A 53729-nucleotide genomic window follows, 5' to 3' on the forward strand; every position below is an offset into this window, starting at 1 on the left:
TCTACTCTTCGGTGCGTCTGGATGTGCGTCGCATTGAGACCCTTAAGGACGGCACCGATGCGGTGGGTAACCGCACGCGCGTCAAGGTCGTGAAGAACAAGGTGTCGCCGCCGTTCAAGCAGGCCGAGTTCGACATCCTCTACGGCAAGGGCATCTCCAAAGAGGGCTCGCTCATCGATATGGGTGTGGAGCAGGGCTTCATCCGTAAGTCCGGTTCCTGGTTCACCTATGAGGGGGAGCAGTTGGGTCAGGGCAAGGAGAACGCCCGCAACTTCCTGTTGGAGAACGTCGATGTCGCCAACGAGATCGAGAAGAAGATCAAGGAAAAGCTGGGTATCGGAGCGGTGCTGACCGATGACGAAGTCGTCCCGGCCCCAGTCGATTTCTGATTCCCCAGCTGGGCAATCCCTAGACGAACTGCGAGCCCGGGTCGCGTCGGTCCCCGAAGCCCCGACGCGTGAACCGGTTGACTCGCGGGACGAGCAGGCGTGGTCATATTGCCTTCGCCTGTTGACAAGTCGCGCGCGTACCCGCGCCGAGCTGACCGAAAGGCTCACTCGGCGCGGGTACCCCGATGACGTATCCGATCGAATCATGGATCGACTGGCCACCGCTGGGCTGATCAACGACGCCGACTTCGCGAACCAATGGGTGCAATCCCGGCATACCTATTCCGGAAAAGGCAAGCGGGCCTTGGCTGCTGAGCTGCGTACCAAGGGAGTGTCGGCAGAGAACGCGGCTGCGGCGCTGGCGCAGATCGACGGAGATGCCGAGCGATCGCGTGCGGCACAGCTTGTCGCCAAAAAACTCCGGTCAGAAAATCTCGACGACGGGGGTATCAAAGCCGCGCGGCGATTGGTCGCCATGTTGGCGCGGCGTGGATACGGCCAATCCATGGCCTATGACGTGGTGAAGAACGCCCTTGCCTCGGAAATGGAGCGTCGTAACGTCGGGTGATGCGCGGCCTTACAGCCCGAACGGGCGTGCGGGAGCCTCGGGCGGTGGAGCGCCCTCGTCAGTGGCGTTGGACCGCATGCTCATCGACGCTTCGGCCGACGGAGACTGCACGCCCGGCAGGCACGGGACCTGGCGGGAGATCGTCTTGAATGGCCCGATCTCGGTGTCTTCATTGAGCATGGGGAGCGGACCACAGTTCCCCTTGAAGTGCGCGTCCATGGTGAACGGAGTCGGGTTCACGCAGGTGAGATTCATTCCAACCGGTGTCGCGACCTGCAGGCAATCGAAGTTCAACGGAGCTCCGTAGGCCACCGGCGCACCCGTGAGTGCAGCCCCTGCGCACGCCGCTCCGAAAACGGCGGACACGCCAACGGCCAATACGATGTTTCGCATGGGATTTATGGTAACGGAGTGATACCTGTTACGTAATACTTCGATTGTGATAGTTGAGTAAGAATCTAACCTGTGGTGCAGCTGTGAAGCATCAGGCGTTTTTGGCATAGTGCCGGGCGGCTTTTGCCCTGTTGCCGCAGGTTGCCATGGAATGCCAACGCCGCGCCCCGTTCTTGGATGTGTCGTAGAAGAACAACACGCACTGCGGGTGGGCGCACTGTTTGATCCGATCGGGCGACTCGGCGAGCAGTGTCAGGAGATCATCGGCGGCGAGCCATCCGGGCAGCCATTGCGGTTCGGCCACTTCGGCCGTGTCGACCGGTCCGCCGGCAAGTAGAGAGCGTCGGATCGCCCCTCGGCGCAGCACGGCGTTGATGTCCTCGATCTGGGAATCCTTGACCGCGCGGTGGATGGCGTCACGCGCGGCGACTAGGGCTTCCCGCGTCTTCTCGTCGGCTGCGCAGCGGTCATCGAGACTGTTGGTGCGCAACCAGATTCGCAGACCGTCGAGATCGACGAGTAGATCTTGCGGTCCATCGCCGCTCATCCACCGGGTGTTCAACAGGTCCAGTGCGAGCGGTTCACCGAGATGGGGACGTGGATCGGACATGGCCTGAGGCTAGCCGCCTCCTCTCTGGGGGAGCGTGTTGCATGAATTCTAACCTATGAAACCCGATAGATGGTTGACACTGGAGCTCTTCGCGCTTAGGGTCTAACTGGTAACACCATTTTATTGGTTAGAGAGGATCTCTAATGAGCACTGTCATCGCGCCTCGTGTGGCCACCGGTCATATCGGATTGAACGTCAGTGATCTGGAGCGGTCGGTCGCGTTCTATCGGCAGGCGTTCGGATTCGAGCAACTTGCGGCCAACGAGGACGGCGCACAGCGGTTCGCCTTCCTCGGATTTGATGACGGACCCGTGCTCACCCTCTGGGAGCAAAGCGACGGGGAATTCTCGGCGGCCACACCGGGCTTGCACCATTTGTCGTTCCAAGTGGATTCGGTGCAGCAGGTGCGTGAGGTGGAGGCGGTCTTGAAGGAACTGTCGACGATTTTCGTGCATGAGGGCGTGGTGGCGCACCAGGAGGGCGCATCCTCGGGTGGAATCTTCTTCACCGACCCCGATGGGATTCGTCTCGAGGTATTCGCGTCGGCGGGCGTCGAGCAGCATGGGGCGCCAGCCGGCGACGCGCCGACATGCGGATTCTTCTGAGATGACGTACCACTTCGGCGAGCTTGCCGTACAGCGCCGAATGGGGCAGTCCGACAGCGCTATTCGAGTCGGGCGGATCATTTCGGCGCAGATACCGGAGGTTGCGGCGGCCTTTCTGGCCGCTCAGCCCCTGGTCTTCGTGTCGGCACGCGATGACGCTGGCCGGATGTGGGCGAGCCAGATCGTCGGGCCACCGGGTTTCGCGCATGCCACCGATGCCCAGACCATCGCGATTGACGGTGTGCCGGACCCCGGCGACCCGCTGGCCGAGCCACTGCAATCGGAGCGCAAGATCGGCATGATCGCGTTGCAGCCGCAGCGCCGACGCCGGATGCGTGTGAACGGCACCGCCGTGCCGTCGGGGCGGGGTCTCATCGTCACCACTGATCAGGTGTATTCGAACTGCCCCAAGTACATCGCGCGACGCGATGTACTTGGGATCGGCTCGGCACTGCCCGGAGAGCCGCGCCACGCGACTGCCCTGAACGACGAACAGCAGCAACTGATCTCTGCAACGGATACCTTCATCATCGGCACCGCCGATAAGGAAGGCAATGCCGACGCATCACACCGTGGGGGCCATTCAGGGTTCCTGCGGGTGCTCTCACCACAGGAGCTGCGGTGGCCCGATTACCTCGGCAACTCCATGTTCATGACGCTGGGGAACCTGCACGTCGATCCCCGGTGCGGTCTGCTGATACCGAACTGGCGCAACGGATCAACCCTGCAGCTCACGGGAACCGCACGCCTCAACTGGGATGAGGGCACCTTCGCCCCCGGTGCGCAGTGCTCCGTCGACTTCACCATCGACGAGGTCATCGAGACCGTCAACGCCAGCCCCTTACGGTGGGGTGAAGCCGATCCCTCGCCCGCCAACCCACCTCTCTGACAAAGAAAGACACATCATGCGTCCACCGCTGCCGCCGTTCGACATCGAATCTGCCCACCAGAAAGTCAGGGCCGCCGAGAATGCCTGGAACACACGTGATCCCGAGATCGTCGCCACCGCCTACACCGAAGATTCGGTATGGCGAAACCGCGACGAGTTCATTACCGGACACGCTGAAATCGTCGCCTTCCTGACCCGCAAATGGGCCAGGGAGAACGGGTACGCGCTGCGCAAGGAGCTGTGGGGATTCCGGGAGAACCGGATGGCGGTGCGCTTTCAATACGAATGGCACGACGAGGCCGGGCAGTGGTGGCGCAGCTACGGCAACGAGTTATGGGAGTTCACCGCCGAAGGGCTGATGTCACGGCGAGAGGCCAGCATCAACGACACCCCGATCGCCGAGACGGAACGCCGCATCTTCGGTCCGCGCCCGGCCGGTGACGAGTCGCCACTGCCGATCCGGTAGTTACTCCCCGTAATCCCGGCGTAGATCCTGATGAGCGGGATCCACGCCGCGGGTCTCCAACAGGTCCTTGGTGACCAATCCCGGCTCGGGCTGTGCGTGCGGAACCTCTAAGAGACTCTTCTTCTTTCGGCCTTCACGCAGCTGCCGCTCGATGTTGGTGGCCAGCGACGAGAGTGCGAAGTTGATGATGATCATGATGATCGCCACCACGACGAGCGCCGGCAGATAGTTTCCGTAGTACGACGCCGACCGGATGCCCGACCGCACCACCTCGATGTAACCGAAGGCATAGCCCAGCGCGGAGTCTTTCAGCGCGATGACCATCTGAGAGATCAATGCGGGCAGCATTGCCGCGATCGATTGGGGGAGCAGGATCAGTCGCATCATCTGCGACTTGCGCATGCCCAGCGCCACCGCGGCCTCGGACTGCCCCTTGGGAAGCGATTGAATGCCCGAGCGCAGGATCTCGGCGATGACCGAGCCGTTGTAGAGGGACAGTCCCGTCACCACGGCAGCGAACGCCAGGTATTCGGACGGGAACACTGCCTGCTGCCCGTACAGGTAGTACGAGAACACCATCAGAATGAGCACGGGGATCGCCCGGAAGAACTCGACGAGGGCGCTGGAAATCCAGCGCACCGTCCGGTGCTCGGAGAGTCGGCCGATGCCGAGCACCGCGCCGAGGACCAGCGCGAAGATGATCGACAGCGCCGCCGCGCTGATGGTGCCCACCAGGCCGGGCAGGATGTAGGTCGTCCACGTGTCGGGCTGCAGGAAGGGCGACCACTTTTCGGCGGTCAGCTGCTCATTGGCGATAAGTGTCCAGATCACCCACGCGCCGACGGCGACCACCAGCGCGGTGAACACGACGGCGATGATCCGATTGACCGCCCTGGCCTTTGGGCCGGGCGCGTCGTACATGACGGTGGCGCTGCCGGTCATCGCTTCACCGCCAATCGCTTCGCGAAGTATCCGAAGGTCAGTCCGATCGTCAACGTGATCACCATGTATCCCGCCGCGATGATGAGGAAGATCCAGACGATCTGATCGGCGAACAGCTCGATCTCCGACCGCATCAGCAGGGCCGCCTCGGCCACCCCGATCGCCGAGGCGATCGAGGTGTTCTTCACCAGCGCGATCAGCACGCTGCCCATGGGGGCCAGGACCGACCGCATGGCCTGCGGTAACACGATGAGCGTCAAGACCTTCCAGAACGGCAATCCGAGGGACCGGGCTGCCTCGGCCTGGCCCAACGGAACGGTGTTGAAGCCGGAGCGCAGCGTCTCGCATACGAAAGTTGCCGTGTACAAAGAGAAGCCGAGAACAGACAGCCAGAAGTTGTTGTTCTTGATGAAGTTGGAGTTCTCGGGCGCCAGCGCGATGCCGAGGTTCTGGTATAGCCCCACCGAACAGAACAAGATGATCAGGGTCAGCGGGGTATTGCGGACCAGGTTGACGTACCAGGTGCCGAAGATTCGCATGATCGGTACCGGTGAGACCCGGCATTCGGCCAGCAGTGTGCCCCACACCAGGGCGCCTATCGCAGAAAAGAATGTCAGCTTGAGCGTCGTCCAGAACGCCGGCCATAGCTGCGGCCCCATGTTCGCCCACAGTGCGTTCATGCGGCCTCACACGCCTTGTCGGCGACGGGCTTCACACCGGTGATCTTCTCGACCGCGGCCGGTGAGGGATCGGGCCGCAGCGCGTAGGTGCCGCCGGTGGCGCGCTTCTCCCAATCATCGATAGTGCTGTCGCCGAGAGCTTCCCGCAGATCGGCATCCCAGGTTCCGCTGGCGATCATCTTGTCGAGTGCGCGGTCGATGGCCTCGATGGCTGCGGTATCGCCCTTGGCCAGACCGATCCCGTACACCTCCCTGGAGAACGGGTCACCGTTTTTCTTCTGTTTCTTGGGTTTCCCGATGCACAACGGCTTGCTCAGCTCGTAGTTCATCTGAATCAGCTTGAATTCACCCTCGTACCGCTTGGCGTACCCGGCCAGGATGGTCTCGTCGGTGGTGAGTGCATCGACCTTGCCCCGCCGCAGTGCTTCTACGCACGAGGAGTACGAATCGAACTCCTGCAGCTGTGTGCCGGTCAGCAGATTCTTGACGTTCTGTGCGGGCGTCGATCCGGACACCGAACACAGCTTCTTGCCCCGGTTGAGGTCATCCAATGTGGTCAGCGAGTCATCGGCCTTGCGTACCAGGAGCCCTTGGTAGGTAATGAGATAGGGGCCTGCGAACGACACCTTCTGCGCGCGGCTGTAGTTGATCGAGTAACTCCCCGCGATCATGTCCACCGTGCCGTTGTCGATGAGCTGCTCGCGCTGCGCCGACGGCGTCTCATACCAGCGGATGGCCGGGTGCTTGACACCAAGTTCGTCGGCGATGGCGTTGACGACGTACTCGGAGATCTTGACGTCGAATCCGCTCATCTTTTTGTCGGGGTGCTGCAAGCCCACCCCGGGCTGATCGAATTTCGTACCGAGGATGACGGTCCCGCCCCGGATCGATCCAAGCAGCTGACGTGGCTCGGTACTGCCGCAGGAACTGACGAGGGTGGTCACCAAGGCAACTGCCGCCACCAGTGCGGTGTGCCGTCGCATCAGTGCTTGAGCTTCTTCGCGTAAGCGGCCGATCAATGGCCGAGGATCTTTCCGAGGAAGTCCTTGGCGCGTTCGGACTTGGGATTGGTGAAGAAGCTTTCCGGGTCCGTGTCTTCGACGATGGCACCGTCGGCCATGAAGATGATGCGGTCTGCGGCCTTGCGGGCGAATCCCATTTCATGGGTCACCACCAGCATGGTCATGCCCTCTTTGGCCAGCGACACCATGACATCGAGAACCTCGTTGACCATCTCGGGGTCCAGTGCGGAGGTGGGCTCATCGAACAGCATGACCTTGGGGCCCATGGCCAGCGATCTGGCGATCGCGACGCGTTGCTGCTGCCCGCCGGACAGCTGTGCGGGGTACTTGTCCTTCTGACTGGCGATGCCCACGCGTTCCAGCAGCTCGATGGCGTGCTTGCGTGCGGATTCCTTGTCCTTCTTGCGCACCTTCATGGGCGCGAGCGTCACGTTGTCGAGAATTGTCTTGTGTGAGAAGAGGTTGAAGGACTGGAAGACCATCCCTACCTCCGCGCGCAGGTTGGCCAGCGCGCGTCCCTCTTCGGGAAGGGCCTTGCCGTCGATTCGGATGGTGCCGGTGTCGATGGGTTCGAGACGATTGATGGTGCGACATAAGGTCGACTTGCCCGAGCCGGAAGGCCCGAGGATGACAACGACCTGACCGCGTGGGATTTCCAGGGTGATGTCCTTGAGGACGTGCAAGTCGCCGAAGTGCTTGTCGACATGCTCAAGGGAGATCATCGGGATGCTTGTTGCGGGGGCGTTTTCCCCGCTCGTTGAGGTGTCGGTGCTCACCGGCATGGTCAGACAATACGGGTTCCCCACACTTTTGCAGCGTGGAACGCAGGGGTCCGCGAATCGGACGGTCCGCGATCCGGCACCTCGCCTGACCGATGTCAGCAAACATCTGCAATACTGGGGACATGCGGACGCGACGGCGGTCTTCCGTCGAAGGCCCGCGAATCAAGGCGTTCGCAAGAGTCCTCGCATCTGTTCTGTTCATAGGGTCTTTTCCGGTCGCGGTGATCAACGGGGCAACAACCTGGGGCTGGATCGCGGCGAGTTTCGGGCTGGTCTGCGGATTGTTTCTGCTGCCCAGCTCGCTAATGCGTTTGGTCACGCCATCGAGGCAGGTGACCGTCGATGCGGGGAGGCATCTGCGCGACAGCGAGATTCTCGAGCGGCCCCGGCCGCGGCGAGATATCTCCTTCGCGGTCGTCGCCGCGCTGATCGTGATGGTCGTCGTGCTCGGTGTTCTCGAAGCATTCGCCGCGCCCGGGCACCCGGAGTCGTGGATATGGGCCGGCTGGTGGATGTGGATAGGTGTGAACGCCGTCTGCAGCATCGACGATTGGTGGCAGGGCTGGCATGTTCCGGAGCGCGGGGTGCGATGACGCCGCGGTGGCGGAACCGCCGCTCATCGGCGCGAGAAACGGCCTGAATGCGGGCACGTACCATAAGTCCGTGACCAGTACCGTGACTTCCGATCAATCGGCGGTCCGGACGTACCAGGTCCGCACCTACGGCTGCCAGATGAATGTGCACGACTCCGAGCGGGTGTCGGGCCTCCTGGATGCGGCCGGATACGTCAAGGCCCCCGACGGCACCGACGCCGACATCGTCATCTTCAACACCTGCGCGGTACGCGAGAACGCCGACAACAAGCTGTACGGAAACATCAGCCACCTGGCGCCCCGTAAGGCCGCCAACCCGAACATGCAGATCGCTGTCGGCGGCTGCCTCGCGCAGAAGGATCGCGAGGGCATGCTCAAGAAGGCGCCGTGGGTCGACGTCGTCTTCGGCACCCACAACATCGGTTCGTTGCCCACGCTGCTGGAACGCGCGCGCCACAACAACGAGGCCCAGGTTGAGATCGTCGAGGCCCTTGAGCACTTTCCGTCCGCGCTGCCCGCGACACGCGAATCGGCCTATGCGGCCTGGGTGTCGATCTCGGTGGGCTGCAACAACACCTGCACCTTCTGCATCGTGCCCTCGTTGCGCGGCAAGGAGATCGATCGTCGTCCCGGTGACATCCTCGCCGAGGTGCAGGCTCTGGTGGACCAGGGTGTGCTGGAAGTGACGCTGCTCGGGCAGAACGTCAACGCCTACGGCATCAACTTCGCCGATCCCGACATCGCCCGTGATCGTGGCGCTTTCGCCGACCTGCTGCGTGCCTGTGGCCGCATCGAGGGGCTGGAACGGGTGCGTTTCACCTCACCACATCCGGCTGAATTCACCGACGATGTCATCGAAGCCATGTCGCAGACACCCAATGTGTGTCCGCAGCTGCATATGCCGCTGCAGTCCGGTTCAGACCGCGTCCTGAAGGCCATGCGCCGTTCATACCGATCCGAGCGCTTCCTGTCGATCATCGACAAGGTGCGTGCGGTCATGCCGGACGCCGCGATCACCACCGACATCATCGTCGGCTTCCCCGGGGAGACCGAAGAAGACTTCGAGCAGACACTTGAGGTCGTGCGGCGGGCACGTTTTTCTAGCGCGTTCACGTTCCAGTACTCGATCAGGCCCGGCACCCCTGCTGCAGATCTTCCCGACCAGCTCCCGAAAGCCGTTGTGCAGGAACGCTATGACCGGCTCATCCTGTTGCAGGAGTCCATCACGCTGGAAGAGAATCAAAAGCAGATCGGTCGACAGATCGAGGTGCTGATCGCCACCGGGGAAGGGCGCAAGGACGGTGAGACCGCGCGGATGAGCGGGCGCGCCCGCGACGGCCGGCTGGTGCACTTCCGGCCGCAGGGGCACATCGATGGGGAGCTGCGTCCCGGAGACGTCATCACCGTCGACGTGACCGGCGCGGCACCGCATCACCTGATCGCCGACGGGGGAGTGCTCAGTCATCGGCGCACCCAGGCGGGTAATGCACACGAAACCGGCAAGAAGCCGTCCACATCGGGAATTGGCTTGGGCATGCCGGCCATCGGAGTCCCGAAGGCGGCAGAGCAGATTGAGGTTGCAGGGTGCGGGCTATGAGTGACGCGGAATCCGGAAAAGACGACGCCGAATTCGAGGAGTTCCGCAGGGACATCGATGCGGCCGAGAAGAAGGTCGCCGGTGAGATTGATCCGGGCGCCCGCGCCATGGTGGTGGCCGTCCTGGTCTTTGCCTTGCTGCTGACCTTCGTACTCCCGCATACCGGACACGCCAGAGGGTTCGACGTCCTGGTCAACGGCGCGATCGCCGACCAGGAATCGGTGCGGGTGCCGTCCAGGATCTTCGTCTGGCTTGCCATGGTCTTCGGTGTCGGGTTTTCCATGCTGGCACTACTGACACGCCGCTGGGTGCTGTCCTGGATCGCACTGGCAGGCTCGTTTGTCGCCAGTGTGATTGGCATGCTTGCGATTTGGACCCGTCAGACCGCCGGAGCCGGACATCCTGGGCCGGGCATCGGTTTGGTGGTCGCCTGGATCGCCGTCATCCTGTTGACCTTCCACTGGGCGCGTGTGGTGTGGTCGCGTACCGCCGTGCAGCTGGCGGCCGAGCAGCAGCGCCGCGAGGCCGCTAAACGCGATCAGCGCACGTTCCTCGATGACGCTTTCGAGGACGGCGAGGGCGCGCAGTAACTAGCGCGAGCGGCTCTTGACCGCGGCCACCGCCGCATCGGCCCATTCCTGCCACTGTTTGGCGCTGGCACGGGCCTTCTCGGCATCCTTGGCTTTGCCCGCAGCCTCCGCCTTGGCGGCCTGCTCCTCGAACTGGCGTGCGCGATCACGGAACTGCTCGGCACGGGCTTCTGCCTCCGGGTCGCCCCAGCCGGACTCGCCGGCTTCGCGCACCTTCTTCTCCACCGCGCGCAGCCGCCGTTCCAGATCGGTCTGCTGCTCGCGCGGCACCTTTCCGATGGCATCCCATTTGTCACCGATGGCCCGCAGCGCCGCCCGAGCAGCATCCACATCGGTCTCCGGATCGATCTTCTCGGCCTCGACCAGCAACGCGCGCTTGGCGTCGGCATTGGCCACGAATTCGGCATCGCGGGAGGCGGACTCGGCATTGCGTGCCGAGAAGAACTTGTCCTGAGCAGCCTTGAAACGGTGCCACAGGTTGTCGTCGGTCTCCCGGGGAGCCCGCCCGGCGGCCTTCCAGTCATTCAGCAGGTTCCGGAACGCGGCCGCGGTGGCACCCCAGTCGGTGGAATCCGAGAGTGCCTCGGCCTGCTTGCACAGGTCTTCCTTCTTCTCCCGTGCCCCGGCGCGTTCGCGATCGAGCTCGGCGAAGTGTGCGCCGCGCCTTCGGTTGAACGTCTCGCGTGCCGTCGAGTACCGCTTCCACAGGGCGTCGTCGGTCTTGCGGTCGACGCCGTGGATGGATTTCCACTCGTCGAGAATGGCGCGGATCCGGTCGCCGGCAGCCTTCCACTGGGTGGAGTTGGTCGCCAGTTCCTCGGCTTCGGCGGCAAGCTCCTCCTTGCGGGAGATGCTCGCTGAACGCGCCTCATCGCGCTGTGCGCGTGCTGCTGCCGCTTGGGTATCTGCGGACTCCACGAGCGCCGACAGCCGTGCCGAGAGCGAGTCCACATCGCCGAGGACAGCGGCGGTGGGCAGGGTCTGCGCCAAGTGCTCGGCAGCGGTCTTGATCTTGCGTGCATCGCCGGAACCTGAGCCGAGCCGCAGTTCCAGCAGCTGGATCTCCGTCTCCAGGTCTTCGAATCGCCGGCCGAAATGCGAGTACGCCGCGTCGGCATCCCCGGCCTGCCACGACCCGATCTGACGCTCGCCGGTGGAGGTGATCAGCCAGACGGTGCCGTCGTCATCTACGCGGCCGAACTTGTGCGGGTCACCGTGGTGGGCGGCAGGGGCGGGCGCCGATGCCGCGGGACGCCGCGGCATCGGATGAGGTTTCGGCCCCGGCCGGGGGACGGGGGCAACGCTCTCTTGCTGTGTTGAGAGTTCCGGCTGGGTCTGATCGGACATGAAACCTCTTCCTACAATTGTTGCCGCGCAACACGGCGCCCTAAGCTCACTACACCGTTCATTCAAACAGGTGTCATCGCCGCACGGGCGAACATATGCCAGATGATTCCGCAAGGAGGCCGCGATGTCCCAGGCGGATATCGCGTCGGCACTCGCCGTCGGAGCCGCCGCGGCTGTCGCGTTCGGCGATGTCATCCACCAGCGCACTGCCCACGCCGTGCCCGCCGATGATATCGGCGCATTGGGTCCCATCACCACGTTATTGCGGCATTGGCCCTGGTGGCTGGGCACGCTGATCAGCCTGGTGGGCTTCGGGCTGCAGGCTGCCGCGCTCGGTGTGGGCTCGGTTGTGCTGGTGCAGACGATCATGGTTTCCTCGTTGCTGTTCGCGCTGGTCATCGAGTCGCGGTGGGCCAAACGCAGGGTCACCGGATACCAGTGGGGAGCCGCGATTCTGCTTGCCGGCGCCATCTCCGTGGTGGTGTCGGTGGGCAACCCGGTGGCCGGCATGCCACATGCCACACCGCAGTTGTGGATGCAGGTTGCCGCCGTCATCGGACCCGTCACACTGCTGTGTCTGGAGGGCGCCCGGCGGTGGCCTGGGCCGCGCCGGGCGGTGCTGCTGGCGGTGGCGTCGGGGATCATGTGGGGGCTGATGGCCGTTCTCACCAAAGGTGTTGTCGATTCGCTTGGCCACGGCATCGTCAGCCTGTTGATCAACCCGGAAAGCTACGCGCTGGCGGCGGTCGGTATTACCGGGGTGGCGCTCCAGCAGTCCGCCTTCCACGCCGGGACCTTGGTGGCCTCGCTACCCACGATGACGGTGACCGAGCCCGTGGTCGCTTCGTTGCTGGGCATCTTGGTACTAGGTGAATCGTTTCGCACCAATACCTTTGGCGCCATGATGCTCGTGTTCGCAGTGGTGATCATGGTTGCTGCGACGGCGGCACTGGCGCGCACCGAGGCGGTCCTGCAGGCGCGGGTCAGTGAAACGACCGGAAATACGCCACCGACGACCCCGAAGGTTTCCTAACGCCGTGGCTCTTTCGATAGCGATCTGCCCGTCGACCCCGCTGCTGGTGCCCGAGCTGGGCGGAGAGGCTGCCCAGGAAACCGCCGAGCTGCGCGAGGCCGCCATCATCGCGGTGCGAAGTCTGCCCACACAGTGGATAGCCATTGGGGCAGGGGACGGACGGTATGGCAGCGAAGTATCGGGCACATTCGCCGGATACGGGGTTGACGTGCGTGTTTCGCTGTCTTCGACGCTCTCCGGACCCACCCAACTCCCACTGCCGGTGCTCATCGCCGGATGGCTGCGGGCGCAGGTGCCAGCCGCCGCGGTGGAGGCGCGGCTGGTCTCGGGCACGGATGGCGCCGCCATCGGGCGGGCATTGCGCGACGAGATCCACGCGATGCCGACGCCTCCGGGTGTGCTCGTCATCGCCGACGGCGCCAACACCCTCACCGACAAGGCGCCCGGGGGATACCGGCCCGAGTCCGGCGCCGCGCAGCAGGACCTTGTCGATGCGCTCACCCAGGGGGACGCGGCCGCGTTGCAGCGCGTATCGGATGTCATCACCGGGGGCTCCGTCTACCAGGTGCTTGGCGGATTGGCGGGGTCCGATCGGGTCCAAGCTCAGTGTCTCTACCAGGGCTCCCCGTACGGGGTCGGGTACTTCGCGGGCACCTGGCAGGTGTCGTGATGCGGCCCATCGCGGTCATCGGCCCCACGGCTACAGGCAAGTCGGCACTCGCATTGGATATCGCCGAGCGACTGGGTGGCGAGATCGTCAACGCCGACGCGATGCAGCTGTACCGCGGCATGGACATCGGTACGGCCAAGGTGCCTACGGCCGACCGCCGGGGCATTCCCCATCACATGCTCGATGTGCTCGAGGTGACCGAGACCGCCACCGTCGCGACCTATCAGCAGCAGGCCGTCGCGGCCATCGACACTTTGTTGGCGAGCGGGCAGGTGCCCGTGATCGTCGGCGGGTCGATGATGTACATCCAAGCGTTGCTTGATGATTGGGCGTTTCCGGCCACCGATGCTCAGGTGCGGGCCCGCTGGGAGCAGCGGCTGGCGGAGATCGGAGTCGCCGCGTTGCACGCCGAACTCGCCGTGCGCGACCCGGCGGCGGCAGCCATCATCTTGCCCACCGACGGGCGCCGCACGGTGCGGGCACTGGAGGTGATCGAGCTCACCGGGCGGCCGTTCGCGGCGTCGGCACCCACCATCGGGGCCCCGCGCTGGGACACCCTGATCGTCGGATTGGACTGGGAGACCTCGAAACTCGATGAGCGGATCGCGCGGCGCACCGACCTGATGTTCGAGCAGGGGTTTGTCGCGGAGGTCGAGCAGCTGCTGGACGCCGGATTGCGCGAGGGCGTGACCGCGTCACGGGCCATCGGATATGCCCAGGTGATCGCGGCTTTGGACGCCGGGGGAGGCTCCGATGATCTGTCGCAGGCGCGGGAACTGACATTCATCGGTACCCGGCGTTATGTGCGCCGTCAGCGATCGTGGTTCGGTCGCGATCACCGCATCACGTGGCTCGCGGGCGACGGCGACGATGCAGGAGCACTCTGCGGCGAAATTGAGTCGCGGTGGCGCCTATCCTCGAATACGTGAAGTTCACCAAGGGCCACGGTACCCAGAACGACTTCGTGGTGTTGCCCGACATCCACACCAAGCGGGATCTGACGGTGCCCGCCGTTCAGGCGTTATGCGATCGGCAACGCGGCCTTGGGGCTGATGGCGTGCTGCGCGTGACCACCGTGGGCGCTGCCCTCGAGGGTGGGGTGCTGGAGGAGAAGCCTGCCGGAGTGAGCAGCGAAGACTGGTTCATGGACTACCGCAATGCGGACGGTTCCATCGCGGAGATGTGCGGTAACGGTGTGCGGGTGTTCGCGCACTACCTGCGTTCGGTGGGGCTGGAACACCGGGACGAGTTCGTGGTCGCATCCCTGGCCGGGCCCCGGCCGGTGCGTATCAACTCGTGGAGCCAGCTCACGGCCGATGTGACCGTCGATATGGGGCCGGTGAAGGAATTCGGCGCCGGCGAGGCAAGTGTTGGCGGTCGGCGGTTCTCCGGCCTCGCCATCGACGTGGGCAATCCGCATCTGGCGTGTGTGGACCCGGATCTGACCGTTGAGGATCTCCGCATACTCGACGTGGGTGCCCAGGTCAGCTTTGATGAGGTCCTGTTTCCCGACGGTGTGAACATCGAGGTGCTCACCGCCCCCGTGAACGGCACGGACGCTGCCGTCGGTGCGGTGCACATGCGGGTCCACGAGCGCGGGGTCGGTGAGACACGTTCCTGCGGAACGGGAACCGTGGCGGCCGCCTACGCGGCGCTGCGCCACCTCGGGCAGTCGACCGGCGAGATCGTCGTCAACATCCCGGGCGGACAGGTCCGGGTGACAGTCACCGCCGAGTCCAGTTTTCTGCGTGGGCCTTCGATGCTGTTGGCCGACGGTGAGATTTCCGACGAATGGTGGGGCGGCATTGGCTCCTGCGGATAATTCGGATGCGATCGATGAGCCACCGGTGGGAGCATCGGTGCGCGACGAGCGACTCGCGCGAAGAGCAGACAGCAGAGACATGAATTCGACGACCTATCAGACACCCACCGATGGCGAACTCGCCCTCGAAGACCGCGCGGCACTCAAACGTGTGGCGGGGCTCTCCACCGAACTTGCCGACGTCACCGAGGTCGAGTACCGGCAGCTGCGCCTGGAACGGGTTGTGCTGGTGGGTGTCTGGACCGACGGGACCTCGCAGGAGGCCGACGCCAGCATGGCCGAACTCGCCGCGCTGGCCGAAACTGCAGGATCCGAGGTACTCGAAGGTCTGATTCAACGTCGCCAAAAGCCTGATCCGGCAACGTATATCGGCTCTGGCAAGGCGATAGAGCTGCGGGAGATCGTACTGGCCACCGGTGCCGACACCGTGATCTGCGACGGCGAGCTCAGCCCGGCGCAGCTGGTGGCCCTGGAGAAAGCGGTGAAGGTCAAGGTCATCGATCGCACCGCGCTGATTCTGGATATCTTCGCCCAACACGCCACCAGCCGCGAAGGCAAGGCCCAGGTGTCTTTGGCACAGATGGAATACATGCTGCCGCGACTGCGCGGCTGGGGTGAATCCATGTCTCGTCAGGCCGGTGGTCGCGCCGGAGGCGCCGGTGGCGGCGTGGGTACCCGCGGCCCCGGTGAGACGAAGATCGAGACCGATCGGCGCCGAATCCGCGAACGCATGTCCAAGCTGCGTCGCGAGATCCGCGACATGAAGAAGGTGCGTGACACCAAGCGCAGCCGTCGGCTCGAAAGCGATGTGCCCTCGATCGCCATCGTCGGTTACACCAATGCCGGTAAGTCGAGCCTGCTGAATGCGATCACGGGGGCCGGGGTGCTGGTCCAGGACGCACTGTTCGCAACACTCGAACCGACAACCCGCCGCGGAACGTTCGATGACGGACGCGAATTCGTCATCACGGACACCGTCGGTTTCGTACGGCACCTGCCCACCCAGTTGGTCGAGGCCTTCCGGTCCACTCTGGAGGAGGTGGCCGACGCCGACCTGCTGGTCCATGTGGTGGACGGCTCGGACGTGGCGCCGCTGGCCCAGATCGAAGCGGTGCGTGCGGTCATCAGCGACGTCGTCGCGGATCACGATTCGTCGGCGGCACCGGAGCTGTTGGTGATCAACAAGATCGACGCGGCCAGTGATCTTGCCCTGGCGCAGTTGCGTCGTGCGCTGCCCAAAGCGCTGTTCGTGTCGGCGCACACCGGCGACGGCATTGCCAAGCTGCGCGAGGCGCTCGCCGAGACGGTGCCCCGTGGCGATGTGCCTGTCGACGTGGTGGTCCCTTATGAGCGTGGTGATCTGGTGGCCCGGATCCATACCGACGGGCATGTGCAATCCACCGAGCACCTCGCGGCCGGCACACGGGTGATCGCCAGAGTGCCGCAGGCGCTGGCCGCCAGCCTGCTGGAACTGAAGTAGCGGCTCTAGTCGCGCTCGACAAGACGTGGCGGGATGTACGCGCGCACGGGCGGCGGTGTGCCCTCGAACCGTTCGATCTGCACGAGCACGTGCTGACCGGTGCAGCCCTGAGCCAGCGACGAGGTGCCTGCGTCGTCGGTGAGTACGTTCGGGTTCCCGTGTGCGCAGGGCGAATCGGTGTCGGCCGGATCGATCGGATCGAACCATGCCCCGGTGGACAGCTGCACCACGTGGCGCCGCAGGCCCTCGTCGAGAACAGCGCCCGCCAGGCAGGTGCCCCGGTCGTTGAACACCCGCACCACGTCACCATCGGCGATACCGCGTTCGGTGGCGTCGGCCGGATGCATGCGGATGGGTTCGCGTCCCCGAACCTTCGAGCGTTGGCTGGTGCCACCGAAATCGAGCTGGCTGTGCAGCCGCGTGCGGGGCTGGTTGGCGATGAGGTGTAGCGGGAAGCTTTGGGCGCGTTCTCCGTTCAGCCATTCGGTGGGCTCATACCACTGTGGGTGGCCGCCGCAGTCGGCGTATCCGAATCCGTCGATGGTTTCCGAGAAGATCTCTATGCGCCCGCTCGGGGTGTGCAGCGGGTGCGTATCGGGGTTCTCCCGGAAATCCGACAGCAGAGTCAGGCCCGGATCGGTGGGCAGCTGCAGGTAGCCCCGCTCCCAGAACTCGTCGAAGGACGGCACCGGGAAGTCCCGGGCCCCGGCCCATTCGGTGTACAGGTGGCGAAGCCACTGTGCGGCGGTGCGTCCCTCGGTGAATTGTCCGCCGAATCCGAGCCTGTCGGCCAGAGCCGAGAACGTCGTGTAGTCGTCGCGAGAATTGGCGTACGGCGGCGCTGCGGCTTTCATGGCCACCAGCAGTGGGTCATTGCGGCTCCCGGAGAAGTCGTCGCGTTCCAGGCTGGTGGTGGACGGCACCACGATATCGGCGTGCTTGGCCATTGCCGTCCACACCGGATCGTGCACCACGACGGTGTCGACGCGCGCCAGGCCGCGGCGCAGACGCGGCAGGTTCTGATGGTGGTGGAACGGGTTGCCGCCTGCCCAGTAGACGCATTTGATGTCTGGCAGCGTGAGTGTTTGACCGTTGTAGGCCAGCGTCTCACCGGGCCGCAGCAGCAGCTCGCTGATGGCTGCCACCGGAATGAATGTCGTCACCGGGTTTGGCCCCTGCGGGAAGGTGGGCAGTGGGCAGCTGATCGGGGCGAGTCCTGCCTCGTTCATCGAGCCATAACCGTGGCCGAAACCACCTCCGGGAACACCGATCTGACCGAGCATTGCCGCCAGGGTGAGCCCCATCCAGGGCGCCTGCTCGCCGTGGCGTACTCGCTGGAGCGACCAGCTGACCGTGACCAGGGTGCGTCCGGCGGCCATGCGCCGCGCCAATGCACGCAGCTCGTCGGCCTTCAGATCGCTGATGCTCGCGGCCCATTCCGGGCTCTTGGGCACACCGTCGTCGAGGCCCAGCAGATAGCGTTTGAACCGCTCGTAGCCGGTGCAATAAGTGCTCAGGAACGTCAGGTCTGCGAGCCCTTCCACGGCCAGCACGTGGGCTAGCGCGAGCATGACTGCGACATCGGTGCCGGGAACGGGCGCATGCCATTCGCATTCGCCGTCGATGTCATCGCGCAACGGACTGAACGAGACGATGCGGCCACCGCGGGCGCGGAACTTGTCGAGGGCGGCACGTGCCGGATGTGCGGTGGTGCCGCCATGGTTGACACCGGTGTTCTTCAAGGCGATTCCGCCGAATGACACCAACAGATCGGTGTTCTCGACGATGACATCCCATGACGTCGACCTCTTGAAGAGCCCATCGTGGGTGCCGACCACGTGCGGCATGATGACGCCGGTGGCACCCAGGCTGTACGAATGGCGCGAAAAGGTGTACCCGCCGAGCAGTTTCAGGAACCGGTGCACCTGACTCTGAGCGTGATGGAATCGTCCCGCGCTGGCCCAGCCGTACGAGCCGCCGTAGATGGCTTGGTTGCCGTGGATATCGACGACGCGTCGCAGTTCATCGGCCAGTAGTTCGGTGAGCTCATCCCAGGACACCTCCACGTACTCGTCCGAGCCGCGGGCAGTACTGGGGCCGGGCCCGTCCCGCAGCCAGCCGCGCCGCACAGACGGTGCGGTAACCCGGGCCTGGTGGCGGATCGAACCGGGAATGTTCTGCAGCAGCGGGGAAGGGTCCAGATCCGTCGGGATGGGCGTGACACCGATCACTTCGCCGTCGTGGACCTCGGGCGTGAATGCACCCCAGTGGGTATGTGAAAGCGCCAGCCTGGTCACCTCAATCAGCCTAGGCTTTCTGTCCGTCGAAACCGGGTAGGCGAGTACCAACCGACCAGTGGGTTGGTATACATTCTGCCAAGTACGTAAATCCAAACCGGAAGGTGATCATGGCCGGCGCCGTTAAGTTCAAACGCACCATCTTCGAACCCGAGCACGAACTGTTCCGCGAGTCGTTCAAGACCTTCCTGGAACGGCATGCAGAGCCCTACCGCGAGGAGTGGGACGAGAACAAGATCGTCGACCGTTCGCTGTGGGTCGAGGCCGGCAAGCAGGGCTTTTTGGGCACCGATATGCCCGAGGAGTTCGGTGGCGGCGGACTCGTGGATTTCCGCTACAACGCGATCATCGGTGAAGAGATCACCAAGGCCCGTCAGTCGGGTATCGGTTTCACCCTGCACAACGATGTCGCGGGCCCGTACTTCCGGGATCTGGCCAACGACGAGCAGAAGGCACGCTGGTTCCCGGGATTCTGTTCCGGCGAGCTGATCAGCGCCATCGCCATGACCGAGCCGGGGACCGGCAGCGACTTGCAGGGCATCAAGACCCGCGCGGTCAAGGACGGCGATCATTACATTCTCAATGGCGCGAAGACCTTCATCACCAACGGCATCAACGCCGACCTGGTGATCGTGGTCGCACAGACCGACCCCGAAAAGGGTGCGCTGGGCTTCAGCCTGATTGTCGTCGAGCGCGGCATGGAGGGCTTTGAGCGTGGCCGCAAGCTCGACAAGATGGGTCTGGACGCCCAGGACACCGCCGAGCTGTCCTTCACCGACGTTCGCGTGCCCGCCGCCAACCTGCTGGGCGAAGAGGGCCAGGGCTTCATCTACCTCATGCAGAACCTGCCTCAGGAACGCATGTCGATTGCGGTCGTCGCGGCTGCGGCGATGGAAACCATGCTCGAGGCGACCATCGAGTACACATCCGAGCGCAAGGCGTTCGGCAAGCCGATCAAGAGCTTCCAGAACAGCCGCTTTGTGCTGGCCGAGCTCGCCACCGACGCGACCATGATCCGAATCATGGTCGACGAATTCATCACGCTGCTCAACAAGAAAGAACTCAGCGTCGAGCAGGCCGCGATGGCCAAGTGGTACAGCACCGAGAAGCAGGTTCACCTGATCGACCGCTGCCTGCAGCTGCACGGCGGTTACGGCTTCATGCGTGAATACCCGGTGGCGCGTGCCTACATGGACTCTCGTATCCAGACGATCTACGGCGGAACCACCGAGATCATGAAGGAGATCATCGGACGTTCGCTCTAGTCGCGGATGCGTATCCGTGACGCCACGGCCGCCGACGCGGCCGCGTGCGCGGCGATCTATGCGCCGTATGTCACCGAGACGGCTATTTCGTTCGAGGAGGTGCCGCCGTCGGATGTCGTTCTTGCCGAACGCATCCAGACGGCGGCCCACCGCCATGCCTGGCTAGTCGCCGAAGACGCCGGAGAGATTCTCGGGTATGCCTACGCGGTGCCATGGAAGTCCCGCACGGCCTATCAGTGGGCTTGCGAGGTGAGTGTGTATGTAGACGGTGCGCGCCGGCAGCGCGGAGCGGGGCGTCAGTTGTACGCGGCGCTGTTGGAGCGTTTGCGCTCTCTCGGCTATCGCACCGTGCTGGCCGTTGTCGTGGTGCCTAATCTGGCGAGCGAAAAACTACACGTGGCAATGGGATTCGAACAGGTGGCGCTGTATCGACGGATCGGTTACAAGCTGGGTAGCTGGCACGACGTGGCGCACTTCCAGCTCTTCCTAACGTCCGTCGAGGATGCTTCTGCGCCCGGGCCGCCGCCCGGGTCCGCCTAGACCTTGCGGATGACGGTGACGACCTTGCCGAGGATGGCGGCGTCGTTACCGGGGATGGGCTCGAAGAGCGGGTTGTGCGGCATCAGCCACACCTGACCCGTCGTCCGCTTGAATGTTTTGACGGTCGCCTCACCATCGATCATCGCTGCCACGATGTCACCGTTGTCGGCGACATTCTGCTGGCGGACCACCACCCAGTCGCCATCGCAGATCGCGGCGTCGATCATCGATTCGCCGACGACCTTGAGCAGGAATAGCGATCCCTCGCCGACAAGTTCGCGGGGGAGTGGGAACACATCCTCAACGGCCTCCTCGGCCAGGATCGGACCACCGGCGGCGATCCGTCCCAGCACGGGCACGAACGTGGGCTCCGGCAGATCGCCCGAACCCACCACATCGGTGGTGGCAGAGGGGGTATGAGCGTCATCGATACCCCGAACATCAACGGCGCGTGGACGGTTCGGATCACGCCGCAGGAAGCCCTTCTGTTCGAGGGTGCGTAGTTGATGGGCGACCGACGACGTCGAGGTAAGCCCGACGGCGTCTCCGATTTCGCGGATGCTCGGGGGGTAGCCCCGTTCATTCACCGATGCGCGGATGACCTCCAGGATGGTCCGCTGGCGCTCGGTCAGTGAACCGGTGGCGGGTCCCTTGCTGGGTGTATCGCTCATGGGCCCGAATCTAGACCTGTCGACGACATTTATCAAACATGTGTTCGATGCGTGTCGCCAATGACGGTCGGTGGCCCGACTATCTGGTGCGTCGTCGCTGGTCAGTACCACTTGTCGGTGGCGGATGCTACAAATCGATCACATGTTCGGACATCGAACACATGATCGAGTACATTCGAACATAAGAGCGAACGGGCTTACCGATCGACAGGACAGGAAGGGCATACCGATGAGCACAAACGTTCTCACCACGCCGCGTCTTCGCACCGCCGAGCACGCATCACGCGAGTGCGCCCCGCAGGCGCGTGCGTACAGCGCCCAGTACCCGCTGACCCAGCGCCGGGCACTGCCGGTGCGCACCGTCGCCTACCGGAGGCCTTCCGGACGGCCGGTTGCGTACCGGGGTAACGGCATCCGAGTCTCGTCGGCGCCACATCGGGTGCACCGTCGCAGCCCGGTGAGCCTTAAGGCCACCATCGTTGTCTCGGTGGGTGCCGCCGTGGCCACCATGTGGCTGTTGATGCTCGGCCAGGTCAGCGCCGCCGGAATCGGGGGAGTTGACGTGCCCGACCGCGTGGCGGTTGTCCAGGTCGCGCCCGGAGAGACCCTGGCTGATGTGGCCTCGCGTGTCGCACCGGGCGCGCCGCGCTCGGCGGTGGTGTCCAAGATCCGTGAACTCAATGAACTCGATTCGGCGACAGTGCAAGCCGGTCAGACACTGGTTTCTCCGGTCGGCTGATCGGCGAACGGGCGTGACCTTCGAACGTGCGGGAGCACGGGTATCCTCGACACCGGTCTGGGCGCGTTGCGCTGTGCGTCAGCTCACCCAGCCCAACGACTTGGAGTCCAGAACCGGCGAAGGAGCAGTAATGCACTGTCCGTTCTGCCGGCATCCAGACTCGCGTGTGGTCGATTCCCGTGAGGCGGATGAGGGTCAGGCGATACGGCGACGTCGATCGTGCCCGGAGTGCGGCCGTCGTTTCACCACCGTCGAGACCGCTGTGCTCGCTGTTGTGAAGCGCAGCGGTGTCACCGAGCCGTTCAGTCGCGACAAGGTCATCAAGGGCGTACGCCGTGCCTGTCAGGGTCGCGACGTCGACGACGACGCGCTGAATCTGCTTGCTCAGCAAGTCGAGGATGCCGTCAGGGCCGCCGGATCCCCGGAAATCCCCAGCAATGAGGTGGGCCTGGCCATCCTTGGCCCGCTTCGCGACCTGGACGAGGTCGCGTACCTGCGTTTCGCCTCGGTGTATCGCGGATTCAGCTCCGCCGAGGACTTCGAACGCGAGATCGCCGCATTGCGCGCGCACCGGGACGCTCCGACAGGGTCCTAGACCCAGATGGCGGTGCCGTGCGTCGCTAGTCCAACGTCAGTGACTGATCGGCGACGACATGGCCACCGATAGTCACCCAGCCCTCCGGGCTCCATTGCGTGAGAATCTGTGAACCCTTGCCCTGATTGACGATCAGATCACGGCTCAACAGGTCGGTCATCCGTGCCGCCACCGAACCAGTTGCTTCGTCCTCGTTGACACCCAGGTCGAACGCGAATACCCGCGATCGCACCAGACTCGTATTGCGGTCCTGCCACGCCCAGACGCAATGCAGTAGTTCGTCGGCGTAGTCGGAAGGATCGGCAGCATCCACATCTTTGGGGGAGTCCAGCTCGTGGAAATCGGTCTCGGGTGACCACTCGGACCGGGCGCGTATCCACGTGCGGTCGTCATAGCTCACCTGGAGCACGCCCGCGGGAACCTGCAGGGTGTTGACCGGTGTCCCGCGTTCACGCAGCCACCACGCCAATCCGACGGTCGGATGTCCGGCGAAGGGCAGCTCGGCGGCCGGGGTGAAGATCCGCAGATGTGCGGTGTTGGATCCTTCGGCGGGAAGATCGACGAAAACTGTTTCGCTGAAACCCAGCCGGGTAGCGACCTCCTGGCGTGCCGACGCTGGAACGTCGGCACCATTGACGATCCCTAGGGGATTGCCGAAGTTGCCTGTCTCATCGGTGAATACGCGGACAACCGCGACATCAACACTCATGCGTCGACTCTACGTCTCGCGCGCGCCGCGCACCGGGATACCCCGTGAACTGCGCAATCCTTCGGTACCGCTTGAGCTCTCGTGGCTAGGTGGCGCTGCGCTCGTCGGTGCCCATAGCGTCGAGCACCGCCATCCGGGTCCGTGCGGCGCCGCTGATCGTGTGCTCGGTGATGCCGGTGCGTAACAGTCGGCGCAACTCATTCTCGTCGTATTCGGCGGGCTCGGTGGAGTCGATGAATTGGCGCACGATGCTGATGAATCGATCGGGGTCGTCGTGGAAGGGGAAATGCCCGGAGTGCTCGAAGATCTCTAGTGTCGAGCCGGGCATCGCCGCATGGGCGAAATGGCCGTGGCTAACCGGGATCACCAGGTCGTCGCTACCCCAAATCAGCTGCACGGGAACGGACTCGGTCAAATAACATCGGTCGAGCATGGTGACCACCTGGCCGCGCCAATCAACCACGGCGCGCAGCGTCCGGGTGAACGCGGCCGAGGCCCGGGGCTCGGGCAGGTCGGCGAGAACCCGCAGGACGTCGGGGATGTCGCGGCCCATTCCGGCCCGTCCCAACGTCGCGCCGGCTATTGCGCCGGTCAGCCGGATCATCGGCATGGCCAGCGGCAGTCTCAGAAGCCCGATCGCATCTCCGATGACGGGCATTGACGCACAACGCAATACGATGTTGACATCTTTGGTCACCCCGCCCGGCGCGACCAGAATGAGTCTCTCGACCAGGTGGGGGAACTGGTAGGTGAACTGCATCGCAACGCCGCCGCCCAGCGAATGCCCGACGACGGTGACCTTCTCGATGTCCAACACGGCCAGCAAGTCCCGCATGCCATTGGCGTAGGCCGCCACCGAGTAGTCGGCGCGTGGTTTATCCGACTGGCCGTGCCCCAGCAGATCCGGGGCGATCACAGTGAAATGCTCGGCGAGCTGCGCGTGCACGCTGTCCCATGTCGCGGAGTTGTCGCCGATACCGTGAATGAGCAGAAGTGCGGGTCCCGATCCCGCGATTCGAAAGGCGCGCCGGTACCCGTGGATGGTGCGGAACGCCATCCGTGGACGCGTCGATGCGTCGGTGGCCGATTCAGCATTGTCGCCGACATCGGCACCCTCGGTGTGCTCGGTATCCGGCACTGGATGCAGGAGCCGCGGCGGAGGATTCATGTCAAGTATTTTGACCCTTCGCCGCAAATTTGGCGCGGCGAGCGGACAACAGGCTTAGAGAACAGGCCCATCGCCGGACGGATCCTCGCCGAACTTGGCCTGTTCAGCGAGGAAACGCTCGAATTCTCCGGCCAGTTCGTCACCGCTGGGAAGCTCCTCGTCCCGTGCCAGCAACGAGCGATTCTCCTGCGCCGCGACGAAGGCGTCGTACTGGCGTTCCAGCGCATGGACCACCTGAGCGACTTCTTCGCTGCCTTCCACCTGCTCGTTGATCTGGTTGCGCACCTTGCCGGCTGCCTCGGTAAGCGCCTGCAGATCCAGATCCAGATCGCCGGTCCTGGCGACTTCCTCCAGCAGGCGTTGCGAGGCCTCCGGGTAGTCGGTCTGTGCCAGGTAATGGGGAACGTGGACGGCGAAGCCGACCACATCGTGGCCGTGCTGGGCCAGACGGAACTCCAGCAGGTTGGAGGCGCTGCCCGGGACCTGGACCTCATCGATCCAGCCCGGGTGCTCGTCGAGGGTCTTGCGGTCGTTTCCGTGTGCGGTCAGGGTGATCGGGCGGGTATGCGGTACCGCCATCGGAATCGCGCCCAGTCCAATGGTCTTGCGTACACCGAGTTGATCGGCCAGCAGCCGGATCGCGGTGACGAAACGCTCCCACTTCAGATCTGGCTCAAGCCCGGCCAGCAGCAGGAACGGTGTGCCCTTGGTGTCTTTGAGCGCATACAGGTTGAGTTCGGGCGTGGCGTACTCGGTGAAGTGATCGCTCTTGAACGTCATCACCGGACGGCGAGACCGGTAGTCGAGCAGATCGTCGATGGCGAATGACGCGACCAATTCGCTTTCGAGCGTGTCACGCAGGTGCGCGGCCGCCAGCTTCACGGCGTGACCGGAGTCGGAGAAGCCCTGCAACGCATGCACCAGAACCGGACCGCGCCCATCGGCGGATGCCAGCTGTGGACCCGGGAATTCCAGCTCGTACATGCCACTCTGATCGGGTCTGTACGGCTGCTGCTCCCCGTCGTTACTGCTTGTCATGATTCGCCTCCCTTCGCGTCCTCGTCCCACCAGTGTCCCTTACTGGCAGGCAAACGGCGAATGTACCTATGGCCTCAACGGCCCAGGCGGGATGCAAATTCCGGATGTGGGCGGCATTCGCCCAGCGCGAAATCCTTCAGGCCTTGAACTGATTGAGCGCGCGGATCTTGTTCATCACGTCGAGTGCGGCGACCTTGTAGGCCTCGGAGAACGTCGGGTAGTTGAAAACCGCGTCGACCAGGTACTCGACGGTGCCGCCGCAGCCCATCACCGCCTGTCCGATGTGGACCAGGTCGGTGGCATCAGAGCCGAAGATGTGCACTCCGAGCAGCCTGAGGTCCTCGGTGGACACCAGCAGCTTGAGCATTCCGTAGGAATCTCCGGCGATCTGTCCGCGCGCCAGCTCGCGATAACGCGAGACACCCACCTCGTAGGGAATCGCGTTCTTGGTGAGTTCAACCTCGGTGGCGCCCACATAGGACACTTCGGGGATGGAGTAGATGCCGATCGGTTGCAGATCGGTCATGCCTTTGGACGGCTCGCCAAACGCGTGGTAGGCCGCGAGGCGGCCCTGATCCATCGAGGTGGCCGCCAGCGCGGGGAAGCCGATCACGTCACCCACCGCGTAGATGTGGTCGACCTTGGTCTGAAAGTTCGCGTCAACCCAGATCCGGCCTCGGTTGTCGGCCTCCAGCCCGGCCCGGGCGAGGTCGAGCTGATCTGTCTGCCCCTGTCGTCCCGCGGAGTACATCACGGTGTCGGCGGGGATCTGTTTGCCGCTGGCCAATGTGGTCATGGTGCCCGAATCATTGACGTCGACGGCGGTGACCTCCTCACCGAAACGGAAGGTCACGGCCAAGTCGCGCAGGTGAAAGCGAAGGGCCTCAACGACTTCGGGATCGCAGAAGTCCAGCATCGAGTCGCGTTTCTCCACCACGGTCACCTTGGTGCCCAGGGCGGCGAACATGGAGGCGTACTCGATTCCGATGACGCCCGCACCGACCACCACCATGGATCCGGGGATGAAGCGCAGATCCAGGATGCCGTCCGAATCCAGGACGCGGCGTTCGTCGAACGCCACACCGGCGGGCCGGGCAGGCTTGGTGCCGGTGGCCAGCACGACGTACTCGGCATGCAGTGTGGTGCGCTCGCCCCGGGAGGGCTCTTCCACTACGACGGTGTGCTCATCGGCGAACCGTCCGATGCCGCTGATCAGGTCGATCCGATTGCGCAGGAGCTGGGAACGCACCACCTCGATTTCCTTACGGATGACGTGTTCGGTGCGGGCCAGCAGATCTTCGGGAGTGATGTTGGCTTTGACCCGGTAGCTCGCGCCGTAGAGCTCGCGCTGGTTCATGCCGGTCAGGTAGAGGACGGCCTCGCGCAGCGTCTTGGACGGAATGGTTCCGGTGTTGGTGCAGACACCGCCGAGCATGTTGTCGCGTTCGACCACGGCCACCGACTTGCCCAGCTTGGCCGCGGCGATGGCGGCTTTCTGGCCGCCGGGGCCCGATCCGATGACGACGAGGTCGTAGGTGGGGGTTTCTGCTGCCGTGGATGAGCCGCTTGCGCGAAGGCCGTTGGTCATGGGTGTACTCAATACGCCGATTCGTCTAACCGTGCATGCCGTCCGTGTCACGGTGACATGAACAGTTGTCCCTACCGAATCTCGCGCGCGCCTCCGGGGACCCGGGCCGTGCCGATGGCAGCATGTGACCGTGACGGCATCGCGGCTGGTAGCGACGATGGTTGTGGCTGGATGCTGCGCCGCGACATCGCCCGCATGCACGCGGGCAATCGACGGAACGCCCATGGAGTCATCCGGTGGCGCATCGTCCCCGTTGACCACCACCACCGCGCCGCCGCGGGCACCGGCGGGCCCGGTGGGGGCGCTCCTGCTGGCGCCGACGGACTTCCCGCATCAATATCCGGCCACCACGCTGGATCCTGGTGCCGCCGGTCTGGCGCTCCGCGACATCCGGGGCGTGCCCGATGCGGCTACCGTCGCCCCCACCACATGCACACCGGAACCCGTTCCGGCAGTGCCGCAGGACGCAGCGGTGGCGGTGGGCACCAACGAGTCCGACAATTCGACCATCACGGTGGCGGTACTTCGCGTGCCGCAACCGCTTGCCACCTACAAGACGCAACTGGAGCGCTGCACTTCGTATACCTTCACCGACCCGGACCAGGTCACGAGCACGGTGACGGCCTCTCAGGCCGTGGCTCCGCCCATCAACGCCGATGATTCGGTGGCGGTCAACCAAACGGTGTCGCCGTCCGGGGCAGGCAACGGTACACAAACCACCCTGTCGCTCATCGCGCAGATCGCAGATATACGAATCCAGGCCACCTACATGACTTTTCAGGGCACCGAGCCCGATGCGGTGCTCCTGGATCAGGCCTTCACTGCGGCTGTACTCAAGGTGCACGACAGCTTCCACTGACATCCGGCTCCATCGGGCGGGTTGTCCACAGTCCCCGCGGCATCCACAGGTTCCCGGAGGCGCTGGCACAACGCGAGGTCGCTATCGCGGGGTTGACGGTCCTGGCTGTCACGGTGCGGACATGACATCACTGATTCCCGGACCGCTCGGTCGTCCCGACTTCCGATTGAATCGGCCCTCTGCCCTGATCGCCGCGCTACCGGCGATGTTGGGGTTCATTCCGGAAGATTCCCTTGTTGTGGTGACACTCGCCGGTGGGCTCATCGAAGCGATACTGCGCAGGGACCTTCATGACCTGGACGGCACCGACTGCCTGGCATTCGAGGTGCTGGCCGAGGTGTTGAGGCCGGGGCCGGCCGATGCGGTGATCGCAGTGGTCATCAGTGCGGACATAGACGAGCGTGAGGCCGGTGACATCATCCGGCGGCTAGCCAAACATCTAGAACGTCAGGGCATTTCGTTAATTGCCGGCCACACGGTAGACCGTGTCGGGCCCCAGGGCTGGTGGCGCTGTTATGACGGATGCGGCGCTGGCGGGCCCGTCGACGATCCCGGGTGCTCTCCGCTGACCGCGGCGGCGGTTTTGGCCGGCAGGACGGTGCATCGCCGTAGGGAGGATCTCGTGGCGCTGATCGCGCCCTCCGACACCGCGCGCACCTGCGCGCTGGCCGTCTCCTTGCGGCGGGCGTCTCAGGGACAAGGCGAGGCCAGCGTGGCAGACCGGCGTGCCGTGAATCGAGTGATGCGGGCGGCGTGCCGAACAGCGGAATTCCGTTCACTGTCCAACCGTGAGCTGCTGGCGATTGCTCGCTCCCTGACGGTCGTGCGGGTCCGAGACACGTTGTGTGCGTTGGCTGTCGGTGTGCTGTCCGACGATGTGGAACGGCTGTGGCTGGCGCTGAGCCGATTGCTCCCTGACCCCTGGCGTGCGGAAGCGTTGGTGTTATTGGGATTTAGTGCCTATGTGCGCGGCGATGGTCCACTGGCTGGTGTCGCTCTAGACGCCGCGCTCACTGCTCGGCCGGACCATCGTCTGGGGCAGCTCTTGATGTCAGCGCTGCACTCCGGTATGCGCCCCGGTGAAATTCGTGCCCTGGCCGATACCGGCTTCCGGCTGGCTCACGAGCTGGGAATCAGCCTGCCGCCCAGGCAGGTTCGAGGTGTGAGCTAGACCTTCTCCACCATGACCGCGTGCGCCATCTCGTGCGGCAGCTCGACGCTCTCATGGCCCGGAATGATGATGATGACGCCATCGGGGGAAGACTCCACGGTGACGCGCGCATTCGGCACCACACCGGCGTCCTTGAGGCGCGACAGCAGATCGGTATCGGCCTGCACGTGTTCGGCCAGCCTGCGTACCACCACCGCGACCTGGGACCCTGACTGAATCTCGGTCAGCCGCACGGCGCTGGCATTCTCGGACCTGTCGGCGGGCACACCCAACTCGGAAAGGCCGGGGATCGGGTTACCGAACGGGGAAGTGGTCGGGTTGTTGAGGATCGTGAGCAGACGGCGCTCGACATCCTCGCTCATCACGTGTTCCCAACGGCAGGCCTCGGCATGCACGTCTTCCCACGGCAGCCCGATCACGTCGACCAGCAGGCATTCGGCCAGCCGGTGCTTGCGCATCACCGAGACCGCCAGTGCGCGGCCCTTGTCGGTGAGTTCGAGGTGGCGGTCGCCGGCGACGTTCAGCAGGCCGTCGCGTTCCATCCGCGCCACCGTCTGGCTCACGGTCGGGCCGCTCTGCTCGAGCCTTTCGGCAATGCGGGCACGCAGCGGCACCACGCCCTCTTCTTCGAGGTCGTAGATCGTTCGCAGATACATTTCTGTCGTATCGACAAGATCGTTCACCACTCGCCCCTTACGGTCGTGCTTAGTCTACCGATCTACAACGCAAATCGGGGCGCTGCGCTTCCAGAACGCAGCGCCCCGAGGGCAGGGTAGTAGGTCAACTAGCTCGCGTACGAACGCAGGCGTTCTGCGCGGTCGCCGTGGCGCAGCTTCGTCATGACTTCACGCTCGATCTGACGCACCCGCTCGCGAGACAGTCCGAACAGCTTGCCGATCTGGTCGAGTGTGCGGGCCTGTCCGTCATCGAGTCCGTACCGAAGCCGGATGACCTGCTGCTCACGCTCGTCGAGAGTGGCCAGCACGCTGCGCACGTCCGAGTGCAGTAGCTCGGCGATGACGGCGTTCTCCGCCGACATGGCCTCGGTGTCCTCGATGAAGTCGCCAAGCGGCGCTTCTTCGTCGGTACCGACAGGCATGTCCAGGCTCACCGGATCCCGGCTGTGGTCCAGCAGATCCCCGATCTTCTCCACGGGAATGCCGGACTCCTCGGCCAGTTCCTCGTCGCTGGCCTCGCGACCGAGCCGCTGGTGCAGCTCACGCTTGATGCGAGCCAGCTTGTTCACCTGCTCCACCAGGTGCACTGGCAGGCGGATGGTGCGGCTCTGATCGGCCATGCCGCGGGTGATGGCCTGACGGATCCACCAGGTGGCGTAGGTCGAGAACTTGAACCCCTTGGCGTAGTCGAACTTCTCCATGGCGCGGATCAAGCCCAGGTTGCCCTCCTGGATGAGGTCCAGCAGCGGCATCCCGCGTCCGGTGTAGCGCTTGGCCAGCGACACCACCAGCCGCAGGTTGGCCTCCAGCAGGTGGCTGCGCGCGGCGCTACCTTCCCGCACGATGGCTGCCAGATCCTTCTTGCGGGCCTCGCCGAGGCGTTTCTTGGTGTCCAGAAGGTGCTGGGCATACAGCCCCGCCTCGATCCGTTTTGCCAGCTCGACTTCGTCCTCCGCCGTGAGCAGAGCAGTCTTGCCGATGCCGTTCAAATACACCCGCACGAGGTCGGCGGCTGGACTTTGGGTGTCCAGATCGTCGGACTCAGTAGTACGGGCCGGACGGGTCGTGGCGTTTGCCATCGCTGCCTCCTAGTTGATCCGTAGGTCTCATGAGTTGCAACGCCCGGGTGGCCCAGAAAGTTCCTGAGGTTCCCAAATGGCGCCGTCATTGACCTGCGGATTTCGAGTTAGCAGCTGAGAATGTCCTGAGAATTGACATAGCTGTCCCTAAGACGGGCCAGCGGAGCCTTCCGGCGGGGTGCGCGGTTGCGGCGGAGGCGCGGGATCAATCGCTCGGCGTTCCGCCGTGGGAAACAGCGAGTGCCGATGTTCCTGGGGCCCGTATCGCCGCGGTTCCTCGGCCTTGCGGGCAGGACGGTCGTTGGCGATGAGCACCGCCATCCAGGGCAGTGGGATCGATGCCGCCAAGATCGCCAGCGAGATCCATCCGTTGTGCCACACGCTGTAGGCCCAGGCGGCGCCCAGTAGTGCCGGGATCCGGAACGCCATCAGCGTCAAATAGCGGCGTACCCGGGCGCGGTGTTGTTCTTCGACCGAGACCGCGGCCGCTGTGATGAGTACAGGGTGGCCGTCGTCATCGAACGACAGCTCTTTTCTCATATCTCCAGGATGTCACAATGTAGGGATGGACACGCAGACGCTCGAGCGTCCGGACACCACCGTCGACGAGAGCACCGACAGTGACAGGCCGAAGGTCTTTCACTACGTCAAGAAGGACAAGATCGTGGAGAGCGCGGTCATGGGAAACCATGTGGTCGCCCTGTGCGGCGAGGTTTTTCCGGTCACCAAGTCGGCCAAGCCCGGCTCACCGGTGTGCCCCGACTGCAAGCGCATCTACGAAATGATGAAGAAGGACTAGCAGCCTTCGGGGGCTTTCTCCGGAGCCGCCTCGTCGGGGCTGCTCGCGGCGGTGTTCTCGCCGTTTTGGGGGCTCAGCCATTCCCGCAACTGCCGGGCGTGGGTGGCCCCGGCCGGCCAGTTCTCCTCGATCGCGGCATTCAGCTCGGCGCCCAGCACGATCGCGAATCCCAGCATGAACGCGAACAGCAAGAACGCGATGGGGGTCGCGAGGGCGCCGTAGGTGTATCCGGTGCGGGTGATCCAGTTCAGGTAGAACCGCAGCCCCAGGCTGGCGATCACGAAGAACGTCACCGCCAACAGCGCACCGATCCATAGCCGGTGTGAAGGAAGCGGCCGCGGTAGGGATACCCGGTACAGCAGCGTCACCAGGGCCACTAGTGCGATGCCGAAGAGCGGGAAGTAGCCGTAACGCAGCACCGCATTCCAAGAGTCGGGTACCACCTCGGCGATCCGCTTGGGCCCGAGGGCGATCACCGGCAAGGTCACCACCGCCATCGCCAGCGCGGCGACGTACAGGCCCAGCGCAAAGAACCGCTGGCGCACGGGATGGCGCAGGGGTGTCTGGTCGTGCGCCTCCACCACGGAGTCCACAAAGCTAGATATCGCCGAGGACCCTGCCCACAGTGAGATGACGAATCCGATGGACACCACCTCGCCGCGCCCGTCGCGCATGATGTCGACGATGGTGGGCTCGATGATCTCGGTGACCACGCTCTTGCTGAAAACACTGTTGGCCACCCGCAGGATTCGCTCCTGGATCTCGGGCAGCGTGTCCGGTCCGAACAGCGGCCCGACGAACGTCAAGCTCCCCAGGATCCCCAAAAGAAGCGGCGGTAGTGACAACACCTGCCAGAAGGCGGCCTGCGCCGACTGCGCGAAAATCGAGTCGTCCCAACTCTTTACGGCCGTGCGGCGCATTACGTGCAAGACGTCTCGACCGAACGAGAAATGGCGTGGCTTATCACTCATGGCCACACCAGCATTCCTGATGGGATGGTCAGCAGTACTTACCGGGGGTGAAACCGCGGTGACTAATCCTCGTCCGGACCGCTGATGTACAGCACCGCCGACATCGCGCTCAGCTTCTCGGAGTGCTCGTTAGCGTGGTGCTGGCAAAAGAGCAGCTGCGCTCCCGACGGGAGTGTGGCGCGGACTCGAGCAGCCGCACCGCAACGATCGCAGCGGTCAGCCTTCGTCAGCTCTGGACTGGTCAGAGTTGCGTTCATGGCTCCTCCGTATCTCTCCTGAGCTTTGCGGTCCGGTGAACCGCTCGGCGCCTATGTATGTACTTTGTCAGACGTTTGGGGGGTTTCGGTTGTTCCCCGCGTGTGTCCGGTGTGTCGCGGCTCACGTCGAGGGCGTTACAGGGTTGAGGCAGGCTGGTGTGATGCAGTCGATGCCGCCGGGTGAACCCGAACTCGTTCACATCTGTTCCGACGAAGAGTGGGCGTTGGCGGGTGAACAGGGGGAGCATCGGCCCACGTCACTGGACGAAACGGGATTTATTCACCTCTCCGAGCCGTACCAGGTTCACCTTCCGGCCAACCGCTTGTATCGCGGAAGGTGTGATCTGGTCGTATTGTCTGTTGCCCTGAATCTGCTGGACTCTCCGGTACGTTGGGAACCGGGCGTGCCTAGCGACCCCGAATCGATGCTGTTCCCTCATCTGTACGGACCGCTGCCGATTGCCGCAGTTACGTCCGTGGCGAACTTCCGGCCGGGATCGGATGGCTTTTTTGAGCCGCTGGCACCTAAGCACTTCTAAGCTATCAACGTGGTAGCTAGACTGGCGTAGTTCGCCGGTCTTGAGATAAGGGGGTAACCGCGGTGGCCTCTTCAAATCACCCGCTTAAGACCGTGCTGGCCGATGAGCCCGCGGTTGGCGCCTCGTGGCGTCCAGAGCTTGCTGCGATGTTCAACCAGGGTGCCGTCACAGACGATGCTCTGAGTCTCGCCTTCACCGAGATCGTCGCCGAGAACTTTCGTCCGGGAGCGCTGCCGGTCGAACTGATGCGCCTTCGTGAGGCGGGCACCGTCGTCGTGCCGCACGGTGTGTCATTGGGTCTTGCCGGAGCCGATCTGCCTGACGCCAAGCGCGTCAAGCACCTGGCCGCCCTGGCCGCGGAACTGAATGCTCCGATGGTCAGCGAGCATGTGGCGTTCGTGCGGGCAGGCTTCGAAAGTGGGGGCCAGCGCGGCGTGCTCGAGGCGGGGCACCTGGTGGCTCCGCCGCGCACCACATTGGCTTTGGATGTGTTGGTGGACAACGTTTCCCGAGTGCAAGACGACCTCGGTGTGCCGTTGGCGCTGGAGAATGTGGCCACCACCTTGCAGTGGCCCGAGAACGAGCTGAGCGAGCCCGACTACCTGCGGGAACTGTCCCGGCGCACCGGCTGTTGGCTGGTGCTCGACGTGCCCAACCTGTATGCGACAGCAGTCGCCTCGGGCACCGACCCTGTTGCGATGCTGCGCCGTTTCCCGATCGAGCGTGTCGCGTATGTGCACATCGCCGGTGGCCGGTTCGAGGGCGACCTGTACTGGGACACCCACTCCGACACCATCATCGATCCGGTGGCGGATCTGCTCACCGAGCTCGTGGTGCTCACCTCGGGCCGCGGCCTGGGCGTGCTGATCGAGCGTGATGGGTCCATCGACGAAGCCAGCGTAAGCACTGACCTTTCGGTGGTCCGTCAGGCGATCAAGGCCGGTGTTGTTCATGCTTGACAACCGCGAGGTCTTGCGGCGTCGGCAACTGTCGGTGCTGTCGGACCTGCTTGCCGGCAATGCCCCGTCGGGTTTCGACGAGTACACGGCGCTGACCGCCGGTGTGCAGCTGCGCAGCAAGCGGCGTTTCGATGTCGCCAATGCGGTGCCGTGGCTCGCTGAACTGCCCAACTGGGAGTACGAATTCGAGCAGTACGCGCGCCTGCACTCCATGCGGTGCTGCGTGCTGTGTGACGCCAAAGAGTTCCGCACATACAGTTACGAGCTGCCGCGTCTGCGCGACTGGATGATGGATCGCGAGGTTGCCGAGGGGCTTCGCCGGATCGCGCTCGTGCGTCGCGGCGGGCGGCGGGAACTTCAGATCGCATTTGGAAAGAAGCTGCGTTACTTCGCATTACGGCCGGAGCGGGCCGAGGCATGATGACCGCTGTCATCGTCATAGCGACGGTGGCAGTGCTGCTGGTCGTTGGGCTGGGGTTCCTGGTGGTGACCAATTCGGGTAGTCGGCCGCGAAATCACCCTGATGCCCCGGATCATCAACAGACCGGCTACTCAGGTGCCAGCTACGGGCCGGACGCCGGGAGCTAGCCAGTAATGCTGGACGCGTGCAGATTTCGTACCGTCGGTGAAGACTGCACCTGTTGTGGATCAGGATAGGTTCCGAGCAGTCGGTCGGCGGTTCCCGAGCTGGTGACGGTAAACCAGTAGTTCTCATTCTTGAAGTGGTGGTACCGGTGGTTTCGCCAGACCGCCCGATAGATCGTGTGACGCGGTTTGTAGTCGGTATGGACGAGGTAGTGAGTCCACTCGTAGAACACCAGGAACAACGCCACTGTGAGTGCGAAGGTGAGCCCAAGTCCCGTGCGCGGGAACGCAAAAAGCGCGGCCAGGGTCAATCCGATGATCACCACGACCAGGCTCGGCCAGGGAATGAACACCAGCGGGATGTCCCGCGGATCCTGATGATGCAGGCGGTGATCACGGGCGAGCCGCGAGTCGATTTTCACCGGCCCCACCGAGCGCGGGCGCCAATGCAGGATCCCGACGTGGATCAGCCACTCGGCGATGGGCGAGATCGCTACCAGCACAACGGGTGTAATGGCATCGGCAATTGTCCAGCCACCGACGGAGAGTCTGGCGCCCAGTTGAGCTGCGGACCATACGACAAGCATCCATGGGGTGGGGTGCTTGACGAATTCGACAAGGGCATCGCGCAGAGTCATCGACTTACGTGCGGCGCGGGTCATTTCCGGTTCTCCGATTCGTCCATGAGTTGCTCCAGGAGTTCGTCAAATGCCTTGGTGCCCAATGCAAGCATGGCAACGGCGGCCTCTTGCGCGGCGTCTGCATCTTGCGTGGCGATGGCATCGGCGAGCGCGCGGTAGTGGCCGATGTCGCCGACTTCGGCGGCCATCACGTTGACGAGCACGTCCAGCGCCCGCACATACGAGTCGCGCATGGTGTTGAACACCAGCCGGAAGGCAATCGAGTCGGCGGTGTCGATGACTAGCTCCCAGAACCCGAGCGCTTGCCACATGCGTTGTAGCGGATCGTTTTCCGCTTCCAGGTCGGCGGTCATTGCGCGCAGCCGATCTGCGACACCGGGATCCTGGTGAGATCGTTGAGCGGCCAGGCGCGCCACCTGGGGGCCGATGATGGCCCGGGCCTCGATGACGCTTGCCAGTGTGCGGCGATCCACATCGCCGCCGTAGGCGAGTAGTAGTGGCAGCACGTCGAATCCGGCGTCGCTGCGGTAATCCCGGATCACCGTGGACCCGCCCTGACGGATGTGAATCAGGCCCGAGCGCTCCAACCGGCCCAGCGCTTCGCGGACCGCGGTGCGAGACACCCCGAGGGCTTCGGCGAGGGCGCGCTCGCTGGGCAGCGTGTCACCCGGGGTGCGGTCACCGGTGAGGACCTGCGCCGCGAGCTGGCTGAATATCTCATCGGGTATCGACTGCCGGGCGATCGGCTGCAGTGCCATGCCGTCACAGTAGCACCGAGATTGGTAAGAGGTCTAGTGGTCTGACCAATTTAGTCGGTGATGGCATCGGCCTCGATCTCGACCAGCAGCGCCGGATCGATGAGCGCCGACACCTCGACCATGGTGGCTGACGGGCGGATATCGCCGAAAAACTCGCCGTGGGCCAAACCGACCTCACGCCACCGCCCGATATCAGTGACGAAGATGCGGGTGCGTACGACATCGCCCAGGGTGGCGCCCGCTTGGCTAAGTGCCGACTCGACTCGGCGCAGCGCCTCGCGGGTCTGTTCGACGATGTCGTCACCGCCCACTGGCGCTTGGCCCTGCCGCGCTGCCGTGGTGCCGGCGACGGCGACGTGCGGGCCAACCCGCACCGCGCGCGCGTAACCGACCGCTGCTTCCCATTCGCCGCCCGACGAAATGTTCACGCGTTCCATGGCGGCAGCGTAAGCGGCGGGGAATACCGGCGGCGATCGATTAATTGCACTGCGATGTGACGAGACCCATCCGCATTGGTATTCAGATTCGACCAGCGCAAGCCCACAGCTACAGACAGTGGCGAGACGCCGTGCTCCGCGCAGAGGACAAGGGAGTCGACGTCATCTTCGGCTACGACCACTTCCATTGGCCCGCCGGAACCATCGGCTCCGACGGTGTGGTGCTCGATGAGATACAGCCCGACGTCAACAACTTCGAGGGCTGGACGGCCCTCGGATCATGGGCCGAGATCACCTCCCGGGTTGAGATCGGGCTCCTGGTGACCGGTGTGGGTTATCGCAATCCCGATTTGCTGGCCGATATGGCACGGACGGTCGACCACATCAGCGACGGCCGGGTGATTCTTGGCGTCGGTGCCGGTTGGTACGAAAAGGACTACACCACCTATGGATACGAGTTCGGCACGACAGGTTCACGCTTCGATCTGTTCGAGGAAAGCCTAGTTCGGATCGAAAACCGGTTGGGTCAGCTGTTGCCGCCACCGGTGCGGCCCATCCCCATCCTGATCGGCGGCGGGGGAGAGAAGCGCACCATTCCGTTGGTGGCGCGCCACGCGCACATTTGGCATGCGTTCGCCGATATTGACACCTATCGGCGTAAGAACGACATCTTGATCGCCGAAGCGGAACGAATCGGCAGGGACCACAACGAGATCGAACGTTCCACCAGTTGGGGACTCGGTCCGGAGGGCCTGACCACTGCGGAAGCGGATGCGTATGCCGACGCGGGGGCCACGTTGTTCACTCTCGGGATCAACCCGGACCCCGACTATGACCTCTCGGTGCTCGATGCACCGCTGGCCTGGCGGGACTCACGCTCCTAGCGGCTGAATCGCGTAGTGCTCGCCGATGTCCAGCGCGGTGGGGACATCGGCGGTGACGATGGTCGGCGCGGCGGCCGGAGGCATCCGGTATTCGGGGCGCCAGGTGATATCCGAGGGAACCAGGATGAACAGGCCGTCGTGATCGCCGACCGGACCAAAACCGGGGGTTGGTTCTCCGAACGGCAGCAGACCCAGCTTGTCACGGATGAGCCGCTGGGTCTCCAGCACATCGGATACGCCGAAACCGACCTCGCTGAGATGACGAATATCGTTGATGCCGAACGGATGGTCGATGCGATTGTCCAGAATGTTGCGCTCGATGAGCTCGAGCACCGCGTCATCGGGTCCGGTGAAGTAGATGCTGCGGGCCTGCCAGTTGGGTGCGCAGCCGAATTCGTCGTGCCATTGACCGTCGGTCTGCAGGGCCACCCGGGCTGAGAGCCATTCCTTGGCGGCGTCGAGGCTTCCCGCGGGAATCGTGAACGCGATGTGATGCGCGCCGTGATACGCGGGACCGGGAAGCATCGTCAGCGTGCTGTCCCCGATGCGGACCGTGGCGCGATCGCCATCCAGTTGTACCGGCAATCCCAGGGTTTCGGAGTAGAAACGGGCAGCGGCGGGTACGTCGGTGGCAGTGATCTGCACATCGTGGATCTTCATGACACGAGGCTAGGGTCTCAAGCGCCCTTGAGATCAAGCAAGCGGTTGCAGATCACCCAGGATCGTGGGCAGAAACTCCGCGACGGTGGGATGGATGTGCACGGTGCGCTGAAGTGCGCGCGCGGGAACGCCGTACTGCATGGTGTCGAGCAGGCAGTGCACCACCTCGTCGCCGCCCACGCCCAAGATGGTCGCACCGAGGATGAGGTCGGTATCGGCCTCCACCAAAACCTGCATATAGCCGTCGGTTTCGCCCTTCTCGATGGCGCGACCCACTTGACTCATCGGCTTGCGGCCCACAAGCACGGTGCGTCCGGAGGCACGCGCCTGGGTCTCGGTCATACCGACTCGGCCCAGCGGCGGATCGGTGTACAGGGCATAGCAGGGCAGCCGATCGGTGACCCGGCGTGGATCATCGTCGAGCAGGTTCGCGGCGACGATCTCGAAGTCGTTGTAGGAGGTGTGTGTGAAGGCTCCGCGGCCGTTGCAGTCGCCCAGCGCCCAGATGCCCGGCACATTGGTGCGCAGCTGATCGTCCACCGTGATGTACCCCCGGTCGTCCGTGGCGACACCGGCGTTCTCCAGGCCAAGGTCATCGGTGTTGGGCCGGCGCCCCACGGCGACCAGCACATGGGACCCGATCACCTCGGGCGCGCCCTGGGTGCAGTCGACGCCGACGCCGACCCCGTCGTCTTGATGGGACAGGCTGATACAGGAGGCGTTGAGCCGGAAGGAGATTCCTTCACGTTCCAGGACTTCCTGGATGATCGCCGAGGCGTCGGGATCTTCGCGTTCGACGAGCCGTGGTCCGCGATGCACCACGGTGACCTGGCTGCCGAACCGGCGATAGATCTGCGCGAATTCCAGCCCGACATAGCTGCCGCCGATAACGACGAGATGTTCGGGGATGCCGTCGTATTCGATGAGTGAGCTGTTGGTCAACAGCGGCACATCATCGACACCGGGCCAGTCCGGCACGACCGCCCGGCCGCCGACATTCAGAAACACCTTGTCGGCGGAGACGATTTCGTCGCCCACGGCGAGCTCGGTGGGGGAGATGAAGCGTGCGTGCTCGTGATAGATCGTACAGCCCAGGTCCTTGAGCCACTTCTCACCGCCGTTGCGCGAGGGCAAGATCACCGAATCCTTGCGTTCCCGCACCCGGGCCATGTCCATGCTCACCGAGCCGTCCAGGATCACTCCCCAGCGCGCCGCGTCTCGCGCCATGTGGGCGGCATGCGCGCTGGCGACCAGCGCCTTGGTGGGGCGACAGCCGGTGTTCACACAGGTGCCACCGAAGAGATGTCGTTCCACGATCGCCACCGTCATCCCCGCGTTGCGTAGGCGCGCGGCCAGAGAGGGGCCAGCTTGACCGGCGCCGACGACGACGGCGTCAAAATGTGCGCTCATCCGGCGAGCGCGACGGTGATGGCTACTGCCGCGACAACGGTGACCGCGTCCTCGGTCAGTGCGGCCGGCAGATCCTTACCGAAGACCGCGGCCAGCTGACCGCGTGCCCACGCCCCGCCGAGCGTGCCGATCACCGCGCCGAGCGCTCCGAGTAGAAGTCCGATGATGAGCCCGGGGGAGGTTCCGCCCGCCAGCGTGCCGAACACCGCCCCGTAAAAGGCGCCGAGCACCACTCTGGCCGCGAACGCGGGCGGCGCCTTGCGGCTTGGGGTCTTGGGCAGCTTGTCGTTGACGATCTCACCGACGGCCAAGACAGTGGCGACGATGGCGACGATCAGGCTTGCCAGAAAAGAAGCCCAGGTGCCCTCTAGTAGAAGGCATTTGGCAAAGGCGGCCCAGCTCAGCACGGCGAGAGGAGTCATCGCGCGCAGGCCCGCAACGATTCCGATGAGAAGGGCAGCGATATACAAACTGGTCATGGGTTCTCCCGATGCGTCAGCTGGAGCTTGATGCGCTAGAGCGTAGACCCGTGGCGCTGCGCGCGCGTCAGAACAGTGTGGGGTCGTCGAACCCTGGGGTGTGTTCGAGCTTGAGTAGTTCCCGTTTGGTCACCACGCCGCCGTACGCGGAGAAGCCATGCAGGCTGTGATCGGCGGCCAGCACGCGATGGCAGGGGACAAGTAGCGGAATCGGATTGCGGCCCAATGACTGTCCGACGGCCTGCGCTGCGCCCGGTGCACCGACGGCTGCTGCCACCTCACCGTAGCTGCGGGTCGAGCCGGGACCGATGGCCCTTGTTACCGCGTAGACCTCGCGATCGAAATCGGTGATGCCGTCAAGGTCCAGTTGAACCCATTGCAGATCGTCGTCCTCACCGGCAAGGACACGCTTCAGGCCGTCGATCGCTTCGGCCACGAAGGGCGGCGGCGCCAGTTCGCTTCCCGGGGGACGCCGGATCCTGGCCAGGGTGGCCGCATCGTCGTGCTCGGGCAGCTGTAGCGCGACGACGCCGCTGTCGCTCCATGCGATGGCGCAGGCGCCAATGGCGGTGTCGAAGAAGCAATGGCCGACAGTGCTCACGCTGCCTAGTATGGCCGGACCCACCGACAGGTTGTCGCCGCCGGTGGGTCCGCGCCGTGGGGTGTCGCGACCGTCATTCCAGCGCGCGCCGCAGCTCCGCGATCGCGGCAGCCTTTTCCTCGGCGCTGAGATCGGGATCGCTCGTGACGATCTCGATCTTGTGCTCGATGAACGCGCGCTCATCCGCCCTCTCCCGGTGCCGGCGGCTGAGTTCTTCGAACTCCTGCCGACGGTCGGCGATGGGGCCGGTACCGGGAGGGGGAGGCGATCCGTTATCACTCATGATCGGCTGCTCCTGCTCGATCAACTCTTGACCACGAAAGAGTAATTCGGGTCCAGGAATAGTGGCGAGAATCCATGTCCGTCATTGCGAATCGTCGACTCGGCCGCGCGCAGCAGCGCCCATTGGCCCCAGGTTCCGGCCGCGTCGCGGCCCACCAGCATCGTGTTGAGGAATCCGAGCCAGCGGGTGCTGGTGTAGCTGTTCTGGAACGTCTCGACGATCGGTCCCCAGCTGCCCACCCATCCGGAGGTCTGTTCGGCGGTCGTGGATTGATAATCGAAGCGGTACACCAGATCCCAGCGGTTTGCCGCACGGTTGTGCAGCAGCACCTCGTTGCGCCACCGGTTCGGTGCGATTTCGAACGATTGATTCCAGACGAGCAGGGTCTGTAGACCCCAGCCGTGCGAGGAGGTGCTGCGCAGGTATGCCGTCAGGTTCGCGAACGGAATGTCGGTCTGCCAGTGATCCGAGCGTGCCCAATCGAACACCTTGAAGCGGGCGATGTCCTGCGCGTGATAGGAGACGAACGCCTCGACACCCTTTTGCGCCCGGTTGGTGGCGGTCAGATACAGGTAGTCGGCCACGTTCCCGCCGGGCTGGTGTGGGCAGACGATCTCGTAGTAGAACGAGGTACCGCGGGCGAAGCGGGTGCGAAAGCTGTTCGTGTAGAACATGCCGTAGCCGACACCGCCTGGGGGTGGGGTTATCCCCGCGGCCAGTTCCGCGATGTCCGCCACCCCGGCAGCCTCGGCCAGTGTTTCCTCGGCCTCGCGGCGGGTGGCCGCCGAAAGCTTCGGATGTGATTGCAGCACAGCCAGCTTCGATGCTAGGAACGCCCGTTCTGCATATGGGTCCTTGGCGGTCTCGGCGGTCAGCTTGCGAAATTTGCTGCGCCGGTCGGCGACCTCGCCGTCCAGGGGGGCCGGAGCGGTCACTTCCTTCTCGAGTGTTGCGGTCATGGTGTGTCCTTCGATTCCAGCCCGATGACTATCACCGGGGTGGCACCATGCTGTGGCTGAGCGGGGCCGCTCGACATGCGTAGCGGGCTACTCCATTCGCGCTTCGATCTGTGCAGGCCTGGTTGTCGGCTGTGCTACTTGGGTGCGGGAGCGATGTCCTCGCCGGGTGTGTCTGCCAGCGCCCCTTGGGGTTCGGCGCTCGCTGCGATCTCGCTGAGATCTCCGGAGGCTTCGGCGGGGGTCAGTGTGGCCTTGCGCCATGTGTACGCGACCAGTGCCACCCAGGCGATGACGATCGCCAGGTAGATGGGCGTACGTACTGAGTCCGGAGTATCGAAGTACCGCAGTAGGGTGCGGGCGTTGGTGAGCACCAGGATGCCGCCGACCGCGGTGCCGAGCACCACCGAGTTGACGCGCGAGACGAGCCAGGCCGCGATGGGCGCGGCGATCACACCGCCCAGGGCTAGCCCGGCGATCACGATCAGGTTGTTGAAGAACTCGGAGCCGAGGCCGAACAGGAAGCCGATGCTCGCCGAGACAGCAACGATGAATTCCGATGCGCTCACCGAGCCGATCACCGTGCGAGGTGCGGCCTTTCCGCTAGTGAGCAAGGTGCTTGTGGTGATGGGCCCCCAGCCGCCGCCACCGGAGGCGTCGATAAATCCGCCGAACAGGCCCAGCGGGGCCAGGAACCTCGCCGAGAACGGCGTCGTCGGCGCGTAGTTGCCACGCGGCGGGTTGGTGCTGAATCGGTAGATGAGGTAGACGCCGATGGCCAGCAGAATCCCCGCCGTGATCGGGGCCGCGGATTCCGTGGACAACCGTGACAGCACGGTCGCACCGAGGAACGCGCCGATGCCGCCGGGTACGCCCAGCCGCAACAGGACTCGCTTGTCAACATTGCCGAACCGCCAGTGCGAAACACCCGAGGCGAGGGTGGTGGCGACCTCCGCAAAATGTACGGCGGCGCTCGCATGGGCAGCACCGACTCCGGTAAACACCAGCAGGGTCGTCGCCGTGACCCCGAACGCCATCCCGAGCGTCCCGTCGACGATCTGGGCGCCAAGACCCACAAGGGTAAAGATGAGAAGTTTGATCACGGGAGGTGCTCCTGGCGGGTATTTGTGCGTCTAGCAGGAGTTTCGACAGTAGAGGTGACAGGTTCCGAATTCGCCGGTTGTTCTTACCGTGATCGAAACCTGTGACTGTCCTGTCAACCCGCTGTGAGACCCACAGATCCCGTCCCCGTGCGGAGCGGAAAAGGCTTAGTCCAGGTAGTCGCGCAGCACCTGTGAACGGCTCGGGTGGCGCAGCTTCGACATGGTCTTGGACTCGATCTGCCGGATGCGCTCACGGGTCACCCCGTACACCTGACCGATCTCGTCGAGCGTGCGCGGCTGGCCGTCGGTCAGACCGAAGCGTAGACGCACCACGCCGGCCTCACGCTCGGAAAGCGTCTCCAGTACCGACTGCAGCTGATCCTGCAGCAGGGTGAAGGACACCGCGTCCACCGCGACCACGGCTTCGGAGTCCTCGATGAAGTCACCGAGCTGGGAGTCGCCCTCGTCACCGATGGTCTGGTCCAGCGAGATGGGCTCACGCGCGTACTGCTGGATCTCCAGCACCTTCTCCGGCGTGATGTCCATTTCCTTGGCCAGCTCTTCGGGCGTGGGCTCGCGGCCCAGGTCCTGCAGCAGCTCACGCTGAATGCGGCCGAGCTTGTTGATGACCTCGACCATGTGCACCGGGATACGGATGGTGCGGGCCTGGTCAGCCATCGCGCGGGTGATGGCCTGACGGATCCACCAGGTCGCGTACGTCGAGAACTTGTAACCCTTTGTGTAGTCGAACTTCTCGACCGCACGGATCAGACCCAGGTTGCCTTCCTGGATGAGGTCCAGGAACGCCATGCCGCGGCCGGTGTAGCGCTTGGCCAGCGAGACCACCAGACGCAGGTTGGCCTCCAGCAGATGGTTCTTGGCGCGATCACCGTCACGGCAGATCCAGGACATGTCACGGCGCTGTGCAGCCGGAAGCTTCTCGCCCTTCTCGGCCAGCTCGGTGACGATCTGGGTCGCGTAAAGGCCTGCCTCGATCCGCTTGGCCAGCTCAACTTCCTCTTCGGCGTTGAGCAGGGCCACCTTGCCGATCTGCTTGAGGTAGGCGCGGACCGAGTCCGCGGAAGCGGTGAGCTCGGCGTCCTTACGGGCCTGGCGCAGCGCCTCGGACTCTTCCTCGTCCCAGACGAAATCGCCTGAGGCCTTGTCCTTCTCGGAGGGCTCGTCACCTTCGGCCTCAGCCTCGGGCTCGGGATCGGGATCGGCGGCAACCTCGGCGAGGTCCGCCTCGATGTCCACATCGTCGGCGAGGTCGGGGTCCAGATCCTCGCCGGGCTCGATGTCGGCGTCCTCGGGGCTGCCCTGCGGTTCGAGGGAGGGATCGACTGCCTTGGCCGCAGCCTTCTTGGCCGGCGCCTTCTTGGCGGGGGCCTTCTTCGCGGGCGCCGCCTTCTTGGCGGGGGCCTTGGTCGCAGCCTTAGCGGGCGCCTTCTTGGCCGGTGCCTTCTTGGCCGGTGCCTTGACGGCAGCCTTCACCGGTGCCTTCTTGGCCGCTTCGGTTTCCGGAGCTGCTGCTTTCGTGGCTGCCACTGACGCCCTTTCCTGGCTGCTTCGTCGACGAGCATGGGCATGCAAAATCGAGAATTCGGCTGTCTGCTTGATGTTCGCCGCGAACGTGGGGGACCCGCGTGCGGCTAGGTGTTACATCGCTGTCTGCCATTGTAACGACAACACCGCAGAACCTGTGAAAAAGCTAAGGTGAAACGCCAGCGTGTGCGGCCATCGCCGCGCCGACGATTCCCGCCGTGTTCTGCAGAGCAGCCGCCACCACCGGGGTGCGATTGGTCAGCAGCGGCACCCATTTGTCGGCCTTGCGGCTAATGCCCCCACCCACGATGAACAGGTCGGGCCACAGTGCGTTCTCCACCGCCTCCAAGACCTTGGTGACCTCGGGCGCCCACTGCTTGTAGCTCCAGTCGTTCTTTTCCTTGACCGATGACGCGGCACGATGTTCGGCCTCCATGCCGCCGACCTCGATGTGTCCGAACTCGGTGTTGGGCAACAGGACTCCATTGTGCAGGACCGCGGATCCGATTCCGGTCCCGAACGTCAAGAGCACGACGACGCCTGACTGATCCTTGCCCGCGCCGTACCGATCCTCGGCGAGCCCGGCGGCATCGGCGTCATTGAGCACGGCAACGGTTTGGCCACCCAATTCGGCGCTGATGATGTCGTGGACGTTGACGCCCAGCCATGATTTGTCGACGTTCGCGGCGGTGCGTGCCTCGCCATGCACGATCACACCCGGGTAGGTCACACCGACGGGTCCGGTCCACGAGAAATCACGCACGACTGTGGCGATGGTCTCGGCGACAGCCTTCGGCGTGGCGGGCTGGGGCGTCGGGTACTTCACCCGCTCGCCGATCATCTCGCCGGTTGTCAGGTCCACGATCGCGCCTTTGATACCGCTGCCGCCGACGTCGATTCCGAAACCGCGCTGCTCGGACGTGCCGGCTCCCGTCGCGGGTGCGGCCAGCCCGGATTCGGTGGCGGTCATCGGCGCTCCTTGGTTCTGGGTCTGCCTGGTTCGCGGAGCGGGCCGCGAACACAGCCGGAATGCACGGAATGCGAGTGACACCCTAATGCCCCGGGGGACGCCGCGCGTGTTGCTCGCGCCTGTGCTGCGATAGACGCGTGGGAATCGAAGCGGGAGCGCTGCGTTCGGTGGCGGTACGGCTGGCCTCGGAGGCCGCCGAATTCGTGCGGCATCGTCGTGGAAGCGCCGATTGGGCGACGTCCGTACGGACCAAGACCTCCGACACCGATCCGGTGACCCTGGTGGACACCGACTGCGAACGGCTGCTGCGTCGCCGGCTATCGGCGTTGCGCCCCGATGACTCCATCCTGGGGGAGGAGGACGGCGAGACCGGCGGTTCGTCGCCGGAGGCGGGCGCTGGGCACGTGCGCTGGGTGATCGATCCGATCGACGGCACGGTGAACTTCGTTTACGGCATTCCTGCCTACGCCGTGTCGGTGGCCGCACAGGTCGACGGAGTGACGGTGGCGGCTGCGGTGGCCGATATCGCGGCCGATCGCGTCTTCTCGGCGGCGTCAGGCCACGGTGCCACCGTGCGTGAGGCCAATGGCCTGCAGTGGCCGTTGGAGTGCAATCCGATCCGGGAGACGCGGCTTGCGCTGGTGGCCACGGGCTTCGCCTATTCGGCGGTGCGGCGGGAACGTCAGGCGCAGCTGGTCGCGCAGGTGTTGCCCAAGGTGCGTGACGTGCGGCGGATCGGGTCGGCAGCACTGGATCTGTGTGCGGTGGCCGAGGGGCGCGTCGATGCCCAATACGAACATGGGCTGGGGCCCTGGGACTGGGCGGGAGGCGCCCTCATCGCACGCGAGGCCGGTGCCGTACTGGTGTTGCCGGGCAAGGATGCGGTGAGCGCCGACGGCGCGCTCATCTCGGCCGCGGCACCCGGAATCGCCGAGGAGTTCGGTCATCTCCTCACCGATATCGGCGCGATGACGCCGATTCCCGGCTAACAGGTGCTCTGCCGGGCCTTGAGGATGAAATCAGAGTTGGCCTGGTTACCGGATTTGAGGCTGTTGAGCGCCGAGGTGACCGCATTGCCTGAGGCAAGCTCGGTGAACTCACTGCCAAGGGCGAGATCCACCGAATTGTCGGATCGGGTGTCTTCGATGAACTCCACACACGGCGCGACCAGCGAGAGCGTCAGTGCGTTGGCGTACCCGGACTCCCCGAACCGGATCTGCCCGACGCAGTTCAGGCGGGATCCGCTGGGGTAGAACGGGTCGTTATCGGCGGTCGGTGAGGGGAATCCCAGGTCGCGCAGCGTGGCCGATACGTCCCCGGCCTGACCGGCCTGGCCGTTGGCGTTGAGGACACGCGCCCTGACGTCGTTGAGCATGGCGGGGCTGGTTCCTGACAGCGAGGACCGCGACACCGGCTTACCGATGGTTCCGGAGCCGGGTTCGGTCTGCTGAGCGGGCGGGTTACATGCCGTCGCCTCTTTGACCGGCGCTTCCCGGGTGAGCGCCGAGGCCCAGACGAACACGGTGACGACCAGGAGCGCTATCCCCACGCATAGGGCTGGCAAATAGTTCCGGCGGCGAAACGGGCGCCCGTACTTGTCTACCGAGGTGCCCTCGGTGATGTCTGCGACCACGGATGGCACTCTAGGCCAGCGGACTTCCCGGCGACAGACGACGAAATAGACGGGGCGTCCACTACCGTGTGATGCAAATCACACAAGGAACCGACGAGATCCGGGCACTAATAGTTTGTGATGTCCGTTTCAGCCTGGTACAAAGCCTTGCTGCGCCTATGCAGAAGCTTGATGACGAGATGTTGATAAGGGGATGGACGCATGGCTACCGACTACGACGCTCCGAGGCGATCCGACGCCGACGATGTGTCAGAGGACTCGTTAGAGGAGCTCAAGGCTCGTCGTAACGAAGCACAGTCGGCGGTGGTCGATGTCGATGAGGCGGAAACCGCCGAATCGTTCGAGCTACCAGGTGCCGACCTGTCCGGCGAGGAACTTTCGGTTCGGGTCATCCCGAAGCAGGCCGACGAGTTCACGTGTTCGAGCTGCTTCCTGGTGCACCACCGCAGCCGGCTGGCCAGTGAGAAGAACGGCCAGCTGATCTGCACCGACTGCGCGGCCTGAGGTTCGGCGCTAGTCGCGGCCCAGCCGCGTACTAGCTCCGCAGGGCCGCCAGCACCCGATCGGGGTGGCGGCTGCTCACCAGCCAGTAGGGGGTGGGATCGTCGGCATCGTCGAGCACCACCAAAACCAGCGGGCCAATCCATGCGCGGTGCACGACGAAGGCCGCGGGATCGAGTTGGCGGCCGAGCGCCGCACTTTTCGCGCTGGCCGGGATAGCCGCCGACTTGGCGATGACGCTGACCGGTAAGTGGGCCGAGCCCGCGCGCAACTCTGGTGCGCCGTCCGCGCCGGTCGTCACCTCTACGCGGATCCTGCTGAACCACAACAGGACTCCCGCGACAATTGCGAACAGGATTGGGTACGGCACCCAGTTGGGCAGCTGCCGCATGCTCTGGTTGATCTCCAGTGCGAGCAGCGTTGCCGCGCCGAAGCCGGGCAGCGCCCACCACCATGGAACCCAGAGCCGCTCGGAGTAGCGGATGGGTGGCGCGTCGCTGGGGGAGTCCGTCACGCGGCCAAGGGTAGTCTGGGCGATCGTGCCCACACCTACGAGATTGGCCATCGTTCGCCTGGACCGCGAACTGCCTCTGCCCTCCCGCGCGCATGCCGATGATGCGGGAGTAGATCTCTATAGCGCCGAAGACCTGGTGATCGAACCCGGCCGCCGGGCGCTGGTGGGTACCGGTATCGCCGTGGCTATCCCATCGGGGATGGTCGGGTTGGTGCACCCCCGCTCGGGTCTGGCTGCGCGCGTGGGTCTTTCGATCGTTAACAGTCCCGGCACCATCGACGCCGGGTACCGTGGCGAGGTGAAGCTCAGCCTGATCAACCTGGACCCCGAGGCCCCGATCGTCATTGCCCGTGGCGACCGGATCGCCCAGTTGCTGGTTCAGCAGGTTGAGTTACCGGAGCTGGTTGAAGTGGATTCTTTTGACGAGGCCGGTCTGGCGGTGACCACCCGCGGCACGGGTGGGCACGGGTCCAGCGGCGGACATGCGAGTTTGTGATGGCTTTACACCGCAGTGGTGGTCTCAACGACCTGGACGATTCGGCCGACGCCTCCGCTTCGGGGTCGGACGAATCGTTGGACGGCCCATACGAGATCGAGGATTTCGATAGCCCTGAGGACGCCGGAGTCGGACGCCTGGACCTGGGTTCGGTACTTATCCCGGTGCCCGAGGCCGGCCAGATTCAGGTCGAACTGACCGCCGCGGGCACTCCCGGCGCGGTTTTCGTGCTCACGCCCAACGGGCGCTATTCGGTGGCCGCGTACGCCGCACCGAAATCCGCCGGCCTGTGGCGCGAGATCGCGGGCGAGTTGGCTGAATCGCTCCGCAAGGAGGCCGCCGAGGTCTCCATCGCGGACGGTCCGTGGGGCCGTGAGGTCGTCGGAGTCGCCGAGGGAGGCTCCGTGCGCTTCATCGGCGTCGACGGATACCGGTGGATGATCCGCTGCGTGTTGCAGGGTCCCGCCGAGACCTTCGACGCACTGGCGCAGGAGGCCCGCGACGCGGTGGCCGATACCGTCGTCCGTCGCGATGACAGCCCGTACCCCGTGCGGACCCCACTGCCGGTCGCGCTGCCCGAACCGATGCTGGAGCAGCTGCAGGCGGCGCAGGCACAGGCGATGGCCCAGGCCGAAGCCGAGTCCGGCGCTCAGGAGCCCGCACCGCAGGACGATCCAACGCCGGCGGCCCGCCGCAGCGTCTCGGGATCGGCCATGCAGCAGCTGCGGTCCACGATCACCGGCGGCTAGTCGGGATCGAACCGGAACACCGACAGCGTTCCGGCCAGCGCCTCGAACTCATCCGGGGTTCCGCGGCGCACCAGTCCGGCGTTTTTCGCGAACCGCACGCCCACGGGAACCTTCACGGCGAATACCCGCAGCGCACGCCGCGCTATCTCGGGCGGCACGCTGATGATCCTGACGTGCTGGACACGGTGTCGCCGGGTGAGGGTTCCTGAGCCGGCCGCAGCGGCATTACGCGGCCAATCCGAGCCCGGATAGCCCCCGACCGCGTAGAGGTGACCGTCCATCTCGAACGGTGTGATGGGTGTGGGACGGGGACGGCCCGTCGTGCGGCCGGGGACGGTCAGCACCATCGCCGGGCCGGTCGGGATGCCGATACGGTGAAATGCCCGCACCACCTTGTTCATCGGTTTGAGCCACCGCGGCGGGATACTGGTCATGGTTGTCACCGGTTCCGCGGTGCGGACTCGGTGTGCGTGAACTCGGCCCGGAATCTGTCGGCCCAGGCGGCGAAGGTCTCCGCGGGACGCCCGAGTATCCGGTTCACCTCCTGCGTGACCACCGCCGGCACCGTGACCGTGGCAGCCTGCATCGCCAAATACGCGTCGGCGAACTCGGTCGCAAACCCCAGACCCGTGAAGTGCTGACGCACGAGATCGTCGGAAACCTGTAGGTATTCCAACGGCCGATGCAGAACATCCCCGAGTACCGCGACGAGGTCGGTGTTGGTGAATGCCTGCGGACCGGTCAGCGAAATGCGCTGCCCGACGAGATCGTCCGTGAGCAGCGCGTGGGCCGCGATCTCGGAGATGTCGCGGTCCGCGATCGGGGCACTTGAGGCGGACGCATGCGGTCCTCGGACCACGTTGCCCGCTGCGAGCTGGCCCGCCCACATCCCAAGAAAATTCGATGCAAAGATGGTTGGGCGCAAGCTCACCCACTCCACTCCGGAATCGATGGCGTACTGCTCCACCTCCTTGTTTCGGTCGCCGCGGAACCGTGACGGTTGCCGGGAGAAGTCGTCGTCGCAGTTGATCGCCGAGAGGGCAACCAGGCGGGTAACTCCCTCGCGTACAGCCTGATCCACAAAATCGGCGAGATTTTCCCCAAGCGCCCGGGAGTTCAGGAAGACGGCGGTGGCGCCGCTGATACCGGCGCGCGCCGACTCGATGGATTTCACCTGCGGCGAGAAATCCGCGTGCTCGGGGTGGCGGGTGACCGCGCGCACCTCGGCGCCAGCCCGTGCCAGTAGATCCACCAGGGGGCGCCCCACATTGCCTGTTGCGCCGGTGACGAGAATTGTCATGTCGGATACTCCAATTCGGGAGGTTCGGATGGCTCTGCATGTTTCGGCCAAAGCGGCCACATGAGTACGACGGGACGCGAGCGCGGAAAGTTACTGGCGGGATCGGTAACTTTCCGGGCCGTGGAATCGTCGTAGTGACATGAGTTCCTCGTCGACGCACGACGCGCTGGTGGCTGCGGCCTGGCGCGAGCATTACCCCTACCTGGTGAATCTCGCCTATCAGATGCTCGGAGATGTCGGCGATGCCGAGGACTGCGTCCAAGAGGCGTTCATGCGGCTGGCCCGCGCGGATGAGACGCAGATCGACGAGCCGCGCGCGTGGTTATCGGTGGTGACTGGTCGGTTGTGCCTGGACCAGCTGCGTTCGGCACGTATGCGCCGCGAGCAGACAGGCATCACATCGATAGTGGAATCCGGTGCACCGCTGTATTTTTCGGTGACCGCAGATCCGGTCGACAGGGTCACTCTGGACGATGAGGTGCGAGGCGCCCTCTGGGAGGTATTACGAGCGCTCAGTCCCGGCGAGCGGGTCGCGTTCGTCTTGCATGACGTATTCGGAGTTCCGTTCGAGGAGATCGCGTCCACGGTGGGCCGCCCGGTGGGCACGTGCCGTCAGCTTGCCCGGCGCGCCCGGATCAGATTCCAGCAGTCCCCATCGCGTACCGGTGATGTCACCGGTGCCGAGCACCGGGAACTGATCGAAAAGTTCGTGACCGCCTGCGCCAACGGCGATCTGTCCGGACTGATGGGGGTGCTGGATTCCAGCGTCTGGGGGGTCGGCACCATAATCGGAGACCCCGCACCGGCGCCGCAGGTCAACCACGGACGCACCGATGTCGCAACGAATCTGCTCATGTACCTGGGGCATGGCGCCACTCTGGTGGGTGGGCCGTTCGGGCAACCCGTCCTGCTGGCCTTCATGCAGCGCAGACTCTTCGCGGTCGTCACCTTGACGGTGCGTGACGGCCTGGTACTCAAGATCGAGGCCACGGCCGACCCGGCGGCACGAGGACTCTGACTCAAATATCGCTCAGCGCACCGACGCAGGCCTGCCCCAGGCAGGACGGGTTCGCGCCCAGCTGATCGAGGGTGAACGTGCGCAGTGCGCCGCGCGGTGCCCAGGACGCCCAGTCCTGGCCGACCGCGAGGGGATGTATCGGATCATCGGTGGCCGCCGCCACCGCCAGCGGCACGGCCAATCCGCGGATGTCGTCGGCAGTCGGGTTCACAAAGCCCGACACCGCATCCATGGCATTGGGCAGGCCGGGCCACTGGGCGGCCCATGAGCGGGCGAGCTCAGCGCCCAGCCAGGCGGGGCTGCTGGCCTGCATTGCGGCTGTCACCGCCGCCAACCCGTCGGTGCGCAGCGATTCCGCGGTGACCCGGGCGGACACCGAAGCAGGCGAGTTTTCCGGCTTACCCGTCCACGCCGGCATCGCCGCCAGTACCGCGACCGTGGCCCCGGGGTTTTGCAGCGCCCACGTCAGGGCCACGGCGGTGCCGATGGACATCCCGCCGACAACGATCGGGCCTTTGCGGGCTGCCTGATCGAGTGCCCGCAGGTAGCCGTTGACCAGGTCATTCGGCTCCGGACGTACCGCGATCAGGGCGGCGCCCGCATCGCTGAGCGCGGAGCCGAACGCCCTGGTGATGAAGTCGTCGTCGGAGCCCGTGCCGGGCATGAGAACCGCCGTGTGGCCCTCCAGTTCGGGGGATGGGCCGTGTGCGGCGAGACCGTTGATGGGCGTCACGCACCTGATCTTGCCCGGTGTGCGGGACACCCCGGGGGCCGCCTGGCATCGGGGCGTGCAAAGGTCTACCGTGGCGGTTGCACCGATGAGCCGCTTGCGCCAAAGAGGCTCCACGAGCGATCACACGATCGGGCATGTTGAGAGGCCAGGACGAGAAGTGGCTACCACAGGCGGTTATCTGCGTCGACTAACTCGTCGGCTGACAGAGGACCTGGAGCAAGTAGACGCCGAGAAAATCGGTGACGACGCCGCCGCCACCGGTGCTCAGCGCGTCATCGATTGTCAGCGGGGCCAAGAGGTCACCATGTGTGGGACGTTGCGCACGGTAGAAACCAACTCCAAGGGCTGCGTGGCCGGCGTAAAGGCCGAGCTGTTCGACGGCACCGACACCGTGACGCTGGTCTGGCTGGGCCAGCGCCGCATTCCGGGTATCGAGTCGGGCCGCACCCTGCTGGTGCGCGGCCGGCTCGGCAAGCTCGAGAACGGCGGCAAGGTGATTCACAACCCGTACTACGAGATTCAGCGCTAAGTGCCGGAGACCCCATCGCACGAGCCTGAGGAAGGCTCGGCTGATTCCGACGCGCACGAGGGCCCGCATCTGAGGATCAGCGTGCCCGGGACCAAGCCCGAGGAGCCGGGAAGCTCGCCGCTGCACGAAATGTGGCATCAGGCCGGGGGTTGGCAGGGAATCGTCTACTCGTCGATTCCGGTCATCGTTTTCGTTGTCGCGGTCAGCGTCTCCTCGCTGATGCCCGCGATCGTCTCGGCCCTGGTCGCGGCGACCCTGATCCTGATCTGGCGCCTGATCCGGCGCGAGTCACTGCAACCGGCGTTCTCCGGTTTCATCAGCGTAGGTATCAGCGCGCTGATCGCCTACCTGCTCGGAGAAGCAAAGGGCTACTTCCTCATTGGGATCTGGGCCAACTTCTTCTGGGGCACGGTCTTCCTGGTGTCGGTCATCATTCGCCGACCGATCGTCGGCTATGCGTACAGCTGGGCGACCGGCAGCGACATGTCGTGGCGCGCCAACCGGCGCATCGTGATGGCTTTCGATATCGCCACGGTGTCCTGGAT

The 53729-nt window shown here is 64.6% G+C and carries 67 protein-coding genes (2 of these 67 only partly in view); 32 read left to right on the forward strand and 35 right to left on the reverse strand.

The genetic code is table 11. From position 1 onward, the window contains the following. Nucleotides 1–389, forward strand: partial view of a recombinase RecA gene (gene recA, locus AOT83_RS16010; protein WP_030093838.1) — the 3' end only. 652 nt of this gene lie to the left of the window's left edge; 389 of the gene's 1041 nt are visible here — the last part of the coding sequence; the start codon falls outside the window, past its left edge; it ends in the stop codon at nt 387–389. After that, nucleotides 355–957 carry a recombination regulator RecX gene (gene recX / locus AOT83_RS26915; protein WP_075908655.1) on the forward strand — a complete coding sequence of 201 codons (603 nt, stop codon included), beginning with the start codon at nt 355–357 and terminating at the stop codon, nt 955–957. Before recA ends, recX begins: the two co-directional genes overlap by 35 nt. 9 nt (nt 958–966) lie before the next feature. Here recX and AOT83_RS16020 read toward each other — a convergent pair whose 3' ends face one another. Both AOT83_RS16020 and AOT83_RS16025 read right to left on the reverse strand, forming a co-directional pair. Beyond that, on the reverse strand, nt 967–1350 hold the full coding sequence (locus tag AOT83_RS16020; protein ID WP_030093836.1) for a hypothetical protein: 384 nt from the start codon (nt 1348–1350) through the stop codon (nt 967–969). 91 nt (nt 1351–1441) lie between these two features. After that, nucleotides 1442–1960, reverse strand: a complete 519-nt coding sequence (locus AOT83_RS16025) for a CGNR zinc finger domain-containing protein (RefSeq protein WP_057966115.1) — start codon at nt 1958–1960, stop codon at nt 1442–1444. 143 nt (nt 1961–2103) lie between these two features. On the opposite strand from AOT83_RS16025, the gene AOT83_RS16030 reads away from it, so the two are divergent. The 3 genes from AOT83_RS16030 to AOT83_RS16040 are packed head-to-tail and all read left to right on the forward strand — an operon-like array spanning nt 2104 to nt 3920. Continuing rightward, on the forward strand, nt 2104–2565 hold the full coding sequence (locus AOT83_RS16030; RefSeq protein ID WP_057966114.1) for a VOC family protein: 462 nt from the start codon (nt 2104–2106) through the stop codon (nt 2563–2565). Between the two features lies 1 nt (nt 2566). After that, complete coding sequence (locus AOT83_RS16035) at nt 2567–3454, forward strand: pyridoxamine 5'-phosphate oxidase family protein (RefSeq protein ID WP_057966113.1); 888 nt, start codon at nt 2567–2569, stop codon at nt 3452–3454. A gap of 13 nt (nt 3455–3467) precedes the next feature. Beyond that, on the forward strand, nt 3468–3920 hold the full coding sequence (locus AOT83_RS16040; RefSeq protein WP_030093832.1) for a nuclear transport factor 2 family protein: 453 nt from the start codon (nt 3468–3470) through the stop codon (nt 3918–3920). Here the strand turns inward: AOT83_RS16040 and AOT83_RS16045 are convergent, their stop codons facing one another. Genes AOT83_RS16045 through gluA form a run of 4 tightly spaced genes read right to left on the reverse strand, consistent with a single transcriptional unit; the run spans nt 3921 to nt 7286 of the window. Next, entirely contained in the window at nt 3921–4862 is a 942-nt protein-coding gene (locus AOT83_RS16045) for an amino acid ABC transporter permease (RefSeq protein WP_078313547.1), read from the reverse strand. Continuing rightward, a complete protein-coding gene (locus AOT83_RS16050; protein ID WP_057966112.1) occupies nt 4859–5542 on the reverse strand; it encodes an amino acid ABC transporter permease in 684 nt (227 codons plus the stop codon). Before AOT83_RS16050 ends, AOT83_RS16045 begins: the two co-directional genes overlap by 4 nt. Further along, a complete protein-coding gene (locus AOT83_RS16055) occupies nt 5539–6558 on the reverse strand; it encodes a glutamate ABC transporter substrate-binding protein (RefSeq protein ID WP_030093829.1) in 1020 nt (339 codons plus the stop codon). Before AOT83_RS16055 ends, AOT83_RS16050 begins: the two co-directional genes overlap by 4 nt. Further along, nucleotides 6558–7286: a glutamate ABC transporter ATP-binding protein GluA gene (gluA, locus tag AOT83_RS16060; protein WP_030093828.1), complete on the reverse strand. Its 729-nt coding sequence runs from the start codon at nt 7284–7286 to the stop codon at nt 6558–6560. Before gluA ends, AOT83_RS16055 begins: the two co-directional genes overlap by 1 nt. 182 nt (nt 7287–7468) lie before the next feature. Between gluA and AOT83_RS16065 the strand changes: the two genes are divergently transcribed. From AOT83_RS16065 to AOT83_RS16075, 3 genes are all read left to right on the forward strand, one after another. Then, the gene (locus AOT83_RS16065; protein ID WP_044103967.1) at nt 7469–7939 is read left to right on the forward strand and encodes a hypothetical protein; all 471 of its coding nucleotides are present in this window, start codon (nt 7469–7471) and stop codon (nt 7937–7939) included. Nucleotides 7940–8009: 70 nt separating this feature from the next. Then, nucleotides 8010–9536, forward strand: a complete 1527-nt coding sequence (gene miaB, locus AOT83_RS16070; protein WP_057966191.1) for a tRNA (N6-isopentenyl adenosine(37)-C2)-methylthiotransferase MiaB — start codon at nt 8010–8012, stop codon at nt 9534–9536. Next, nucleotides 9533–10126: a hypothetical protein gene (locus AOT83_RS16075; protein ID WP_057966111.1), complete on the forward strand. Its 594-nt coding sequence runs from the start codon at nt 9533–9535 to the stop codon at nt 10124–10126. Before miaB ends, AOT83_RS16075 begins: the two co-directional genes overlap by 4 nt. Here AOT83_RS16075 and AOT83_RS16080 read toward each other — a convergent pair whose 3' ends face one another. After that, complete coding sequence (locus AOT83_RS16080) at nt 10127–11473, reverse strand: DUF349 domain-containing protein (RefSeq protein WP_075908654.1); 1347 nt, start codon at nt 11471–11473, stop codon at nt 10127–10129. It abuts the gene before it with no gap. A 124-nt stretch (nt 11474–11597) separates the two neighbouring features. Between AOT83_RS16080 and AOT83_RS16085 the strand changes: the two genes are divergently transcribed. From AOT83_RS16085 to hflX, 5 genes are all read left to right on the forward strand, one after another. Continuing rightward, on the forward strand, nt 11598–12506 hold the full coding sequence (locus tag AOT83_RS16085) for a DMT family transporter (protein ID WP_057966109.1): 909 nt from the start codon (nt 11598–11600) through the stop codon (nt 12504–12506). Between the two features lie 4 nt (nt 12507–12510). Beyond that, nucleotides 12511–13176, forward strand: coding sequence for a hypothetical protein (locus AOT83_RS16090; RefSeq protein WP_057966108.1), 666 nt, complete (start codon nt 12511–12513; stop codon nt 13174–13176). Then, nucleotides 13176–14105, forward strand: a complete 930-nt coding sequence (gene miaA / locus AOT83_RS16095; RefSeq protein WP_057966107.1) for a tRNA (adenosine(37)-N6)-dimethylallyltransferase MiaA — start codon at nt 13176–13178, stop codon at nt 14103–14105. The genes AOT83_RS16090 and miaA overlap by 1 nt, the downstream gene beginning before the upstream one ends. Then, nucleotides 14102–14998: a diaminopimelate epimerase gene (gene dapF, locus AOT83_RS16100; RefSeq protein ID WP_057966106.1), complete on the forward strand. Its 897-nt coding sequence runs from the start codon at nt 14102–14104 to the stop codon at nt 14996–14998. Before miaA ends, dapF begins: the two co-directional genes overlap by 4 nt. A 79-nt stretch (nt 14999–15077) precedes the next feature. Next, a complete protein-coding gene (gene hflX, locus AOT83_RS16105; protein WP_030093820.1) occupies nt 15078–16478 on the forward strand; it encodes a GTPase HflX in 1401 nt (466 codons plus the stop codon). Between the two features lie 5 nt (nt 16479–16483). Here hflX and AOT83_RS16110 read toward each other — a convergent pair whose 3' ends face one another. After that, on the reverse strand, nt 16484–18775 hold the full coding sequence (locus AOT83_RS16110; RefSeq protein ID WP_057966105.1) for a molybdopterin-dependent oxidoreductase: 2292 nt from the start codon (nt 18773–18775) through the stop codon (nt 16484–16486). A 110-nt stretch (nt 18776–18885) separates the two neighbouring features. On the opposite strand from AOT83_RS16110, the gene AOT83_RS16115 reads away from it, so the two are divergent. Both AOT83_RS16115 and AOT83_RS16120 read left to right on the forward strand, forming a co-directional pair. Continuing rightward, the gene (locus tag AOT83_RS16115) at nt 18886–20040 is read left to right on the forward strand and encodes an acyl-CoA dehydrogenase family protein (protein WP_030093818.1); all 1155 of its coding nucleotides are present in this window, start codon (nt 18886–18888) and stop codon (nt 20038–20040) included. Nucleotides 20041–20046: 6 nt separating this feature from the next. Next, nucleotides 20047–20580 carry a GNAT family N-acetyltransferase gene (locus AOT83_RS16120; protein WP_057966104.1) on the forward strand — a complete coding sequence of 178 codons (534 nt, stop codon included), beginning with the start codon at nt 20047–20049 and terminating at the stop codon, nt 20578–20580. Here the strand turns inward: AOT83_RS16120 and lexA are convergent. Beyond that, complete coding sequence (gene lexA / locus AOT83_RS16125; RefSeq protein ID WP_030093816.1) at nt 20577–21251, reverse strand: transcriptional repressor LexA; 675 nt, start codon at nt 21249–21251, stop codon at nt 20577–20579. The genes AOT83_RS16120 and lexA overlap by 4 nt on opposite strands. Before the next feature lie 229 nt (nt 21252–21480). Between lexA and AOT83_RS16130 the strand changes: the two genes are divergently transcribed. Further along, nucleotides 21481–21990 (forward strand): LysM peptidoglycan-binding domain-containing protein, encoded by a 510-nt coding sequence (locus AOT83_RS16130; RefSeq protein ID WP_057966103.1) that lies wholly within the window; start codon nt 21481–21483, stop codon nt 21988–21990. A 130-nt stretch (nt 21991–22120) separates the two neighbouring features. Then, nucleotides 22121–22585 (forward strand): transcriptional regulator NrdR, encoded by a 465-nt coding sequence (gene nrdR / locus AOT83_RS16135; RefSeq protein ID WP_030093814.1) that lies wholly within the window; start codon nt 22121–22123, stop codon nt 22583–22585. A gap of 25 nt (nt 22586–22610) precedes the next feature. Here the strand turns inward: nrdR and AOT83_RS16140 are convergent, their stop codons facing one another. From AOT83_RS16140 to sthA, 4 genes are all read right to left on the reverse strand, one after another. Next, a complete protein-coding gene (locus AOT83_RS16140) occupies nt 22611–23294 on the reverse strand; it encodes a PhzF family phenazine biosynthesis protein (protein WP_057966102.1) in 684 nt (227 codons plus the stop codon). Between the two features lie 85 nt (nt 23295–23379). Then, nucleotides 23380–24462 carry an alpha/beta hydrolase gene (locus AOT83_RS16145; RefSeq protein ID WP_078285429.1) on the reverse strand — a complete coding sequence of 361 codons (1083 nt, stop codon included), beginning with the start codon at nt 24460–24462 and terminating at the stop codon, nt 23380–23382. A gap of 54 nt (nt 24463–24516) precedes the next feature. Then, nucleotides 24517–25500 (reverse strand): PAC2 family protein, encoded by a 984-nt coding sequence (locus tag AOT83_RS16150; RefSeq protein ID WP_030093811.1) that lies wholly within the window; start codon nt 25498–25500, stop codon nt 24517–24519. A gap of 136 nt (nt 25501–25636) precedes the next feature. Beyond that, nucleotides 25637–27088, reverse strand: a complete 1452-nt coding sequence (gene sthA, locus AOT83_RS16155; protein ID WP_046254068.1) for a Si-specific NAD(P)(+) transhydrogenase — start codon at nt 27086–27088, stop codon at nt 25637–25639. A gap of 124 nt (nt 27089–27212) precedes the next feature. Between sthA and AOT83_RS16160 the strand changes: the two genes are divergently transcribed. Both AOT83_RS16160 and AOT83_RS16165 read left to right on the forward strand, forming a co-directional pair. After that, complete coding sequence (locus AOT83_RS16160; RefSeq protein WP_057966101.1) at nt 27213–27947, forward strand: hypothetical protein; 735 nt, start codon at nt 27213–27215, stop codon at nt 27945–27947. A gap of 121 nt (nt 27948–28068) precedes the next feature. Continuing rightward, on the forward strand, nt 28069–29118 hold the full coding sequence (locus AOT83_RS16165; protein WP_057966100.1) for a DUF4192 domain-containing protein: 1050 nt from the start codon (nt 28069–28071) through the stop codon (nt 29116–29118). Here the strand turns inward: AOT83_RS16165 and AOT83_RS16170 are convergent. The 3 genes from AOT83_RS16170 to AOT83_RS16180 form a co-directional block, all read right to left on the reverse strand. Further along, complete coding sequence (locus AOT83_RS16170) at nt 29115–29801, reverse strand: metal-dependent transcriptional regulator (protein ID WP_057966189.1); 687 nt, start codon at nt 29799–29801, stop codon at nt 29115–29117. The two genes, AOT83_RS16165 and AOT83_RS16170, sit on opposite strands and share 4 nt — an antisense overlap. A gap of 101 nt (nt 29802–29902) precedes the next feature. After that, nucleotides 29903–30874 (reverse strand): sigma-70 family RNA polymerase sigma factor, encoded by a 972-nt coding sequence (locus AOT83_RS16175; protein ID WP_046254064.1) that lies wholly within the window; start codon nt 30872–30874, stop codon nt 29903–29905. A gap of 147 nt (nt 30875–31021) precedes the next feature. Continuing rightward, nucleotides 31022–31414 (reverse strand): DUF3099 domain-containing protein, encoded by a 393-nt coding sequence (locus AOT83_RS16180; protein ID WP_030093803.1) that lies wholly within the window; start codon nt 31412–31414, stop codon nt 31022–31024. A 25-nt stretch (nt 31415–31439) separates the two neighbouring features. On the opposite strand from AOT83_RS16180, the gene AOT83_RS16185 reads away from it, so the two are divergent. Continuing rightward, nucleotides 31440–31673, forward strand: a complete 234-nt coding sequence (locus tag AOT83_RS16185; protein WP_030093802.1) for a DUF3039 domain-containing protein — start codon at nt 31440–31442, stop codon at nt 31671–31673. On the opposite strand, the gene AOT83_RS16190 is transcribed toward AOT83_RS16185, so the two are convergent. Continuing rightward, complete coding sequence (locus AOT83_RS16190; RefSeq protein WP_057966099.1) at nt 31670–32644, reverse strand: YihY/virulence factor BrkB family protein; 975 nt, start codon at nt 32642–32644, stop codon at nt 31670–31672. The genes AOT83_RS16185 and AOT83_RS16190 overlap by 4 nt on opposite strands. 62 nt (nt 32645–32706) lie before the next feature. Beyond that, a complete protein-coding gene (locus AOT83_RS26920; RefSeq protein ID WP_030093800.1) occupies nt 32707–32901 on the reverse strand; it encodes a hypothetical protein in 195 nt (64 codons plus the stop codon). A 161-nt stretch (nt 32902–33062) separates the two neighbouring features. On the opposite strand from AOT83_RS26920, the gene AOT83_RS16195 reads away from it, so the two are divergent. The 4 genes from AOT83_RS16195 to AOT83_RS27880 all read left to right on the forward strand — a co-directional run bounded on the left by AOT83_RS16195 (nt 33063) and on the right by AOT83_RS27880 (nt 34987). Further along, nucleotides 33063–33440, forward strand: coding sequence for a DUF952 domain-containing protein (locus AOT83_RS16195; protein WP_057966098.1), 378 nt, complete (start codon nt 33063–33065; stop codon nt 33438–33440). A gap of 62 nt (nt 33441–33502) precedes the next feature. Continuing rightward, a complete protein-coding gene (locus AOT83_RS16200; protein WP_057966097.1) occupies nt 33503–34399 on the forward strand; it encodes a DUF692 family multinuclear iron-containing protein in 897 nt (298 codons plus the stop codon). Next, nucleotides 34392–34820, forward strand: coding sequence for a hypothetical protein (locus tag AOT83_RS16205; protein ID WP_030093797.1), 429 nt, complete (start codon nt 34392–34394; stop codon nt 34818–34820). The genes AOT83_RS16200 and AOT83_RS16205 overlap by 8 nt, the downstream gene beginning before the upstream one ends. After that, nucleotides 34817–34987: a hypothetical protein gene (locus tag AOT83_RS27880; protein WP_157858390.1), complete on the forward strand. Its 171-nt coding sequence runs from the start codon at nt 34817–34819 to the stop codon at nt 34985–34987. The genes AOT83_RS16205 and AOT83_RS27880 overlap by 4 nt, the downstream gene beginning before the upstream one ends. On the opposite strand, the gene AOT83_RS16210 is transcribed toward AOT83_RS27880, so the two are convergent. From AOT83_RS16210 to AOT83_RS16220, 3 genes are read right to left on the reverse strand one after another with little or no spacing between them, the layout of a single operon-like run. Then, the gene (locus tag AOT83_RS16210; protein WP_057966096.1) at nt 34984–35646 is read right to left on the reverse strand and encodes a sterol desaturase family protein; all 663 of its coding nucleotides are present in this window, start codon (nt 35644–35646) and stop codon (nt 34984–34986) included. The two genes, AOT83_RS27880 and AOT83_RS16210, sit on opposite strands and share 4 nt — an antisense overlap. Continuing rightward, on the reverse strand, nt 35643–36383 hold the full coding sequence (locus AOT83_RS16215) for a GntR family transcriptional regulator (protein WP_057966095.1): 741 nt from the start codon (nt 36381–36383) through the stop codon (nt 35643–35645). The genes AOT83_RS16210 and AOT83_RS16215 overlap by 4 nt, the downstream gene beginning before the upstream one ends. Before the next feature lie 50 nt (nt 36384–36433). After that, entirely contained in the window at nt 36434–36820 is a 387-nt protein-coding gene (locus AOT83_RS16220) for a RidA family protein (protein ID WP_057966094.1), read from the reverse strand. A gap of 56 nt (nt 36821–36876) precedes the next feature. Here AOT83_RS16220 and AOT83_RS16225 point away from each other — a divergent pair, with 56 nt between their 5' ends. Continuing rightward, entirely contained in the window at nt 36877–37704 is an 828-nt protein-coding gene (locus AOT83_RS16225; protein ID WP_057966093.1) for an LLM class F420-dependent oxidoreductase, read from the forward strand. Here AOT83_RS16225 and AOT83_RS16230 read toward each other — a convergent pair. From AOT83_RS16230 to AOT83_RS16270, 9 genes are all read right to left on the reverse strand, one after another. Continuing rightward, a complete protein-coding gene (locus AOT83_RS16230) occupies nt 37693–38364 on the reverse strand; it encodes a VOC family protein (RefSeq protein ID WP_057966092.1) in 672 nt (223 codons plus the stop codon). The two genes, AOT83_RS16225 and AOT83_RS16230, sit on opposite strands and share 12 nt — an antisense overlap. A 33-nt stretch (nt 38365–38397) precedes the next feature. Then, the gene (locus AOT83_RS16235) at nt 38398–39774 is read right to left on the reverse strand and encodes an FAD-containing oxidoreductase (RefSeq protein WP_057966091.1); all 1377 of its coding nucleotides are present in this window, start codon (nt 39772–39774) and stop codon (nt 38398–38400) included. After that, entirely contained in the window at nt 39771–40253 is a 483-nt protein-coding gene (locus AOT83_RS16240) for a hypothetical protein (RefSeq protein ID WP_057966090.1), read from the reverse strand. The genes AOT83_RS16235 and AOT83_RS16240 overlap by 4 nt, the downstream gene beginning before the upstream one ends. 67 nt (nt 40254–40320) lie before the next feature. Next, nucleotides 40321–40878 (reverse strand): methylated-DNA--[protein]-cysteine S-methyltransferase, encoded by a 558-nt coding sequence (locus AOT83_RS16245; protein WP_057966089.1) that lies wholly within the window; start codon nt 40876–40878, stop codon nt 40321–40323. 49 nt (nt 40879–40927) lie between these two features. Next, on the reverse strand, nt 40928–41137 hold the full coding sequence (locus AOT83_RS16250; protein ID WP_030093788.1) for a hypothetical protein: 210 nt from the start codon (nt 41135–41137) through the stop codon (nt 40928–40930). A gap of 20 nt (nt 41138–41157) precedes the next feature. Further along, nucleotides 41158–42096, reverse strand: a complete 939-nt coding sequence (locus tag AOT83_RS16255) for a hypothetical protein (protein WP_057966088.1) — start codon at nt 42094–42096, stop codon at nt 41158–41160. A gap of 134 nt (nt 42097–42230) precedes the next feature. Beyond that, entirely contained in the window at nt 42231–43196 is a 966-nt protein-coding gene (locus AOT83_RS16260; RefSeq protein ID WP_057966087.1) for a sulfite exporter TauE/SafE family protein, read from the reverse strand. Between the two features lie 165 nt (nt 43197–43361). Then, entirely contained in the window at nt 43362–44789 is a 1428-nt protein-coding gene (locus AOT83_RS16265) for an RNA polymerase sigma factor (RefSeq protein ID WP_075908652.1), read from the reverse strand. 118 nt (nt 44790–44907) lie between these two features. Continuing rightward, nucleotides 44908–45711: a polyphosphate--glucose phosphotransferase gene (locus tag AOT83_RS16270; RefSeq protein WP_030093784.1), complete on the reverse strand. Its 804-nt coding sequence runs from the start codon at nt 45709–45711 to the stop codon at nt 44908–44910. 158 nt (nt 45712–45869) lie between these two features. Here AOT83_RS16270 and AOT83_RS16275 point away from each other — a divergent pair, with 158 nt between their 5' ends. Further along, complete coding sequence (locus AOT83_RS16275) at nt 45870–46700, forward strand: inositol monophosphatase family protein (protein ID WP_030093783.1); 831 nt, start codon at nt 45870–45872, stop codon at nt 46698–46700. Here the strand turns inward: AOT83_RS16275 and cei are convergent. After that, nucleotides 46697–47344, reverse strand: a complete 648-nt coding sequence (gene cei / locus AOT83_RS16280) for an envelope integrity protein Cei (protein WP_057966188.1) — start codon at nt 47342–47344, stop codon at nt 46697–46699. The two genes, AOT83_RS16275 and cei, sit on opposite strands and share 4 nt — an antisense overlap. 201 nt (nt 47345–47545) lie before the next feature. On the opposite strand from cei, the gene AOT83_RS16285 reads away from it, so the two are divergent. Continuing rightward, entirely contained in the window at nt 47546–47848 is a 303-nt protein-coding gene (locus AOT83_RS16285; protein WP_005057245.1) for a DUF4193 domain-containing protein, read from the forward strand. Nucleotides 47849–47879: 31 nt separating this feature from the next. Here the strand turns inward: AOT83_RS16285 and AOT83_RS16290 are convergent, their stop codons facing one another. Next, a complete protein-coding gene (locus AOT83_RS16290) occupies nt 47880–48392 on the reverse strand; it encodes a DUF3093 domain-containing protein (RefSeq protein ID WP_057966187.1) in 513 nt (170 codons plus the stop codon). A 10-nt stretch (nt 48393–48402) separates the two neighbouring features. Here AOT83_RS16290 and dut point away from each other — a divergent pair, with 10 nt between their 5' ends. Together dut and AOT83_RS16300 are read left to right on the forward strand one after the other, a co-directional pair. Further along, nucleotides 48403–48855 (forward strand): dUTP diphosphatase, encoded by a 453-nt coding sequence (dut, locus tag AOT83_RS16295; RefSeq protein ID WP_030093780.1) that lies wholly within the window; start codon nt 48403–48405, stop codon nt 48853–48855. Continuing rightward, complete coding sequence (locus AOT83_RS16300; protein ID WP_057966086.1) at nt 48855–49604, forward strand: DUF3710 domain-containing protein; 750 nt, start codon at nt 48855–48857, stop codon at nt 49602–49604. Before dut ends, AOT83_RS16300 begins: the two co-directional genes overlap by 1 nt. On the opposite strand, the gene AOT83_RS16305 is transcribed toward AOT83_RS16300, so the two are convergent. Further along, entirely contained in the window at nt 49601–50005 is a 405-nt protein-coding gene (locus AOT83_RS16305) for a nitroreductase/quinone reductase family protein (RefSeq protein ID WP_081343757.1), read from the reverse strand. The genes AOT83_RS16300 and AOT83_RS16305 overlap by 4 nt on opposite strands. Nucleotides 50006–50043: 38 nt before the next feature. Next, entirely contained in the window at nt 50044–50904 is an 861-nt protein-coding gene (locus AOT83_RS16310; RefSeq protein WP_057966084.1) for an NAD(P)H-binding protein, read from the reverse strand. A 139-nt stretch (nt 50905–51043) separates the two neighbouring features. On the opposite strand from AOT83_RS16310, the gene sigI reads away from it, so the two are divergent. Beyond that, nucleotides 51044–51922: an RNA polymerase sigma factor SigI gene (gene sigI, locus AOT83_RS16315; RefSeq protein ID WP_057966083.1), complete on the forward strand. Its 879-nt coding sequence runs from the start codon at nt 51044–51046 to the stop codon at nt 51920–51922. Nucleotide 51923: 1 nt separating this feature from the next. On the opposite strand, the gene AOT83_RS16320 is transcribed toward sigI, so the two are convergent. Beyond that, complete coding sequence (locus AOT83_RS16320; protein ID WP_057966186.1) at nt 51924–52586, reverse strand: hypothetical protein; 663 nt, start codon at nt 52584–52586, stop codon at nt 51924–51926. Between the two features lie 226 nt (nt 52587–52812). Here AOT83_RS16320 and AOT83_RS16325 point away from each other — a divergent pair, with 226 nt between their 5' ends. Continuing rightward, nucleotides 52813–53184 carry an OB-fold nucleic acid binding domain-containing protein gene (locus tag AOT83_RS16325; RefSeq protein ID WP_030093774.1) on the forward strand — a complete coding sequence of 124 codons (372 nt, stop codon included), beginning with the start codon at nt 52813–52815 and terminating at the stop codon, nt 53182–53184. Then, nucleotides 53185–53729, forward strand: the 5' portion of a protein-coding gene (locus tag AOT83_RS16330; protein ID WP_057966082.1) for a DUF3159 domain-containing protein. Its footprint extends 193 nt past the window's final position; 545 of the gene's 738 nt are visible here — the first part of the coding sequence; its start codon is at nt 53185–53187; its stop codon lies off the right edge, out of view.

The sequence above is a fragment of the Mycobacteroides sp. H001 genome (assembly GCF_001440005.1).
Lineage (GTDB): Bacteria > Actinomycetota > Actinomycetes > Mycobacteriales > Mycobacteriaceae > Mycobacterium > Mycobacterium gwanakae.

Coding starts and splice junctions, on each gene's coding strand:
- recX (WP_075908655.1), top strand. CDS start 355: ATGACGAAGTCGTCCCGGCCCCAGTCGATTTCTGATTCCCCAGCTGGG.
- AOT83_RS16190 (WP_057966099.1), bottom strand. CDS start 32,644: ATGAGTGATAAGCCACGCCATTTCTCGTTCGGTCGAGACGTCTTGCAC.
- AOT83_RS16025 (WP_057966115.1), bottom strand. CDS start 1,960: ATGTCCGATCCACGTCCCCATCTCGGTGAACCGCTCGCACTGGACCTG.
- AOT83_RS16120 (WP_057966104.1), top strand. CDS start 20,047: ATGCGTATCCGTGACGCCACGGCCGCCGACGCGGCCGCGTGCGCGGCG.
- AOT83_RS16255 (WP_057966088.1), bottom strand. CDS start 42,096: ATGACCGCAACACTCGAGAAGGAAGTGACCGCTCCGGCCCCCCTGGAC.
- AOT83_RS16240 (WP_057966090.1), bottom strand. CDS start 40,253: ATGACCAGTTTGTATATCGCTGCCCTTCTCATCGGAATCGTTGCGGGC.
- AOT83_RS16250 (WP_030093788.1), bottom strand. CDS start 41,137: ATGAGTGATAACGGATCGCCTCCCCCTCCCGGTACCGGCCCCATCGCC.
- miaA (WP_057966107.1), top strand. CDS start 13,176: ATGCGGCCCATCGCGGTCATCGGCCCCACGGCTACAGGCAAGTCGGCA.
- AOT83_RS16130 (WP_057966103.1), top strand. CDS start 21,481: ATGAGCACAAACGTTCTCACCACGCCGCGTCTTCGCACCGCCGAGCAC.
- AOT83_RS16235 (WP_057966091.1), bottom strand. CDS start 39,774: ATGAGCGCACATTTTGACGCCGTCGTCGTCGGCGCCGGTCAAGCTGGC.
- AOT83_RS16210 (WP_057966096.1), bottom strand. CDS start 35,646: ATGACCCGCGCCGCACGTAAGTCGATGACTCTGCGCGATGCCCTTGTC.
- AOT83_RS16305 (WP_081343757.1), bottom strand. CDS start 50,005: ATGAACAAGGTGGTGCGGGCATTTCACCGTATCGGCATCCCGACCGGC.
- AOT83_RS16150 (WP_030093811.1), bottom strand. CDS start 25,500: ATGACAAGCAGTAACGACGGGGAGCAGCAGCCGTACAGACCCGATCAG.
- AOT83_RS16065 (WP_044103967.1), top strand. CDS start 7,469: ATGCGGACGCGACGGCGGTCTTCCGTCGAAGGCCCGCGAATCAAGGCG.
- AOT83_RS16230 (WP_057966092.1), bottom strand. CDS start 38,364: ATGAAGATCCACGATGTGCAGATCACTGCCACCGACGTACCCGCCGCT.
- AOT83_RS26920 (WP_030093800.1), bottom strand. CDS start 32,901: ATGAACGCAACTCTGACCAGTCCAGAGCTGACGAAGGCTGACCGCTGC.
- nrdR (WP_030093814.1), top strand. CDS start 22,121: ATGCACTGTCCGTTCTGCCGGCATCCAGACTCGCGTGTGGTCGATTCC.
- AOT83_RS16220 (WP_057966094.1), bottom strand. CDS start 36,820: ATGGAACGCGTGAACATTTCGTCGGGCGGCGAATGGGAAGCAGCGGTC.
- AOT83_RS16320 (WP_057966186.1), bottom strand. CDS start 52,586: ATGCCCGGCACGGGCTCCGACGACGACTTCATCACCAGGGCGTTCGGC.
- AOT83_RS27880 (WP_157858390.1), top strand. CDS start 34,817: ATGATGACCGCTGTCATCGTCATAGCGACGGTGGCAGTGCTGCTGGTC.
- AOT83_RS16165 (WP_057966100.1), top strand. CDS start 28,069: ATGACATCACTGATTCCCGGACCGCTCGGTCGTCCCGACTTCCGATTG.
- gluA (WP_030093828.1), bottom strand. CDS start 7,286: ATGATCTCCCTTGAGCATGTCGACAAGCACTTCGGCGACTTGCACGTC.
- AOT83_RS16075 (WP_057966111.1), top strand. CDS start 9,533: ATGAGTGACGCGGAATCCGGAAAAGACGACGCCGAATTCGAGGAGTTC.
- AOT83_RS16045 (WP_078313547.1), bottom strand. CDS start 4,862: ATGACCGGCAGCGCCACCGTCATGTACGACGCGCCCGGCCCAAAGGCC.
- AOT83_RS16145 (WP_078285429.1), bottom strand. CDS start 24,462: ATGAATCCTCCGCCGCGGCTCCTGCATCCAGTGCCGGATACCGAGCAC.
- lexA (WP_030093816.1), bottom strand. CDS start 21,251: ATGAGCGATACACCCAGCAAGGGACCCGCCACCGGTTCACTGACCGAG.
- sigI (WP_057966083.1), top strand. CDS start 51,044: ATGAGTTCCTCGTCGACGCACGACGCGCTGGTGGCTGCGGCCTGGCGC.
- AOT83_RS16050 (WP_057966112.1), bottom strand. CDS start 5,542: ATGAACGCACTGTGGGCGAACATGGGGCCGCAGCTATGGCCGGCGTTC.
- AOT83_RS16175 (WP_046254064.1), bottom strand. CDS start 30,874: ATGGCAAACGCCACGACCCGTCCGGCCCGTACTACTGAGTCCGACGAT.
- AOT83_RS16020 (WP_030093836.1), bottom strand. CDS start 1,350: ATGCGAAACATCGTATTGGCCGTTGGCGTGTCCGCCGTTTTCGGAGCG.
- hflX (WP_030093820.1), top strand. CDS start 15,078: ATGAATTCGACGACCTATCAGACACCCACCGATGGCGAACTCGCCCTC.
- AOT83_RS16215 (WP_057966095.1), bottom strand. CDS start 36,383: ATGGCACTGCAGCCGATCGCCCGGCAGTCGATACCCGATGAGATATTC.
- AOT83_RS16300 (WP_057966086.1), top strand. CDS start 48,855: ATGGCTTTACACCGCAGTGGTGGTCTCAACGACCTGGACGATTCGGCC.
- AOT83_RS16115 (WP_030093818.1), top strand. CDS start 18,886: ATGGCCGGCGCCGTTAAGTTCAAACGCACCATCTTCGAACCCGAGCAC.
- AOT83_RS16205 (WP_030093797.1), top strand. CDS start 34,392: ATGCTTGACAACCGCGAGGTCTTGCGGCGTCGGCAACTGTCGGTGCTG.
- AOT83_RS16140 (WP_057966102.1), bottom strand. CDS start 23,294: ATGAGTGTTGATGTCGCGGTTGTCCGCGTATTCACCGATGAGACAGGC.
- AOT83_RS16270 (WP_030093784.1), bottom strand. CDS start 45,711: ATGACCGCCACCGAATCCGGGCTGGCCGCACCCGCGACGGGAGCCGGC.
- AOT83_RS16180 (WP_030093803.1), bottom strand. CDS start 31,414: ATGAGAAAAGAGCTGTCGTTCGATGACGACGGCCACCCTGTACTCATC.
- AOT83_RS16080 (WP_075908654.1), bottom strand. CDS start 11,473: ATGTCCGATCAGACCCAGCCGGAACTCTCAACACAGCAAGAGAGCGTT.
- AOT83_RS16185 (WP_030093802.1), top strand. CDS start 31,440: ATGGACACGCAGACGCTCGAGCGTCCGGACACCACCGTCGACGAGAGC.
- sthA (WP_046254068.1), bottom strand. CDS start 27,088: ATGACCAACGGCCTTCGCGCAAGCGGCTCATCCACGGCAGCAGAAACC.
- AOT83_RS16195 (WP_057966098.1), top strand. CDS start 33,063: ATGCAGTCGATGCCGCCGGGTGAACCCGAACTCGTTCACATCTGTTCC.
- AOT83_RS16085 (WP_057966109.1), top strand. CDS start 11,598: ATGTCCCAGGCGGATATCGCGTCGGCACTCGCCGTCGGAGCCGCCGCG.
- AOT83_RS16035 (WP_057966113.1), top strand. CDS start 2,567: ATGACGTACCACTTCGGCGAGCTTGCCGTACAGCGCCGAATGGGGCAG.
- AOT83_RS16310 (WP_057966084.1), bottom strand. CDS start 50,904: ATGACAATTCTCGTCACCGGCGCAACAGGCAATGTGGGGCGCCCCCTG.
- AOT83_RS16030 (WP_057966114.1), top strand. CDS start 2,104: ATGAGCACTGTCATCGCGCCTCGTGTGGCCACCGGTCATATCGGATTG.
- AOT83_RS16285 (WP_005057245.1), top strand. CDS start 47,546: ATGGCTACCGACTACGACGCTCCGAGGCGATCCGACGCCGACGATGTG.